This window comes from Shewanella mangrovi, from assembly GCF_000753795.1.
Taxonomy (GTDB): domain Bacteria; phylum Pseudomonadota; class Gammaproteobacteria; order Enterobacterales; family Shewanellaceae; genus Shewanella; species Shewanella mangrovi.
The window spans coordinates 173014-230684 of record NZ_JPEO01000005.1 but is presented as its reverse complement, the minus strand read 5'-3'; the positions used below and the strand labels follow the sequence as shown (position 1 = coordinate 230684).

Annotated in this window: 55 protein-coding genes (2 of these 55 only partly in view); 41 read left to right on the top strand and 14 right to left on the bottom strand. The window is 50.3% G+C overall.

The window, feature by feature from the left end; genetic code table 11:
* Window positions 1-1167, bottom strand: partial view of a heme lyase CcmF/NrfE family subunit gene (locus HR45_RS09700; RefSeq protein ID WP_037442350.1) — the 5' portion only. 822 nt of this gene lie to the left of the window's left edge; only the first 1167 of its 1989 coding nucleotides appear in the window; its start codon is at window positions 1165-1167; its stop codon lies beyond the left edge, outside the window.
* Between the two features lie 449 nt (window positions 1168-1616).
* Between HR45_RS09700 and ccmI the strand changes: the two genes are divergently transcribed.
* Window positions 1617-2900, top strand: a complete 1284-nt coding sequence (gene ccmI, locus HR45_RS09695) for a c-type cytochrome biogenesis protein CcmI (protein WP_037442348.1) — start codon at window positions 1617-1619, stop codon at window positions 2898-2900.
* Between the two features lie 78 nt (window positions 2901-2978).
* On the opposite strand, the gene HR45_RS09690 is transcribed toward ccmI, so the two are convergent.
* Window positions 2979-3353: a c-type cytochrome gene (locus tag HR45_RS09690; RefSeq protein WP_206537898.1), complete on the bottom strand. Its 375-nt coding sequence runs from the start codon at window positions 3351-3353 to the stop codon at window positions 2979-2981.
* 255 nt (window positions 3354-3608) lie between these two features.
* Between HR45_RS09690 and ccmA the strand changes: the two genes are divergently transcribed.
* The 5 genes from ccmA to ccmE are packed head-to-tail and all read left to right on the top strand — an operon-like array spanning window position 3609 to window position 6388.
* Complete coding sequence (gene ccmA / locus HR45_RS09685; protein WP_037442346.1) at window positions 3609-4256, top strand: cytochrome c biogenesis heme-transporting ATPase CcmA; 648 nt, start codon at window positions 3609-3611, stop codon at window positions 4254-4256.
* Window positions 4257-4268: 12 nt separating this feature from the next.
* Window positions 4269-4955, top strand: a complete 687-nt coding sequence (ccmB, locus tag HR45_RS09680) for a heme exporter protein CcmB (RefSeq protein ID WP_037442344.1) — start codon at window positions 4269-4271, stop codon at window positions 4953-4955.
* Window position 4956: 1 nt separating this feature from the next.
* A complete protein-coding gene (locus HR45_RS09675) occupies window positions 4957-5700 on the top strand; it encodes a heme ABC transporter permease (RefSeq protein ID WP_037442343.1) in 744 nt (247 codons plus the stop codon).
* Complete coding sequence (ccmD, locus tag HR45_RS09670) at window positions 5697-5906, top strand: heme exporter protein CcmD (RefSeq protein WP_241461088.1); 210 nt, start codon at window positions 5697-5699, stop codon at window positions 5904-5906. Before HR45_RS09675 ends, ccmD begins: the two co-directional genes overlap by 4 nt.
* Window positions 5903-6388, top strand: coding sequence for a cytochrome c maturation protein CcmE (ccmE, locus tag HR45_RS09665; protein WP_037442339.1), 486 nt, complete (start codon window positions 5903-5905; stop codon window positions 6386-6388). Before ccmD ends, ccmE begins: the two co-directional genes overlap by 4 nt.
* A gap of 68 nt (window positions 6389-6456) precedes the next feature.
* Here ccmE and yjjG read toward each other — a convergent pair whose 3' ends face one another.
* The 4 genes from yjjG to HR45_RS09645 form a co-directional block, all read right to left on the bottom strand.
* Entirely contained in the window at window positions 6457-7167 is a 711-nt protein-coding gene (gene yjjG, locus HR45_RS09660; protein ID WP_037442337.1) for a pyrimidine 5'-nucleotidase, read from the bottom strand.
* Between the two features lie 24 nt (window positions 7168-7191).
* Window positions 7192-8562: an alanine/glycine:cation symporter family protein gene (locus HR45_RS09655; protein ID WP_037442335.1), complete on the bottom strand. Its 1371-nt coding sequence runs from the start codon at window positions 8560-8562 to the stop codon at window positions 7192-7194.
* Window positions 8563-8669: 107 nt separating this feature from the next.
* Window positions 8670-9764 carry a phosphotransferase gene (locus HR45_RS09650; RefSeq protein ID WP_037442333.1) on the bottom strand — a complete coding sequence of 365 codons (1095 nt, stop codon included), beginning with the start codon at window positions 9762-9764 and terminating at the stop codon, window positions 8670-8672.
* Window positions 9765-9797: 33 nt separating this feature from the next.
* Complete coding sequence (locus HR45_RS09645) at window positions 9798-10892, bottom strand: hypothetical protein (RefSeq protein WP_063355106.1); 1095 nt, start codon at window positions 10890-10892, stop codon at window positions 9798-9800.
* Window positions 10893-11051: 159 nt separating this feature from the next.
* Between HR45_RS09645 and gmk the strand changes: the two genes are divergently transcribed.
* The 26 genes from gmk to HR45_RS09515 all read left to right on the top strand — a co-directional run bounded on the left by gmk (window position 11052) and on the right by HR45_RS09515 (window position 36758).
* Window positions 11052-11675, top strand: a complete 624-nt coding sequence (gene gmk, locus HR45_RS09640; protein ID WP_037442331.1) for a guanylate kinase — start codon at window positions 11052-11054, stop codon at window positions 11673-11675.
* Between the two features lie 58 nt (window positions 11676-11733).
* Window positions 11734-12021, top strand: a complete 288-nt coding sequence (gene rpoZ, locus HR45_RS09635) for a DNA-directed RNA polymerase subunit omega (RefSeq protein WP_037442329.1) — start codon at window positions 11734-11736, stop codon at window positions 12019-12021.
* Between the two features lie 27 nt (window positions 12022-12048).
* Window positions 12049-14163 (top strand): bifunctional GTP diphosphokinase/guanosine-3',5'-bis pyrophosphate 3'-pyrophosphohydrolase, encoded by a 2115-nt coding sequence (spoT, locus tag HR45_RS09630; protein WP_037442327.1) that lies wholly within the window; start codon window positions 12049-12051, stop codon window positions 14161-14163.
* Between the two features lie 20 nt (window positions 14164-14183).
* A complete protein-coding gene (locus HR45_RS09625) occupies window positions 14184-14567 on the top strand; it encodes a RidA family protein (RefSeq protein ID WP_037442324.1) in 384 nt (127 codons plus the stop codon).
* Between the two features lie 257 nt (window positions 14568-14824).
* Window positions 14825-16483 (top strand): AMP-binding protein, encoded by a 1659-nt coding sequence (locus tag HR45_RS09620; protein WP_037442322.1) that lies wholly within the window; start codon window positions 14825-14827, stop codon window positions 16481-16483.
* Window positions 16484-16627: 144 nt separating this feature from the next.
* Window positions 16628-17560 (top strand): calcium/sodium antiporter, encoded by a 933-nt coding sequence (locus tag HR45_RS09615; protein WP_037442320.1) that lies wholly within the window; start codon window positions 16628-16630, stop codon window positions 17558-17560.
* 109 nt (window positions 17561-17669) lie between these two features.
* Entirely contained in the window at window positions 17670-19745 is a 2076-nt protein-coding gene (gene recG, locus HR45_RS09610) for an ATP-dependent DNA helicase RecG (RefSeq protein WP_037442318.1), read from the top strand.
* A 176-nt stretch (window positions 19746-19921) separates the two neighbouring features.
* Window positions 19922-20794: a DUF3014 domain-containing protein gene (locus tag HR45_RS09605; protein WP_037442316.1), complete on the top strand. Its 873-nt coding sequence runs from the start codon at window positions 19922-19924 to the stop codon at window positions 20792-20794.
* A 267-nt stretch (window positions 20795-21061) separates the two neighbouring features.
* Window positions 21062-21802 (top strand): beta-ketoacyl synthase chain length factor, encoded by a 741-nt coding sequence (locus tag HR45_RS09600; protein ID WP_037442314.1) that lies wholly within the window; start codon window positions 21062-21064, stop codon window positions 21800-21802.
* Window positions 21795-22574, top strand: a complete 780-nt coding sequence (locus tag HR45_RS09595; RefSeq protein ID WP_052074649.1) for a lysophospholipid acyltransferase family protein — start codon at window positions 21795-21797, stop codon at window positions 22572-22574. The genes HR45_RS09600 and HR45_RS09595 overlap by 8 nt, the downstream gene beginning before the upstream one ends.
* Window positions 22561-22815 (top strand): phosphopantetheine-binding protein, encoded by a 255-nt coding sequence (locus HR45_RS09590; protein WP_037442310.1) that lies wholly within the window; start codon window positions 22561-22563, stop codon window positions 22813-22815. Before HR45_RS09595 ends, HR45_RS09590 begins: the two co-directional genes overlap by 14 nt.
* An 8-nt stretch (window positions 22816-22823) precedes the next feature.
* The gene (locus tag HR45_RS09585) at window positions 22824-23072 is read left to right on the top strand and encodes an acyl carrier protein (protein WP_037442308.1); all 249 of its coding nucleotides are present in this window, start codon (window positions 22824-22826) and stop codon (window positions 23070-23072) included.
* Entirely contained in the window at window positions 23072-23620 is a 549-nt protein-coding gene (locus tag HR45_RS09580) for a COG4648 family protein (RefSeq protein ID WP_037442306.1), read from the top strand. Before HR45_RS09585 ends, HR45_RS09580 begins: the two co-directional genes overlap by 1 nt.
* A 9-nt stretch (window positions 23621-23629) precedes the next feature.
* Window positions 23630-25003 (top strand): AMP-binding protein, encoded by a 1374-nt coding sequence (locus HR45_RS09575; protein WP_037442304.1) that lies wholly within the window; start codon window positions 23630-23632, stop codon window positions 25001-25003.
* Window positions 24996-25358: a 3-hydroxyacyl-ACP dehydratase FabZ family protein gene (locus HR45_RS09570; RefSeq protein WP_037442302.1), complete on the top strand. Its 363-nt coding sequence runs from the start codon at window positions 24996-24998 to the stop codon at window positions 25356-25358. The genes HR45_RS09575 and HR45_RS09570 overlap by 8 nt, the downstream gene beginning before the upstream one ends.
* The gene (locus tag HR45_RS09565) at window positions 25355-27058 is read left to right on the top strand and encodes a glycosyltransferase family 2 protein (RefSeq protein WP_037442299.1); all 1704 of its coding nucleotides are present in this window, start codon (window positions 25355-25357) and stop codon (window positions 27056-27058) included. Before HR45_RS09570 ends, HR45_RS09565 begins: the two co-directional genes overlap by 4 nt.
* Complete coding sequence (locus tag HR45_RS09560) at window positions 27055-28599, top strand: HAL/PAL/TAL family ammonia-lyase (protein WP_037442297.1); 1545 nt, start codon at window positions 27055-27057, stop codon at window positions 28597-28599. The genes HR45_RS09565 and HR45_RS09560 overlap by 4 nt, the downstream gene beginning before the upstream one ends.
* Window positions 28596-29021 (top strand): acyl-CoA thioesterase, encoded by a 426-nt coding sequence (locus HR45_RS09555; RefSeq protein WP_037442295.1) that lies wholly within the window; start codon window positions 28596-28598, stop codon window positions 29019-29021. The genes HR45_RS09560 and HR45_RS09555 overlap by 4 nt, the downstream gene beginning before the upstream one ends.
* The gene (locus HR45_RS09550; RefSeq protein ID WP_052074648.1) at window positions 29018-29749 is read left to right on the top strand and encodes an outer membrane lipoprotein carrier protein LolA; all 732 of its coding nucleotides are present in this window, start codon (window positions 29018-29020) and stop codon (window positions 29747-29749) included. Before HR45_RS09555 ends, HR45_RS09550 begins: the two co-directional genes overlap by 4 nt.
* Entirely contained in the window at window positions 29749-32094 is a 2346-nt protein-coding gene (locus HR45_RS09545) for an MMPL family transporter (RefSeq protein WP_037442293.1), read from the top strand. The genes HR45_RS09550 and HR45_RS09545 overlap by 1 nt, the downstream gene beginning before the upstream one ends.
* Complete coding sequence (locus HR45_RS09540; protein ID WP_037442290.1) at window positions 32091-32666, top strand: DUF3261 domain-containing protein; 576 nt, start codon at window positions 32091-32093, stop codon at window positions 32664-32666. Before HR45_RS09545 ends, HR45_RS09540 begins: the two co-directional genes overlap by 4 nt.
* 20 nt (window positions 32667-32686) lie before the next feature.
* A complete protein-coding gene (locus HR45_RS09535; RefSeq protein ID WP_037442288.1) occupies window positions 32687-33889 on the top strand; it encodes a beta-ketoacyl-[acyl-carrier-protein] synthase family protein in 1203 nt (400 codons plus the stop codon).
* Entirely contained in the window at window positions 33882-34358 is a 477-nt protein-coding gene (locus tag HR45_RS09530) for a hotdog family protein (protein ID WP_037442286.1), read from the top strand. The genes HR45_RS09535 and HR45_RS09530 overlap by 8 nt, the downstream gene beginning before the upstream one ends.
* Window positions 34359-34370: 12 nt before the next feature.
* Window positions 34371-35096 (top strand): 3-ketoacyl-ACP reductase FabG2, encoded by a 726-nt coding sequence (locus tag HR45_RS09525; protein WP_037442284.1) that lies wholly within the window; start codon window positions 34371-34373, stop codon window positions 35094-35096.
* Window positions 35093-36322: a beta-ketoacyl-ACP synthase gene (locus HR45_RS09520; protein WP_037442282.1), complete on the top strand. Its 1230-nt coding sequence runs from the start codon at window positions 35093-35095 to the stop codon at window positions 36320-36322. Before HR45_RS09525 ends, HR45_RS09520 begins: the two co-directional genes overlap by 4 nt.
* 106 nt (window positions 36323-36428) lie before the next feature.
* Window positions 36429-36758, top strand: coding sequence for a rhodanese-like domain-containing protein (locus HR45_RS09515; protein WP_037442280.1), 330 nt, complete (start codon window positions 36429-36431; stop codon window positions 36756-36758).
* A gap of 111 nt (window positions 36759-36869) precedes the next feature.
* Here the strand turns inward: HR45_RS09515 and HR45_RS09510 are convergent, their stop codons facing one another.
* The 4 genes from HR45_RS09510 to HR45_RS09495 all read right to left on the bottom strand — a co-directional run bounded on the left by HR45_RS09510 (window position 36870) and on the right by HR45_RS09495 (window position 39888).
* Window positions 36870-37463, bottom strand: a complete 594-nt coding sequence (locus HR45_RS09510) for an FMN-dependent NADH-azoreductase (protein ID WP_037442278.1) — start codon at window positions 37461-37463, stop codon at window positions 36870-36872.
* Between the two features lie 154 nt (window positions 37464-37617).
* The gene (gene dtd / locus HR45_RS09505) at window positions 37618-38058 is read right to left on the bottom strand and encodes a D-aminoacyl-tRNA deacylase (protein ID WP_037442276.1); all 441 of its coding nucleotides are present in this window, start codon (window positions 38056-38058) and stop codon (window positions 37618-37620) included.
* Complete coding sequence (locus tag HR45_RS09500; protein WP_052074647.1) at window positions 38055-39014, bottom strand: alpha/beta fold hydrolase; 960 nt, start codon at window positions 39012-39014, stop codon at window positions 38055-38057. The genes dtd and HR45_RS09500 overlap by 4 nt, the downstream gene beginning before the upstream one ends.
* Complete coding sequence (locus tag HR45_RS09495; protein ID WP_037442274.1) at window positions 39001-39888, bottom strand: virulence factor BrkB family protein; 888 nt, start codon at window positions 39886-39888, stop codon at window positions 39001-39003. The genes HR45_RS09500 and HR45_RS09495 overlap by 14 nt, the downstream gene beginning before the upstream one ends.
* A 111-nt stretch (window positions 39889-39999) precedes the next feature.
* Between HR45_RS09495 and HR45_RS09490 the strand changes: the two genes are divergently transcribed.
* Together HR45_RS09490 and HR45_RS09485 are read left to right on the top strand one after the other, a co-directional pair.
* Window positions 40000-40221 carry a hypothetical protein gene (locus tag HR45_RS09490; RefSeq protein WP_037442272.1) on the top strand — a complete coding sequence of 74 codons (222 nt, stop codon included), beginning with the start codon at window positions 40000-40002 and terminating at the stop codon, window positions 40219-40221.
* A gap of 13 nt (window positions 40222-40234) precedes the next feature.
* The gene (locus HR45_RS09485) at window positions 40235-40879 is read left to right on the top strand and encodes a DUF2959 domain-containing protein (RefSeq protein ID WP_037442270.1); all 645 of its coding nucleotides are present in this window, start codon (window positions 40235-40237) and stop codon (window positions 40877-40879) included.
* Here HR45_RS09485 and HR45_RS09480 read toward each other — a convergent pair.
* On the bottom strand, window positions 40857-42248 hold the full coding sequence (locus HR45_RS09480) for a diguanylate cyclase (protein WP_052074646.1): 1392 nt from the start codon (window positions 42246-42248) through the stop codon (window positions 40857-40859). The genes HR45_RS09485 and HR45_RS09480 overlap by 23 nt on opposite strands.
* A 137-nt stretch (window positions 42249-42385) precedes the next feature.
* Entirely contained in the window at window positions 42386-43744 is a 1359-nt protein-coding gene (locus HR45_RS09475; protein WP_037442268.1) for a diguanylate cyclase domain-containing protein, read from the bottom strand.
* 267 nt (window positions 43745-44011) lie between these two features.
* On the opposite strand from HR45_RS09475, the gene HR45_RS09470 reads away from it, so the two are divergent.
* The 3 genes from HR45_RS09470 (at window position 44012) to HR45_RS09460 (ending at window position 46688) form a co-directional block, all read left to right on the top strand.
* Window positions 44012-45226, top strand: coding sequence for a 4Fe-4S binding protein (locus HR45_RS09470; RefSeq protein WP_037442266.1), 1215 nt, complete (start codon window positions 44012-44014; stop codon window positions 45224-45226).
* Window positions 45227-45416: 190 nt separating this feature from the next.
* On the top strand, window positions 45417-46301 hold the full coding sequence (locus HR45_RS09465) for a dioxygenase family protein (protein WP_037442264.1): 885 nt from the start codon (window positions 45417-45419) through the stop codon (window positions 46299-46301).
* 108 nt (window positions 46302-46409) lie between these two features.
* A complete protein-coding gene (locus HR45_RS09460; RefSeq protein ID WP_037442262.1) occupies window positions 46410-46688 on the top strand; it encodes a DUF134 domain-containing protein in 279 nt (92 codons plus the stop codon).
* 43 nt (window positions 46689-46731) lie between these two features.
* Here HR45_RS09460 and HR45_RS09455 read toward each other — a convergent pair whose 3' ends face one another.
* Window positions 46732-48651: a methyl-accepting chemotaxis protein gene (locus tag HR45_RS09455; RefSeq protein ID WP_037442260.1), complete on the bottom strand. Its 1920-nt coding sequence runs from the start codon at window positions 48649-48651 to the stop codon at window positions 46732-46734.
* Window positions 48652-48858: 207 nt separating this feature from the next.
* Entirely contained in the window at window positions 48859-50679 is a 1821-nt protein-coding gene (gene typA / locus HR45_RS09450) for a translational GTPase TypA (protein WP_037442258.1), read from the bottom strand.
* A gap of 353 nt (window positions 50680-51032) precedes the next feature.
* Between typA and HR45_RS09445 the strand changes: the two genes are divergently transcribed.
* The 4 genes from HR45_RS09445 to HR45_RS09430 all read left to right on the top strand — a co-directional run.
* Window positions 51033-52952 carry a putative bifunctional diguanylate cyclase/phosphodiesterase gene (locus HR45_RS09445; protein ID WP_037442256.1) on the top strand — a complete coding sequence of 640 codons (1920 nt, stop codon included), beginning with the start codon at window positions 51033-51035 and terminating at the stop codon, window positions 52950-52952.
* A gap of 562 nt (window positions 52953-53514) precedes the next feature.
* Window positions 53515-54924 carry a glutamate--ammonia ligase gene (gene glnA, locus HR45_RS09440; protein WP_037442254.1) on the top strand — a complete coding sequence of 470 codons (1410 nt, stop codon included), beginning with the start codon at window positions 53515-53517 and terminating at the stop codon, window positions 54922-54924.
* A 225-nt stretch (window positions 54925-55149) separates the two neighbouring features.
* On the top strand, window positions 55150-57108 hold the full coding sequence (locus HR45_RS09435) for an FUSC family protein (RefSeq protein ID WP_037442252.1): 1959 nt from the start codon (window positions 55150-55152) through the stop codon (window positions 57106-57108).
* Between the two features lie 4 nt (window positions 57109-57112).
* Window positions 57113-57671 carry the 5' end (the start) of an iron-containing alcohol dehydrogenase gene (locus HR45_RS09430; RefSeq protein WP_037442250.1) on the top strand. Its footprint extends 608 nt past the window's final position, so 559 of the gene's 1167 nt are visible here — the first part of the coding sequence; it begins with the start codon at window positions 57113-57115; the stop codon falls past the right edge of the window.

Genomic DNA, 57671 nt, shown 5'->3' with positions numbered 1-57671 from the left:
GTATGGCGGGCCAACTGAGATTTTACCCATGCCCAACGCATCGATCAGCAGTGGGTAGAGAGTCCCCAACAATACTGTGGCTGAAGCAACGGTCAAAATGACGTTACATACCAGCAGCATGGTTTCTTTAGACCACAATTCAAAGCGTGCAGGACTGTTCATATCACTGGCGCGGAAGGCAAACAGTGTCAGCGAACCACCGATAGTGATACCGAGCAGCAACAGAATAAACAGACCACGGCTTGGGTCAGCGGCAAATGAGTGCACTGAAGTCAGCACGCCAGAACGTACAATAAAGGTACCCAGCAAACTCAGTGAGAAGGCAAAGATCGACAGTAGTACTGTCCAGTTGCGGAAAGCACCACGCTTTTCAGTTACCACCAAAGAGTGCAACAACGCAGTACCAACTAACCATGGCATAAAGGAAGCGTTTTCTACTGGATCCCAGAACCACCAGCCGCCCCAGCCCAGTTCGTAATATGCCCACCAAGAGCCCAGTGCGATACCACCTGTAAGGAAGATCCACGCAGCCAAAGTCCAAGGACGTGTCCAACGAGCCCATGCGGCATCCAAACGACCACTCATCAATGCCGCGATAGCAAATGCAAATGGCACCGAGAAACCTACATAGCCGAGGTACAACATAGGTGGGTGGAAAATCAAACCTACGTCTTGCAGCATTGGGTTCAGGTCACGACCTTCCATCGGCGCAGGAATCAGACGTTCAAACGGACTTGAAGTCAGCAACATGAACAGTGAGAAACCGATAGTGATGATGGCGAGAATAGCCAGCACCCGTGCAGTCATCACTTCTTCTAAGCCTTTGCTGAAGAATGCCACTGCAGCAGTCCACACAGAAACAGCAAATACCCAGAACAACAGAGAGCCTTCATGGCCCCCCCAGACAGCAGCTATTTTAAAGAAAATCGGCAACTCTGAATTAGAGTGCGCCGCGACATATGCGACAGAAAAGTCATCGGTCGCGAATGCGTAAGCCAGCGATAAAACCGACAGGGTAATAAAGAAAGTCATACCGTAACTTAGCGGCCACGCGTAGCGCACCAGGTACTGGTCCTTTTTGGCTACACCTACTAGCGGCACAATTGCTAACAACACAGCAAATGCTAGACCGATGATCAGTGCAAAATGTCCAAGTTCTGGGATCATGGTTATTCCTCAGGTTTAGTTTTCGTTGTCAAACACCTTGAATGACGAACGAACACACGACTAAACAGCTCATACAACACATTGAAAAATATTGATAAAAATCTTTTATAACTAGCTTAACTTAATTGAGCTTCAGCTCATTTTAGTATTTGCTATTGTTCATGTCTGCCACTTTGAGTCAAATATGGGTTTCGGCTCTCATTCTCCGCTTCCCGCGATAAAACTTGGTTATCAGGCAGAACTCTTGGCTGTGACTCGACTTTGTAGCAGAAGTTTCATCCGTTTATTAAGTAAAATAAGAACTGTGAACCAGTGCCCAAACATGACGATTGGATTTATGACCCGCGGTTATATTACTGTTCAATGAAACATCTTTACGTAATAATTCGGGGCCATTGGCAGCGACATCCAATCGTCCGCGTAATCACCAACCTAGTGAAAAGTGAATAATGACTACCTTCTGGATTTTCATCGTGATTGTGGTGCTAGTGAGTCTAGCGCTGATTTGGATCCCACATTTTCGGCAGAAAAAACTGCTCGAAGCCGGTGAGAGTGGTGTGCGTCAGCAGGCCAACCTCGAACTATTCAACGAACGCTTAGCCGCGTTAGAAAAAGAACTCAGCGACAACGTATTGGATCAAAAAGAGTTTGATTCGTTGAAGCAAGAGCTCGAAGTCAGCTTGCTGCAAGATATTAAGCAAGGCCAAGACGAATCATTCAATGAGCAAGGCAAACGTAAAAGTGCGCTTTGGCCTAGCCTGATGTCAGTGGCGGTGATTATCGTGGCTGGCGTAATGTATCAGCGTTTAGGCGCTTATCAAGAAATGGAAAACACCGCAGCGGCAACGCCAGCGAACCCTCATGCGGGTATGTCGCCTGAGCAGTTGATGCAGATGCGGGTCGAGATGATTGAGCAGCAAGTTGCCGCTGAACCTGAGAACAGCCAAGCTTGGTTCAATTTAGGCCATGCCTATATGCAGGCTGGCATGTTTGATAAATCCATCTCTGCTTTCGACAAAGTGATCAGTCTGGTCGGTGAACACGCAGAATTGCTCGGTCCTAAAGCCACCGCGCTTTATTACAAAGCAGGGCAAAAGATGATCCCAATTGTGCAGAAACTGATTGATCGCTCACTGGCGTTGGATCCGCACGACCCATCTACATTGTTGTTGGTTGGTATGGATGCGTTCTACACCGCCGATTATCAAAAAGCGATCGATAGCTGGCAGAAGATTCTTGAAAGTGATCGCAGCGACATTGATCGCAAGGCCATCATCAGTGCGATAGATTCCGCGAAGATGCGCCTGCAAGCCAATGACGGCACCATGCCAAACGATGCAACTCACGCCAACCTCAAAGCAGAAGACAAGGCCGCCAGTGCTGAGACTGCAGCAAAGACTGTGACGGTAAAACTGTCAGTGTCACCGGAGTTGGCTAGCAAAGTAAGCAATACCGATATGATTTTCGTTTTTGCTCGCCCAACCGAAGGTCCAAGTGTGCCAGTTGCCGCAACGAAAGTCAGCGCTAAAGCATTACCTGTGACGGTAGTTTTGGACGACACCACCAATATGGGCGGCAGCGTCAAACTGAGTGAAAGCAAAAATGTTGAAGTGATTGCCGTGCTGTCCAAACACGGTAACCTCAAGCCAGAAGCGGGTGACTTACGCGGCAAACTGGCAAGCATTGATGTTGGCGGTACTGGCGACTTGGTGTTAGATACTGAAGTTCAGTAACCCAGCTCGCATCAACTGATGATACGCATATAAAAAAACCGGCAATTGCCGGTTTTTTTATATCAATACTTTCGCAACTTACTTGGCTTTTTTCTTCGCCATAAATTCTATCGACGCTTTATAGTCATCATCGCTACAGCTGCTGCACATCGCTTTAGGCGGCATATTGCCTTTACCTTCTTTGACGGCCTGCAGCAGTGAAGGCATGCCTTTATCCATCAAAGATTTCCACGCGGCTTCGTCGTGTGCTCGCGGAGCACCGCCTACGCCACTGGCGTGACAGAACATACACGATTTATTGTAAATCGCTTCTCCATCTGCCGCCTGTGTGGCGACAGAAAACAAACCCGCCGCAATCACGGCAATCACTCGCATCTTCATCATCATTAGTGATATTCCTGGCTTCATTTCACATAGCTTGCCTGCACCTTCGCCAGCGCAGAACTGTTCCATTGCTGCTCCAGCCTACAACAAAATTTAGTGACAACACATCTTTTTGTGAGCCATCTCTCATGTTGTCGCGACTAAGCATCTAAAGATAAAGAAGACACTAATGTATGATTAACTTAACAATAAGTTCAGAAAAGTTATTTTTTATTGGAAGCACATCGCATTGCTGAAACTTCGTTGGCCATATTGGTAAACGCAAAAGTAGCTTTATGTTAGGATTATCGCGTTTCCTAAAGTGCGTGTTTTATCGAGGGTTAAGTGACAAAACAAGACTCCAAAGCATTGCTGTCGGCCAATAGCCTCACTTGTATTCGCGAAGAGCGGATCTTGTTTGACGAGCTGAGTTTTACCATCAACAGCGGTGATATAGTACAAATCGAAGGACCGAACGGTGCCGGTAAAACCAGCCTATTGCGTATTCTTGCCGGACTTTCCCGTCCGTACGCTGGTGAAGTGATGTATCTAGACGAATCGATAACTCGATGTCGCGATGAATACAATGAAGATCTGTTGTATCTCGGTCACTTAGCTGGTGTAAAAAGTGAACTTACCGCCGAGGAAAACCTCTATTTTAATCTACGCGTTAGCGGCTATGACCAATTTGATGCGCGCGATATTCTCAGCAACGTCAATCTGACGGGTTTTGAGGATGCGCTTGCAGGCCACCTATCTGCTGGTCAGCATCGTCGTACTGCATTGGCGCGTTTGTGGCACACCAATAGCCGCATCTGGATCCTCGACGAGCCCTTTACCGCGATTGATAAACGCGGCGTGGCTGAACTGGAACAGTTATTTTTACAACATGCCGATAATGGTGGCTGTGTCATCGTCACCACGCACCAAGATATGGGCATTATTTCGGAAGAGCGGTTACGTAAAATCCGCTTGGAATATCGGTTTGTATAGAGCAGGGAACGAATGAAAAGAGGCATCAGTTTTACACAAGCATTCTTCACCCTGCTCATGCGGGATTTGAAAATTGCGGTGCGTCATCGCGGCGATATTTTTAACCCACTGCTGTTTTTTATCATTGTGGTGACCTTGTTTCCGTTAGGTATTGGCTCAGAAGCAAAAATTCTCAGCCGTATCGCGCCTGGGGTTATCTGGGTTGCCGCCTTGTTGGCGTCTATGTTATCGCTGGAGCGCTTATTTAAGGCGGACTTTAACGATGGCAGCTTAGAGCAGATGCTGCTTAGTCCGCAGCCGCTGCAGTTACTGGTTTTAGCGAAGGTATTGGCCCACTGGTTATTAACTGGTTTACCGCTGATCATCATCGCGCCATTGCTAGCCGTGTTGCTGCATATGGAAGAGAGCGCTTATCCGGCGTTGATTGAAACCTTGCTGTTGGGCACCCCCATTCTAAGTCTGTTGGGTGCCATCGGCGTGGCGTTGACGGTGGGATTAAGAAAAGGTGGGGTATTGCTGAGTTTGCTGATCCTACCGCTGTATATTCCGGTACTGATTTTTGCTACCGGGGCAATTGAGTTTGCTGCATCGAGTCAACCTTATGATGGTCAGCTGGCAATTATTGCTGCGCTGCTGGTCGGTTCTTTGGTTTTGGCACCGTTCGCGATTGGTGCCTCTTTACGTGTGAGTACTAACTAATATGTGGAAATGGTTGCATCCTTATGCTGAGCCGCAACGGGCTTATCGGTTAGCTGGAAAATTTATTCCGTGGCTATCTATTCTCGCCATCCTAATGCTGTTAACTGGCACCACTTGGGGCATGGTATTTTCACCGACGGATTACCAGCAAGGTGATAGTTACCGCATCATCTTTGTGCATGTACCCGCTGCCTCTATGTCAATGTCTGCCTATATTGGTATGGCCATTGCGGCGTTTATTGGGCTGGTATGGCAAATCAAATTAGCTGACTGGATGGCGGCATCGATAGCGCCGATCGGCGCAGTGATTACCTTTATCGCACTGGTGACCGGTTCTACCTGGGGTAAGCCAATGTGGGGCACTTGGTGGGTGTGGGACGCGCGATTGACCTCTGAGTTGGTACTGCTATTTCTCTATCTAGGTGTGATCTCGCTCTACGCTTCGTTCGAAGATAAGGTGTTAGCTGCACGTGCTGCTGGTATTTTATCTATAGTAGGTGTAATTAATATTCCAATTATCAAATATTCGGTTGATTGGTGGAACTCCCTGCATCAGGGTTCAATCAAGATGACGGGTAAAACCGCCATGCCGCCGGATATGTTGGTGCCATTGGTGATTAACATTCTTGGTTTTGGCGTGATGATTGGCGCCTTGAGTTTGATCCGTTTCCGTTCTGAAATCTTGGCCCGTAATGGCATGCGCCCTTGGGTAAGAGAACTGGCACTGGCCGAAGGAGCTAAATGATGCAAGCACAATTCCAGTCCGTATCAGACTTTTTGAACATGGGTGGCTATGGCTTCTACGTATGGTTATCTTACGGCGTCGCCTACGTGTCACTGGCAATATTGATCGGTTTTACCCTGACTCGCAAAGGGCGGGTCTTGAAAGAAATTGCGGCTAAAGCCAAGCGCGAGCAACGTTTGGCACAACATCGGAGCGCGAAAGAATGAACGCAAGACGCAAAAAGAGATTAGTGCTAGCTAGCACATTGGTAGTGGGTGTTGCAGTGGTTGCCTCTTTGCTGCTGTATGCACTGAATTCTAACCTCAACCTGTTCTATACACCGTCAGAGATTGTTAACGGTAAAGTCGACACTGGTGTTAAACCTAAAGTGGGTGATCGCATCCGTATTGGCGGTATGGTGACGGAAGGGTCGTTAGTACGTGATCCAAAGAGTCTGCATATCAGCTTTGCAGTGCATGATGCCGCAGGCGGCCAAGTGACTGTGACTTATGATGATCTGCTGCCAGATCTATTCCGTGAAGGTCAAGGTGTTGTAGCGCAAGGCGTATTGGTTGGTCCTGGTCAACTGGAAGCCACTGAAGTACTCGCTAAGCATGATGAAAACTACATGCCACCTGAAGTCGCTGCTGCGATGGGTCAAGATCACCAGAAAATGCAGTACACTGAAGAGCAAAAAGCGGGCGGCTAAGTAAGACGAGTCTATCGCCACATGCTGAATCTTAAAGCCCCACGCGATGGGGCTTTTTGTTGGTCATGTTAACGACTGAGAACATCAGTTGGGGCAAACAGTAACTGCTCTAAATGAAACATCGTCGGCACCTGCCAAGTGGGTACGACACCTTCAGGTACTGCACGGCCCGTCACGTTTAACCAGCAGGTTTTCATCCCCGCATTATTACCGCCTTTAATATCGGTAAATGGATTATCTCCCACCATCAACACTCTTGCTGGCAATACATCTCCCATTTGTTGTAACGCATGTTCAAATATCGCCACATCCGGTTTAGCCGCCCCCACGAGCTCAGAGACCACTAGCATCTCAATGATGTCAGCAATTCCCGTTCGCGCTAACCGTACTGGCTGCAATGATGCAAAACCATTAGTGATGATGCCAAGGCGTACTTTGCCCGCTAACCGTTGTAATAAGGAGGCGACACCGGGCAACATTTCGCAAATATCGCCCATGGTGTTGAGATAATGTTGGTTGAGGATTACCGGTGGTTGATTGAGAAGTCGGCCCCAATATTCAAAGCGCTGCACCTGCACCTCAGCTGCGACCACTTCGCCGCGTTCGTACGCCTGCCACAAGGCAACATTCACCGCTTTATAACGCTCAAATTCAGCGTCGGAAAAATCAAAGCCGTAATGAGCAAAAGTCAGTTGCAACCCCCGCTGCGCATCAAACTGAAACAGGGTTTCATCGGCGTCAAAGACAATCCAATCAAACTGGCTGTAGTGTCCGTCCACGCTCCTTCCCCTTCATTTATAGGCTTATTGCTGTTTAAGCTCAGCAAAGTATTGCTTAGCAGCCGCTTTGACTTTGGGTGCCAACAACACCGCAGAAATCATGGTAGGAATCGCCATCAAAGCATAAGCGCCATCGATTAAGTTAACCACATTACTCAAACTGGTGGTTGCTGCAAACAGAATCGTCAGTAAAAAGAAGGTTTGGTACATTGGCACATAGCGGCTACCGCAGAGAAAGCGAAAACACTGACTGCCATAAAATGCCTGGGTGATAATCGTCGTGATGGCGAAAAATACTACGCACAACAACAGTAGATAAGGCCCGACGCCCGGCATAGTTTGATCAAATGCACGGCTAGAAAGGCTGATACCGTCGACGCCCCCTTGCTGCCACACGCCAGAAATCAGAATAATCAGCGCCGTAGCGGTACACACAATCAGCGTATCAATTGCCGGGCCTAACATAGCAACTAAGCCCTCTTTTACTGGTTGCGCCGTCTTGGCACTACCATGTGCCATCACCTCAGTGCCGATCCCCGCCTCGTTTGAGAATGCTGCCCGTTTAACCCCGATCAACAATGTGCCAAGAATGCCGCCAGCAACGGATTTCATCGAAAAAGCCTCTGTCACGATTTGTGCCAGATAACCGGGCACCTGCTCAAGGTGAGAACCAATAACGTAAACCGCGCAGCCAACGTAGATCAAAATCATGGTAGGCACCGCTCTAGTGGCCACTGCGGCAATTCGAGTAATCCCCCCTAGCACCACGCTACCTACCACCAGCATAATGATGGCGCCCAGCCCCAGCTGTAACCAAAAATGATCGCTTGCCGCGCCTGTTCCCAAATTATCAGGGCCGAGAATCACCCACTCTTTGACAATCGTCACTAGCTGATTGGTGTTAAACAGTGGGAAGTTCCCCATCATGCCGACCACGGCAAAGAACACAGCCAACGGTTTCCATTTTGGCCCTAATCCTTCAGTAATGATGTACATAGGGCCGCCACGGACCACGCCTTGATCATCATGACCGCGATACATAATCGCTAAGGTACAGGTAAAGAATTTGGTCGCCATTCCCACAATGGCACTAACCCACATCCAGAAAATAGCCCCGGGGCCACCCGCCACCATTGCTAATGCCACACCGCCGATATTGCCCATACCGACAGTCCCCGCCATTGCACTAGAGAGCGCGCCTAAATGACTGATTTGCCCTTCTGCATTTGGCTCATCATATTTGCCTCGCAGAATATTTATTGCGTGTTTTAGATAACGAAACGGCGCAAAGCCAGAATAAAGAAGGAAGAATAGACCACCGCCCACAAGCAAAAACAGCATATGTGGGCCCCAGGCATAAGAGGCGAACGCGGAGGTCGCTTCAGCAAACGTCATAATTGTTAACTCCGTGTAAAATCTGCTCTTAGACTACCAAGCGTACAGAGTTATTCAATCTTTTCAGCGTTTAAGCGACTTTTTAATCGCCATTACTGCATAAAAAGTTATTTAGATGATGTCGCCATGAGTATGGGTTGTAGCTGATGCTGTTGTTCAAGCAGACGCTGATAAAGCGTAAATTGATTGATAGCGCGCTGCAGATTATGGCCTGAGTGGGTAATGCGAAAATAGCGATCGCCATCTAAATGATCAGTCAAAAAACGTATCGCCAACATTAACGTCACCACTTTGACACCTAGCCATAAGCTATCGTGCTCTACCGGTGTCATCAGTGGGCCTAAGGCTTGCAACCAGCCTTGACTGATGGCGGTAAAGTAATCCGGCAACAGATTAATATTCTGCAACTCAGTTGAATCTTCCGCTACCGAGGCACAACAACTGCGCACCATATCGCCAAAGTCATACATCCAATAACCCGCCATACAGGTATCTAAATCGACCACAGCACAGGGGTTATTGCCAGCGTCAAATAACAGGTTATTAATCTTAGTGTCGTTGTGACAGATGCGCAGCGGTAACTGCGCTTCCATGTCAGCGACTTCTGTCAGCAAAATACGCTGAGACGCAACGAACGCCAGCCACGGCCGACATTCAGCAACACGACCATGACGATCGGCGTTCACTTGCTGCTCGAGCAAACGCATTCTGACGTCTAAGTTGCGAAAATCACTGATGGTTGCTTGTAGCTGTGACGCGTCAAAGTCCGCTAACGCGGCTGCAAAGGCGCCAAACGCCGCCGCAGTTTGGTGTGCTTGCGCGGTATTGTGCATTTGTTCAATGCTGTGGCTGTTATCCACCAGCGAAATCGCTCGCCAAAAGCCAAGCTCAGTATCCTCTATCGCGAGCTGACCGCTGAGCGTTGCAACAGGCACTGTGAGCTGCAAAGCATAACGTCCGGCCTGCTGTTGCTGCTGCAGATGCTGGGCAATCAAGTCGGCATTTTCGACCACTGCCCAAGGTTTTGGGAACACTTGGGTGTTGATGCGTTGCAATACCAATGCGCTTGTATCTGTGCGTAGCAACCAAGTATGGTTAATGTGACCATTCCCCAACGGCGTTAACGACGCACTTTCGCACTGCATTGTAGGCACATAATGAGGCAATATCCGCTGCCGTATTTGCTGAGCGTCAAGCGACATGATTGGGGTTACCTTAGTTGTTTCAACGAGTCGTTATTTCAATAAACGACTAAAACTGTCGTTAGCTTGCAGTGCGGCCTGACTACCTTTGAGGCCAAAATCATAGCCACAGAGTTTGAAGCTGCCGCGCATCGCCACATCGTTGACTATCGCCTGCGTATCCAGCGGACTAAACACCGCTTCTACCGCACCGTTGGCCACGATATTGACCTGCATCGGGCGATACTCAGAACCATCGTTAAACGCGATCACGGCGCAGCGTTTATCTCCGCTAGCCGATGCCAAATCCCACATATTACCTGGCGTCATGGTATCGCCGAGCCATTGCATGATCAGCTTGTCGCCTTCCAGTATCAGGCTGAAATGATCCGGCATCTTCACGATTTCACGGCTGGCTGATGTGTCTTGCACCACAGGCTGCGAAGCCACTGGCATGGCTTCAGGCTCTGCATCGCGTGCCACCCACCAACTACTCACGCCAATCAAAATAACCAGCAGAACCGCCGCGACCAATACCCACTGGCGATAATGTGCTAACCACGCCAGCAACGCACGCACGTTTTGTTGCAATTCAGCAAAACCAGTATCGTTCGACGTCACTGCAATATGCGCGTCAAGTTGCGGCTCGCTGACACCGGTTGTACTGATATTTAATGGTTCATCATGCGTGACGCTGGCAGCACCAATAGTCGGTTCTACCCGCGGCATCGCTTTCGCCACCGATAGATCTACCGGGCCGCTATATCCCTGAACATAATGGCGTTGCACTCGCGCGCCTTTGGCAGCCACATTAGGTAGAAACGCAAAGCCCAAGTGCAGCACCAACGCCAGTATTAAAGCGCAATACAATACTGGCCCAGTTGACATAGTGAGCACGGCGGACAAAATTAATAACCAAGGCAGTAGCGCTACGGCGGCCATTAGTGGCGGACGTCCAGCATCGCGCACTCGCCGCCAAGCGGATGCCAATAATATCGGTAAAACCAGCAGCGCCACAAAAGCGGCAAAGCCACCACTGCTTGTGATGCCCCATAACAGCAAAATGAGCAGATAAACCGCCAGACTGATCGCCAAATGCCGCAGTCCTTGATCATAACCTTTCAGACAGATAAGTGATCTTAGTAACACGATTTCCTCTCTGTTGCGCTTCGATACGGTAAAACTGGCGCAAGACTATCGAATTTGCGCACAATTGTCAGCGGTACTGGCGCACTATTGCGCAGCGCACTATAATATCGCCCCTATTTTTCGTCTGGCCTTTAGGCCGCTGATGCAGACTGAGTAACTATGAGTAGCCGTGGAAATCTGTTTATCGTCTCCGCCCCGAGTGGCGCGGGTAAATCTTCGCTGATTGCGGCGCTACTGGCCGACCAACCTGCCGATATGCAGGTGTCGGTGTCTCACACCACTCGTCAACCGCGTCCGGGCGAAGTCCATGGGCAACATTATCATTTTGTCTCAGTGGACGAATTTAAACAGCTCATTGCTGAACAAGCCTTTTATGAATGGGCTGAAGTATTTGGCAACTATTATGGAACCTCACGCCGCGTGATTGAACAGACGCTGGCACAAGGCATTGATGTTTTCCTCGATATCGACTGGCAAGGCGCACAGCAGATTAAGCAACAGATGCCAGAAGCGATTGGCGTATTCATTCTGCCGCCGTCTCGTGACGAGCTGCAACGTCGTCTTACCGGCCGCGGCCAAGACAGCGAAGAGGTAATCGCCTCGCGCATGGCCAAAGCGGTATCTGAGATGTCCCATTATTTTGAGTATGATTTTGTCATCGTTAACGATGATTTTGAAACAGCACTGACTGATCTGCGGGCAATTATCCGCAGCCAACGACTCACTCAAGCTAGTCAAACAATCACCCACAGTGATATGCTTAAGGGTCTATTGGCAGAGTGACAGTCATCGTGTACACTTTTGCGTCATTTTTTCACCGAACACACTGGAGTTCCAACACATGGCTCGCGTAACTGTAGAAGACGCCGTAAAACAGATCGGCAACCGTTTTGACATGATCATGGTTGCAGCACGTCGCGCACGTCAAATTGCTGTTCAAGGCAAAGACCCGCTTGTTGAAGAAGAAAATGACAAGCCAACAGTGATCGCACTGCGTGAAATTGAACAAGGTCTGGTGAATAGTCAGACTCTGGAAGCCGATGAGCGTCAAAGCGTTCGTGAACGTGAAGCTGCAGAAATCGCAGCGGTTGCGGCGATCGCTGAAGGCCACAACTCTTCCTCTCTGTAAGGTCGACGATATCGGGAGTAGTACCACTTGTATCTGTTTGAAGGTCTGAGAGAAGCCGCTACCGCCTATTTAGCGCCGGAACAGGTTGATTTACTCAAGCAGGCCTATCAGGTGGCGCGCGATGCCCACGAAGGGCAAATGCGCACGAGTGGTGAACCCTATATCACCCATCCGGTAGCTGTAGCACATATACTTGCCGACATGCGTCTCGACCACGAGACGCTGATGGCTGCCTTGCTGCACGACACCATTGAAGACACCCATGTGACTCAAGAAGACCTCGCCAATCTGTTTGGTGAGTCGGTCGCCTTGTTGGTGGAAGGTGTCTCCAAGCTCGACAAGATTAAGTTTCGCGACAAGAAAGAAGCGCAAGCGGAAAACTTCCGCAAGATGATGCTGGCGATGACGCAGGATATTCGTGTCATTCTCATCAAGCTGGCCGACCGTACCCATAACATGCGTACGCTTGGCGCTTTACGTCCGGACAAACGTCGTCGTATCGCCCGCGAAACGTTAGAAATCTACGCCCCCATTGCCAACCGCCTGGGTATTCACAATATCAAGACGGAGCTGGAAGACTTAGGTTTTCAGGCCTACTACCCGATGCGCTATCGCGTCATCAAAGAAGTGGTTCGTACCGCCAGCGGTAATCGCAAAGAGGTGATCCAAAGTATCGAAAATGGGATACGCGGCCGCCTCGAAGAAACCAAAGTGGCCTGCAAGGTCAAAGGGCGCGAGAAAAACCTCTACTCCATCTACAACAAGATGCGCACTAAAGAGGTCAAATTTGAAGACGTGATGGACATTTATGCCTTTCGCGTCATCGTCGACTCTATCGATACTTGCTACCGCGTACTCGGCATCATGCACGGCCTGTATAAGCCGCGTCCGCTGCGTTTTAAAGATTATATCGCCATTCCTAAAGCCAACGGCTATCAATCGCTGCATACGTCATTGATTGGCCCGCGTGGGGTGCCCGTCGAAGTGCAAATCCGTACTGAAGATATGGATCAGATGGCAGACAAAGGGGTGGCGGCACACTGGATGTATAAGAGCGGTGATGCATCCTCTGCAACTACCAGCACGACTACACAAGTGCGCGCCCGTAAATGGATGCAGAGCTTGCTGGAATTGCAGCAAAGCGCGTCTTCTTCTTTTGAGTTCGTTGAGAACGTCAAAACTGAGCTGTTCCCCGACGAAATCTATGTGTTTACGCCAGACGGACGCATTTTGGAATTGCCAGTAGGCGCAACGCCAGTCGACTTCGCCTATGAAGTGCATACCGATGTCGGTAATACTTGTGTGGGCGCTCGCGTAAACCGTCAGGCTTACCCGTTGAGTCAACCGCTGATGTCCGGTCAAACCGTTGAGATCATTACGGCTAAAGGCGCAAAACCCAATGCAGCTTGGCTCAACTTTGTGGTGACGGGCAAAGCGCGCTCAAAAATTCGCCAAGTGCTCAAATTCCTCAAGCAGGATGAAGCTATCGCATTGGGTAAACGACTGCTGAACCATGCGCTGGGCGACACCAAGCTGGAAACCTTTACGACTGAACAGATCAGCAAGGTCGTCAAAGATACCAAACACGAGAATTTTGATGCGCTGCTGGCCGACATTGGCCTAGGTAATGCCATGGGCTTGCTGATTGCGCAGCGCTTGAAAGGCGAGAACATTGATCCTAACCGCAGCGCTGACGATAGCAAACTGATGCCAATTCGCGGTGCCGAAGGCATGCTGGTGACCTTTGGTAACTGCTGCCGCCCAATTCCTGGCGATGCTGTGGTGGCTTATGTCAGCCCAGGTAAAGGTCTGGTGGTGCACATGGAAAACTGCGCTAACATTCGCGGTTATCAAACCGAGCCAGACAAATATATCCCGGTACAGTGGGATACGGTTGAAGGCGCTGAGTACCAAGCCAACCTGCGCATCGAGATTGTGAATCACCAAGGGGTATTGGCGAAAATTACCAATATTATCGCCGCAGAAGGCTCCAATATTTCGAATATTAGTACCGAAGAACGCGATGGCCGTGTCTATCTCATCCATTTGCGGATTTCGGTACGTGATCGTGTTCATCTGGCGAATGTGATGCGTCGTATTCGGGTATTGCCCGAAGTATTACGCACCTCCCGTAACAGGTAATAACAAGGAAATTGTGCGTTATGGCAGACAAGAAAATTATTGCAACCGACAAAGCCCCCGCCGCTATCGGCACCTATTCTCAAGCGGTACAAGTAGGTTCAACCTTGTATCTATCGGGTCAAATTCCTTTGGTGCCAGCCACCATGGAAGTTGCGGGTGAAGATTTTGAAACCCAAGTGGTGCAAGTGTTTGAAAACCTCAAAGCCGTTTGTGAAGCGGCAGGTGGGTCACTGGCTGATATCGTTAAGCTCAACATCTTTATGACCGATTTAGCTAACTTCGCTAAAGTGAACGAAGTGATGGGCCGTTACTTCAGCGAGCCATATCCTGCTCGCGCAGCTATCGGTGTGAAGCAACTGCCAAAAGACGTTCAGGTTGAAATGGACGCTATCGCTGCACTGTAAAGCAGTGGTAAACGCAAAAGAATGGGCACTGAGGTGCCCTTTTTTATGCCCGCATGCTAGAAATCTCATCTCCTCATACTGTTTTTTGCTGAACAAACCGCGATAAATATTTGCAGCCTTAATGCGCGCCTTCCATACTTGGTAAGGTACTTTTGTTGATAAAAAACAGAAAGTTCTTGGCGAATAGCATGGTGTGGGGAATGCTGTAAGCCAGTTCACCTTACTCAATAACAAACTAATAATTAAGGGGCTCGCCTATGGCAACCAGTTACCGCAGTCCGGTCGACATGTTGAGTCAATGGGCATCAACTCAGGGCAGTGAAATCTATCTGCGCCAACCGGTGCGAGGACAATACAAAGATTACACTTGGCAACAAGTTTATAGTGCCGTTCAGCAAATCGCGGGGGCACTTCGACATCTTGGTTACAATGCCGGAGATAAAATCGCGCTACTTTCCAAGAATTGCGCCGAATGGTTTATTACCGATCTAGCGCTGATGTATGGCGGATATATTAGTGTTCCTATCTACCCAACCGCTAATTCAGACACCATTCGCTACGTACTGGAGCACAGCGGTGCCAAAGCAATCTTCGTGGGTAAATTGGATCATTGGCCCGATCAAGAACCGGGAGTCGGTGGTGATATTCTGCGCTTGGCCCTGCCCTACGAAACCATGCCGGCACAATATCAGTGGTTACAACTATTAAATCTCGGCGCGCCATTAATTGATGCCGAGGCGCCCACCGAAGACCAAGTGATGACGCTGATCTACACCTCAGGTTCGACCGGCAAACCTAAAGGTGCCGTGCAAACCTTTGGCGCTTATAGCTGGACCTGTAACGCAGTGGTGCGCGACCTAAAAGCTGACAGTAATGACCGGCTGATATCCTATCTGCCATTGGCACATATTACGGAACGAGTGGCGATAGAAGGCTCATCCTTTTATGCCGGTTGTCCGGTGGCGTTTGTCGAGAGCTTGGAGACCTTCGTTACCGACGTGCAGCGAATGCGCCCAACCGTTTTCTTCTCGGTGCCTCGGCTGTGGACGCTGTTTCAGAAAAACATCATCGATAAAGTCGGCAGCTTCAAGAAGCTGCAGACCTTACTCAAAATTCCGTTACTGGGCTGGCTGGTAAAGCGCAAAATCCACCAAGGTTTAGGGCTGGATAAAGTACGACTGCTGGGCTCGGGTTCAGCACCAATACCGCCGTCGTTGGTCGAGTGGTACCACAGTATTGGCCTCGATATTTGCGAAGCTTGGGGTATGACGGAAAACTGTGCCTACTCCATCATCAATCACCCGTTTGATGCCAGCAAAATTGGTACCGTGGGCAAGCCTATTCTTGGCTGTAAGATCAAGCAGTCGCCTGAAGGTGAGTTACTGGTTAAAAGTCCTAGCCTGATGCGGGAATACTATAAAGCCCCTGAAGCAACCGCTGCTGCGTTTGATGAAGAAGGCTATTTTAAAACTGGCGACTTATGTGAAATCGATAGCGATGGTTGCGTTAGTATTACTGGCCGCGTGAAAGACAACTTCAAAACGGCTAAAGGCAAATATGTTGCGCCAGTGCCGATTGAGCGCAAACTGGCGCAAGACCCACACGTAGAGCTGATCTGTGTGATTGGTTCAGGGCTACCGCATCCGGTGGCGTTAGTACAACTTGCCGAAGGGGCTGCCTTACAAGCGCGCGAAGAGGTGCGCACCTCGCTGAAAGAAACGCTCGACAGCGTCAATCCTAATCTGGAGTCACACGAAACCGTCGATGCCATTATTGTGGTAACCGAGCCTTGGACCATCGAAAATGACATTCTGACCCCCACCCTCAAAATCAAACGCCACGTGCTTGAAAAAGCCTACAGCGACCGTGTTGAAGGCGTACGCGGAGCAGAAGTGAAGTGGGAAGATGAGCTGTAGCACGTTCAGTAAAAGATCCCGCCAAAGGTTGGGATCTTTCTGACAGAATATGTCACAATAGCCGACTTTGTACGTCCAACAACACGCTGCTATCGCCGTGTTAACCGGGCGAGTTCAAGCCTGACAAGACTTGTGGAAGCTGTTATGACCTTTATTATTCTGGCAATTTTGGGTGGTTTTACCATTTTAACCGTGGGTGCCGAAGCCTTGGTCCGTGGCGCGAGCGCCATTGCCTTGCGCTTAGGTGTCACACCGTTGGTGATTGGTTTAACGATTGTGGCTTTTGGCACCAGCGCTCCAGAATTAGCAGTCAGTGTTAAATCAGCGCTATCGGGCAACTCTGGTATCGCATTAGGTAATGTGATCGGCTCCAACATCGCCAATATCGGCCTGATTTTGGCGCTTACTGCGATTATTCGCCCCATCGGCGTACAGTCACAAACGGTAAAACGTGATATCCCGATTATGATTGGTGCCTCAGTCCTGCTGCTGTTACTGCTGATTGATGGTGGTTTGGGGTGGATTGACGGGCTGGTACTATTTGGCTTACTACTGGTGTTTCTGTGGCATAGCTATCGCATTTCCAGCGATGAAGATGCGGAAGAGATTGAAGCCGGCCCGCGTAATCCTTGGTTATCTGCGGTATTGATTCTGGTGGGCATCGCCTGTTTAGTGGGCGGTGGCATTTTGTTTGTTGATGGTGCGGTTGAACTGGCGCGCGCTTTTGGTATTAGCGAAGCTGTGATCGGTTTGACCATTATCGCCATTGGCACCAGTATGCCGGAGCTAGTCACCTCTGTGGTTGCCGCGCTAAAAGGTCAAAGCGATATTGCCATCGGCAACGTCGTTGGCTCTAACCTATTCAATATTCTTTGTATTCTTGGCGTTACTGCGCTGGTGCATCCCATTGCGGCAACAGGTTTTAGCATCTTAGATTTCTCGGTCATGCTCATTCTGGCCATTTTGGTGTTGCCGTTTGCGATGAGCAATATGCGCATCGGTCGCAAGGAAGGCTTGGTTCTGTTAGCGGGCTATGTTGGCTATATGGCTTACCTCGTGACGCACGCCGCAGCCTAATTGGCGATTTTTCACTAAGGCTTTGACGATGGTTGAAAAATGCACCATTGTCAAAGCTGCCGGGTTTGATACTATATGTATAAATCCACAGTAATCCGGTAATCAGACCTTGCAACGGCTGGATCAACTTCCCATCAACCAACTCACAGGCGTTGCCGCTAAAATGGCAGAAAAGCTCAATAAGTTGGGGATTCATTCCGTACAGGATTTACTGTTCCACCTGCCACTGCGCTATGAAGATCGCACCCGTATTTACCCAATCGCAGAGTTAAACCTTGGTAATTACGGCACAATTGAAGCGGAAATCCAATCGACCCAAATCGTTAACGGCCGCAAGCGCATGCTGGTGTGCAACGTACGCGATGATACCGGCGCACTCACCTTACGCTTTTTCAATTTTTCGGCAGCGCAGCGTAACAGCATGCAAAACGGGTTGCGTATTCGCGCTTATGGTGAAATCCGGCGTGGCAATCAGCATGCTGAAATTATCCATCCCGAGTACAAAATTCTTCAAGCAGATGAACCAGCGAAGCTGAGTGATTCGTTAACGCCAGTCTACCCCACAACGGAAGGGCTGCGCCAAGCCAGTTGGATGAAGCTGACCGAACAAGCACTGAAACTGCTGCAGGAAGGTGCATTAACCGAATTACTGCCAGCGTCGTTACGACCCAATCAACTGAGTCTAGCGCAGGCCATCCGTATCATGCACCGCCCACCAGCGAGCATAGATCAATTTGAGTTACTCCAAGGCAGCCATCCGGCCCAACAACGTCTAGTGCAGGAAGAACTGCTTGCGCACAATCTCAGCATGCTGAAACTGAGACAACGCGGTGAGCGCGATAAAGCGGTCAGTCTCAAAACTACCGGTCAGTTAATGACGCCATTTTTGGCCTCGTTGCCGTTTAGTCCCACCGGCGCACAACAGCGCGTAGTGGCAGATATTGCGCAAGACATCAGTCAGCCCCATCCAATGATGCGTTTGGTGCAAGGAGACGTCGGTTCAGGTAAAACGCTTGTCGCCGCCATGGCCGCACTGCAAGCGATTGAAAATGGCTATCAAGTGGCCATGATGGCGCCAACCGAACTGCTCGCGGAGCAACACGCGCTAAACTTTAGCAACTGGTTTGCCCCTCTGGGTCTGAAAGTCGGTTGGCTCGCCGGGAAACTCAAGGGAAAAGCGCGTGAGCAATCACTAGAGGATATTCGTGAAGGTCGGGCACAGATGGTGATCGGCACCCACGCGATTTTTCAGGAACAAGTACAGTTTCAGCGGTTAGCCCTTATCATCATCGATGAGCAACACAGATTTGGTGTACATCAACGCCTTGGTCTGCGCGAAAAAGGGATTCAACAGGGCTTTTATCCACACCAATTGATCATGACTGCCACCCCTATTCCACGTACCTTGGCAATGACGGCCTATGCCGATTTAGATACCTCGATAATTGATGAGTTACCACCGGGTCGAACGCCAGTGACCACGGTCGCTATCGCTAATTCACGGCGGCAAGATATTATCGAGCGTGTCCGCTCAGCCGCACTCGAAGATAGTCGTCAGGCCTATTGGGTCTGCACGCTGATTGATGAGTCCGAAGTACTGCAATGTCAGGCCGCAGAAGATACCTATCAAGAATTGAGTGAAGCGCTGCCACAACTGCAGATTGGATTAGTGCATGGCCGCATGAAAAGCGCCGATAAGCAAGCGGTCATGGACAGTTTTAAGCGGGGCGAGATTAATCTTTTAGTGGCCACAACGGTGATTGAAGTGGGTGTCGATGTGCCCAACGCCAGCCTGATGATTATCGAGAACCCTGAGCGTCTTGGTTTAGCCCAATTGCATCAGTTACGCGGCCGCGTCGGGCGTGGCGCCATCGCCAGTCATTGTGTCTTATTGTATCAGGCACCACTGTCGAAAACGGCTACCAAACGCCTTGGAGTGCTGCGCGAGAGCAACGATGGCTTCGTCATTGCTCAGCAGGATTTGGAGATCCGCGGTCCCGGCGAAGTGCTTGGTACACGGCAAACCGGATTAGCCGATATGAAAGTCGCTGATCTAGTAAGGGATCAAGCCTTAATTCCGCATATACAAAAGCTGGCTAATCATGTCATGCAACAGGTACCAGAAAATGTTGATGCGATTATTGAGCGCTGGCTAGGAGATCGGCAACAATATGTACAGGCTTGAGTAGCGCTTGTTCAGTCACGGTTAAATATTGTGCAACCATAATCACTGAAGCAAGCTCCCAGAATGAAAATAAATGTTGTTGTGTAGTCGAGGCTTGCTAGACAACAAAATCAATATTTGCAGAATGGAAACTTCGTGTCACACGAGGCTCAATGAGTTTAATTTAAGGATATTTCATGCAAGTCAATGAAGAAGACAGAATCGCACCACAACCGCAGCGTGCCAATTCCGCTGCCACAGGTTGGGCTATTGCAGCAGTGATTCTGATTGTTGTCGGTGCGGGATACTATTTCTGGAGCACAGATGATCAAGACGGTGAGCCACAAACGCGTACTGAAGTCGCGTTGCCTGAGCCAGCGCCAGCAGAACCATTAGTGACAGAAGCCAATGTGCCAGAGCCAGAGGCCGCTCCAGCAGCAGAACCAACACCTACAGTCGCTGAAACAGAAGTACCAAAAGCGGAGCCACTGCCAGAGCTGAATGAAAGCGACACCTATGTGCATGACAAAGTGATTGCGATGGCTGATGGTATGGCAATCGATCCGCTACTGAACAACAGCGATATGGTGCGCCAATTTGTGGTGTTCGTCGATAATATCGCCCAAGGTCAACTGGCACGAAAAACCAGTCCACTGCAGGCGCCAAGCCAGAGCTTTACGGTCACTGACATCACCAATAAAACCTATCTGAATCCTGATAGTTATCATCGTTATGATGTCTACGCCGATTTTCTTACCGGTTTGGATGATGAGCAGTTAGTCACCACTTACAAACGACTGTCGCCATTGTTAGAGCAAGCCTTCGCCGAACTGGGCTATCCCGACATGAGCTTCGATAGTCGACTGAAAGAGGCGATGAAAGAATTGCTCGCTACGCCTGTGATTGAGCAACCTATCGAGTTGTATTCCATCAGTGTGAACTACCAGTTTGTTGATCCCAAGTTGGAAGCACTGCCTAATGCGCAAAAGTTGCTGATCCGCATGGGGCCAGAGAATACCCGCAAGGTGAAAAAAGTGATGCGCCGCCTACTGGAGATCATGAACCAGTAGTCACTGTTGCCCACAGCACCATTAATGGATCTTAAGCCATTTCTGCGTTTGTTTTTCGCCTTCACTGCTTAATTGTGCATTTTGTTAACGGTTATCACTGCCGTTAACAAAATGCCTTCAAACCACCACTTTATCCGGTGTAGAATACTCGCCCGAACCGTGCAGCAACATAGTGCTGGCACTCGCGGATAACGACTATCGGCGACGACATCGAATGAGATGTTAATTTTTGTCCTCAGGGAATGGTGTTAAGCGACGAGGTTAGCAGTGCTGTTACAGTTCAATATTCTTTCTTGGAGCGCTTGGTCTCCAGCATATCAGCAAAACGCTAGCTGGCGAGACTGGCAAAAGGCAACGGCCGCCCAGTCGCTCGATAACAGTGCACCATCACTCTCACAAGTTCCCTCTATGCAGCGCCGACGCTTTAGTCGTCTCAGCAAAATGATGCTGCATGTCGCGTTTGCTGCCGATGCACCGCCACAATGCCATTCAATCTTTGCCTCACGCCACGGTGAACTGAATCGTACTATTGGCTTGTTAGAAGATATCATTGCCAAACAACCACTCTCTCCTACCGCCTTTAGTCAATCAGTACACAATACTGCCAGTGGCCTGTTTGGCATCGTCAGCGGTAACCAACAAGCATCGACTTCGATTGCGGCCGGCAGTGAAACCTTGGCGCAAGCAATGGTAGAAGCCTATGCCCAACTGGCAAGCGGCGATAAGCCAGTGTTGTTAGTGTATGGCGATGACCCAGTGCCGCCCATCTATGACGCCTACACAGATGAACTTGAGTATCCGCTGGCGTTAGCCATGCTACTGACTAACAAAGAAGCGGAAGCGAACGCTGTCGCACAGCTGAGTATCGACACACACGGCGCATCTCAGCCCCCTCATTCAGCCCTCTGCTACGGAGAATTGCTGCAAGCGCTCGCCACTCAGCAACCCATAGCGGGACAGATTGGACGACAACAGTGGCAGTTGAGCTTTGGAGCCGTGCATGAATAGCCGCTACTGTCTGCGCTGGCTTGCCGGTATTGGCTGCTATATAACGTTCGGTGTTGGCGGTTTGCTGAGCTCGCTGACCATTTTGCCGCTGCTAAAATATTGGCCCGGTAGCCCCGATGTTCGTATCAAGCGGGTGCAAAAGGCGGTACATCTGATGTTTCGCGGCATGGTGCAGTTACTCACCTTAGCTAAGGTGGTGAAAGTGGACGCTCACTGTGCTAGTCAGTTGCAGCAGGCTGAAAGTCTGGTCGTCATCGCCAACCACCCAACCTTGATTGATGTAGTGGTGCTGATCAGTTTAATGCCCAATGCAGGCTGTATCGTTAAACAGGGGCTATGGCGTAATCCTTTCCTACGCGGTGTTGTTTCCGCAGCCGGATATATTCCCAATCGCAGCGCAGAGCTGTTGCTCGAAGATTGCCAGCAGGTGCTGCGACGCGGCACCAATCTGATTGTTTTCCCTGAAGGCACACGCACCCAAAAAGGCGCGGTCATCAATGATTTTGCCCGCGGTGCAGCCAATATCGCGCTGCGTTGCGCTGCACCTCTATTACCTGTGGTGCTAAAAGTGCACAATGCTGGATTAACCAAACAAGATCCTTGGTACGCTATCCCGCGTCGCACTATCGAAATGCAGGTCAGTACTGGTGAAATATTCCATGCCAGCACCTTAGAGGATGACGTGATCCATGCGAAGCAAGCGCGCCAGCTAACGCGGGATCTCGAATTTTATTATCGACAACGACTACATGAGCACTATGAACTTACATAACGAAATCAAGCAATTGATTATCGACAGTCTCGACCTCGAGGATGTGACGGTTGAAGACATCGACACCGATGCAGCACTGTTTGGCGACGGCTTAGGACTGGACTCCATCGACGCCTTAGAACTGGGCTTGGCAATTAAAAAGCAGTTTGATGTCAAGCTGGAAGCCAACTCTGAGGCGACGCGCGAGTATTTTTATAGCGTGGCCAGTTTAGCCAATTTTATCGAATCACAACGGACGTAAGCAACGTGATGCAAAACCGTGAACAGATACTGCAGATGCTGAGTCGCATTCTGCAAGATGAATTTGAAATTGATGCCGACGATATCACCGAAACGGCCTCTTTGTACCAAGATTTAGATTTAGACAGCATCGATGCAGTCGATCTGGTGATTAAGCTGCAGCAGATCACGGGCAAGAAGATCCAGCCAGAAGCCTTTAAAAGCGTGCGGACGGTTGGCGATGTTGTCGATGCGATAGCGCAGTTGGTTCAGGAATAATGACCGCATTGCTGCAAGCTCTGACCTTGATACTACTTCTTGGCTATCCGCTTGCAGTCTATTTCGGTTTGCAATATCTGCCAGGTAATCTGCTGGCGCTGGTCATCGCAGCACTATTGTTACTACGCTTAATGTTGCAAAGGCAGCAAGTAAAAGCGCTCATTGCGCCGCTAATCCTGGGCTTAGCGTTAACCATAGGTAGCGCGATTGCCAAGCAACAACAATGGCTGCTGTTTTATCCACTGGTGATAAATGCCGCCATGCTCGTGCTATTTGCGGGGTCGCTGTGGAAAACGCCCTGTATGGTGGAGCGCTTAGCGCGGATCACAGAGCCCGACTTACCGGATAGTGCTCGTCCCTATCTGCGTAACGTCACCCGGCTTTGGTGTGGCTTATTTGTCATTAATGGCAGTGCAGCGTTATACACGGCTACCTGCAGCAGCATACAGACATGGACGCTCTACAATGGCTTCATTGCCTATCTATTGATAGGCACATTAGCCGGCGGAGAATGGTTGTACCGCCACTTTTGGCTGACAAGATCGTAAGAGACGGTTATGACACAGTTACTGAAAACTTGGTTGGATCAAGGTCCGGCGCCGCAACAGCTGATTAGCTTTAACCATCACGATATCGTGACCGGGACTCTGTTTACCAATCAAGTGCATCAGCTACACCAGCAGCTGCTGCAATCACCGGCAAAACGCTGGCTTTTAGCCTGCGAATCAAGTGACTTATTTGCAGTCGGCCTGTGTGCCGCCTTGCTCGCGGGCAAGCAACTGATTTTGCCTGCAAACACGCAACCCGGCAGCATCAGCCAACTGGCAAGCGAATTTGATGGTGTGTTAGCCGATCAACCGCTCAGTGATAGTGGTGAATATCTGCCATTGCGCAAACAAAATATCGCCGGGAGTTATGCGTGGCCAAGCTTGGCAGCGGGACAAGATTACGGCGAATTATTGCTGTTTACCTCAGGTTCCAGTGGCCAACCCAAAGCGGTGCGTAAAACCTTGCGCCAGCTTGATGCGGAAGTTTCTGTGCTGGAACAAACCTTTGCCAAACATCTGCCACATTGCAGTGTCGTGGCCACCGTGACCCACCAGCATATCTATGGCTTGCTGTTTAAGATTTTGTGGCCACTCGCAGCCAGCCGTCCATTTTTAAGTGACTTAGTCGAGTATCCCGAAACCTTGGGCTACTACATGGCGCTATTTCCTAACCTATGTCTTATCAGCAGCCCTGCGCAACTCACACGCTTACCGAAGGCACTTAATTTTGAGCGCCAGCACCAAGTCCCGAGTCTGATTTTTAGCTCAGGTGGTCCACTGCCGCTGGAGGCAGCGCAGGGGATTCGCCAAGTCTTTGCCAGCTTACCCATTGAAGTCTATGGCAGCACCGAAACGGGTGGCATCGCCTACCGCAGGCAACATAGTGCCGAAACCGCCTGGAAGGCATTCGCCCCGATGCAAATCGCTCGTGATGAAAGCGATGGCGCACTGCTGCTCAAATCGCCCTACCTTGCCGACGACCAACAATTACGCTGTGACGACAGCATCACACTGTTAGGCGAAGACTTATTCCGCCTCGAAGGCCGTTTGGACAGAGTCGTCAAAATTGAAGAGAAGCGACTATCGCTGGTGCAGATGGAGACTCTACTCAATAGTCACCCCTGGGTAGCACAAAGTTATCTGGTGCTGCTGGAAGGGCAAAGACAACAACTCGGCGCTGTAGTCGAACTCTCAGATGCGGGTAAAGTTGAGCTGAACAGCAATGGTAAACTCAGCGTCAACAATGCCCTGAAAAATCATCTGTTAAACCAGTTTGAGCGGGTCACGCTACCACGTCGTTGGCGTTATCCGGCGCAACTGCCGCAGGATCCTCAAGGAAAAATTCGTCTGCAGGAGATACTGCAGCTGTTTGATAATGACTAAATCTCAACTTCCTCACGTTCTTGAACATCAAAGCGATGCCTGCAGCGCCAGTTGGCGACTGCAGATTGCAGCCGATCATCCTGCATTTGCAGGCCATTTTCCCGATCATCCTATCCTGCCGGGCGTGGTCCAACTCGATTGGGCGGTGCGCATGGGATGTCAGCAGTTCGGTTATCCGCTGGCAATTGCCCAGATTGAAGTCTTGAAATTTCAGCAACTGATTGTGCCAAACACACAAGTTACCCTGACCATCAAACACGATGTTGCGAAGCAAAAACTGCAATTCAGTTTAACCGATGGCGAACGTCGCTTCGCCTCTGGCCGTATTGCCTTTGGCACAGAGGCCAATCCATGAAGCTGGCGCTGGTCATTCCCAATTACAACCATCAGCACTATATCGCCGCCACCCTAGAGGCATTAGCGCCGTTAGGCTTGCCTTGTTTTTTGGTGGATGACGGTTCTGATGACAGCACCCGCTATCTGCTCACCGAACTGGCACAGCGGCATGATTGGGTGACGCTCATCACCCATCCCTATAACCGTGGTAAAGGTGCCGCAGTGCTAACCGGGCTCAATGCCGCATGGCAGGCAGGTTATTCACACGCGCTGCAGGTGGATGCTGATGGCCAACATAATCTGGCGGATATTCCATTAATGATTGCCAAAGCGGAGCAGCAGCCACACGCCTTAATCAGCGGCCAGCCGCAGTATGATGAGTCGATTCCGAAAGCGCGGCTCTATGGCCGTTATATCACCCATTTTTGGGTGTGGATTGAAACCCTCAGCTTGCAAATCCAAGACTCGATGTGTGGCTTTCGTATTTATCCGTTAGCGGCGTGTCATGAACTGATGCAAAGCGGTGAGCCGATTGGCGAACGTATGGATTTCGATACTGAAATTATGGTGCGCCTGTTTTGGCGCGGTGTCCCCACATTGCACTTGCCCACCAAGGTGATCTACCCGGACAACGGCGTTAGCCACTTTCGCGGCTTTGCCGACAACTGGCTGATCAGCAAGATGCACACGCGGTTGCTTTTTGGCATGTTGCGCCGCAAATTAAGCGGCCAGAAATTTGCCAATACTGATGATGCAGCGCACCCAACACAGCACTGGTCCAGTATCAGTGAGCGCGGCAGCTTGCTCGGTATGAAGATTTTGCTGGCCTGTTACCGCTTAGGCGGGCACTGGTTGGCGCGACTGATTATGTATCCGGTTATCGTCTATTTCTTTGTCAGTGGTAAAGCCGCCCGGCATGCATCACAAGACTTTTTACAACGCGTAAAGCGGCTGAAGCCGCAACATCCTGATCTTGGCGAATCCCTCAGTTGGCGCGACAGCCTGCGTCACTTTATTAGTTTTGGTAATGCCGCTTTAGATCGTGTTGATGCTTGGTGCGATCGCATCACCCTCAGCCAGGTCGATTTCCCTGACAAAGAGCAGTTAGCCGCACAACTCGCGTCTGGCCGTGGCGCGGTATTACTGGTGTCGCATATCGGCAATATTGAGTTGTGTCGCGCTATCTCTATCCATCAGCGACAAATCAAAGTCAATGTGATGGTGATGACCGACCACAGCGCTAACTTCAATCAACTCATTAAACAGCTCAATCCCGACAGCCAACTCAATCTACTGCAGGTATCGGAGTTAAGCCCGGCCACCGCGATGTTGTTACAACAAAAGATTGATGCTGGAGAGTTGGTCGTGATTGCTGCCGATCGCACCTCACGCCACAGTATTGGCCGCGTGCAATATCAACCATTTTTAGGCGAAGCCGCTGCCTTCCCTGAAGGGCCGTTTATTCTGGCAGGGTTACTCGATTGCCCGGTTTACACCCTGTTTTGTATTCGCGAGAACGGCCGTTATAGCGTTGAGTTAACACCTTTTGCGGCACCGTTAACTGGCGCAAGAGCTGAGCGAGCAGCAAGGTTGCAGCAAGCTAGCCGCGTTTATGCTGAGCGTTTAGAACAAATGGCGCTACGTGCACCACTGCAGTGGTTTAATTTTTATGACTTTTGGCGCCAAGATAGCGCGCTGAGCCGTGAGGAAGATAAATGAGCCATGTTGCTGACCCGATTATCGTTGGCCAACAAACGTTAACCATTGCCCAAGTTGCGGCGGTCGCTGCCGGCGCTTCTGTGCAACTCAATGACCAGCCTGCATACGTGGCTAGCATTGAACGCGGCGCGCAATTTATCGATAGTTTACTGGCCGAAGAAGGCGTTGTTTATGGCGTCACAACTGGCTATGGCGACTCCTGTACCGTCGCAGTTAACCAAGCATTGGTCGCAGAACTGCCGCTGCACCTGACCCGTTTTCATGGCTGTGGCATGGGGCAACATCTCAGCTCAGCGCAAGCCCGCGCGGTCATGGTCTGTCGCCTAAATTCGCTGGCACAAGGCAAATCCGGCGTCAGCTACGCCCTATTGCAACGCCTGACGGAACTGCTTAACCGCAACATAGTACCGCTCATTCCCGAAGAAGGTTCTGTTGGCGCCAGTGGGGATTTAACCCCACTCTCTTACTTAGCGGCAGTGCTGCAAGGCGAGCGGCAAGTGCTGTTCAATAATGAGATTCAAGAGACTGCCGCGGTTTATCAGCAGCTGCATATCACCCCGCTAGTACTGCGCCCTAAAGAGGGGCTGGCATTGATGAATGGCACAGCGGTGATGACTGCCTTAGCCTGCTTGGCCTATCAACGCGCAGATTACTTAGCACGCCTGTGTGCGCGGATTACCGCGTTGGCGTCCATCACACTGCAAGGCAACAGTCATCATTTTGATGAAATTCTGTTTAATGCCAAACCGCATCCGGGGCAGATGCAAGTGGCTAAGTGGATCCGCGATGATCTGCAACATCATCAGCACCCACGTAATGCCAATCGCTTGCAAGATCGTTATTCAATCCGCTGCGCGCCTCATATCATCGGCGTGTTAGTCGATGCGCAGCCGTTTATGCGTCAGTTCATTGAAACCGAACTGAACAGTGCCAACGACAACCCGATTGTGGATGCAGCAGGCGAACATATTTTGCATGGCGGCCATTTCTATGGTGGCCATATCGCCTTTGTGATGGATTCGCTTAAGAATGCCGTCGCCAATTTAGCCGACTTGCTGGATCGCCAGATGGCGCTGCTGATGGACCCGAAATTTAACAATGGCTTGCCTGCGAATCTCTCCGGTAGCCAAGGGCCACGGCAAGTGATTAATCACGGCTTTAAAGCGGTGCAAATCGGTTGCTCAGCGTGGACTGCCGAAGCATTGAAACTGACCATGCCTGCTAGCGTGTTTTCACGCTCCACCGAATGCCATAACCAAGATAAGGTGAGTATGGGCACAATCGCTGCGCGCGATGCACTGCGAGTGCTGACCTTAACCGAACAAGTCGCCAGTGCCGCATTGCTGGCCGTCAGTCAGGGCATCAGATTACGCCTACGTCAGGCCGAGCTCAGTGAACAGGAGTTGAGTCCGTCGCTGTCGACATTGCTCAACCAACTGACCGCAGAATTGCCATTAGTTGAGGAAGATCGTCCGCTCGAACAAACGCTGCGTGATACATTGGCCAAGATCCAACAAGCCGTATGGGAGGTGCCACAATGAAATCAATACTGACCGTAACGGTCGAGATGGAGGTGCCGTTTTTTGACGTCGATTCCATGGGTATCACCTGGCACGGCAATTACCTCAAGTATTTTGAAGTTGCCCGCTGTAAGTTGCTGGAAAAACTCAATTACGGCTATCGCCAGATGCAAGCGTCAGGCTATATGTGGCCGATCGTCGATACCCAAGTCAAATATGTCAAACCCACGACCTTTGAGCAGAAAATCCGCATCGAAGCCCATCTAGTGGAATGGGAAAACCGGTTGAAGATTCAGTATCAGATTTTTGATATTGCCAGTGGCGAGCGCACCACCAAGGGCTATAGCATTCAAGCGGCGGTCGAGATGCAGAGCAAAGAGTTATGCTTTGAAACTCCGGCAGTATTTCGTGAGCGATTAGCGCCTTATCTGGAGGCACAATGAGCAGGAGACGGTGGCGCAGTTTTGCCAACACCATAGCGAAATTCGCTAAACAAGTGCCATTGATGCTAGCGGCGTTAATGTGGCTCCACACTGCTAGCGCCGCAGAGCTGCGACCAACAGCTGACGACTACAACGAATTATTCAAGCAGCCCGCCACCACTGCAGCGCTGACGGATTTGATGCATCAGCTACAAATTGCCCAAGCCAGTCGCGGCCAATTTCAGCAAACCCGTTGGCTGACGGTCTTGAAGAAGCCGCTGCAGAGTCAGGGGCAATTTCTGTTTTCACCCAAGCTTGGCTTTTACTGGCAACAACTGCAGCCGTTTGCCACCACGCTTATCTTGCAGGGGCAATCGCTGACGCAGGTCGATAGCCAGGGTAATATCAGTCAGCAAAGTACGAGTGCTGCGCCGTCACAACTGGGCAGTTTACTGCAGCAACTGATGCGAGCACTCTTGAGCGCTGATATCGATTTTTTACAGCAACATTTTACGCTCTATCTGCAACCCGCCGCGGCGGCTGAACCCTGGCGTTTAGGCTTAATCGCTAGCGATGCAGAACTGAGCAAGTTACTGCCTCGTATCGTCTTGCTGGGCAATCACGAGGTGCAACGCATAGTGATGTTAGGACGGCAGCAAGATGTTAGCGAAATCAAATTACTTAACGTGCAACAAGGTGCGCTAACCGCCGCTGAGCAAGCACGATTCAACGCGGCAGGCGCTAAATAATGCCTAACGCGCGGCTGGGGTTCTCGCTATGGTTAGCTTTGCTGATATTGATCAGTGCTACCGGCCTGTGGCAATGGCAACACGGCGCGCGTATTGAAACTGATATTCTGGCAATGTTGCCCAATATCAACCAAGACTCGTTAGTCAAACAAGCGCAGGCGCGCGTAGAACAGCAATTTGCCAACCGCATCTATTTAGCGTTACAGGCCGACCAGCAAGCGGTAGCGGTTAGCGCGGCCAAACTCGTCATCGACCAGCTTAAACAGAGTGATGCCTTTGACGATATCTACAGCGCTCCAAACTCACTGCAAACGTTAGCGAGTTTTTATTTCCCCTACCGTATGCAACTGCTCACCACTGAGCAACGGCAGCTGTTGCAACGGCAACAACTTGCACCACTCATCGAGAACGCTCAACAGCAGCTCTACAATCCATTTGGTAGCGCCAATAGTGCATTACTGGCAAATGATCCGCTGTTACTTTTTCCCGATTGGCTGCAGTCACTCGCGGGCGGACAAGATTATCAGCAACAAGATGGCATTTTATTGCGCGCCACAGGGCAAGGTTATGCTGCGGTGATCAGTGCGAAAGGCGCAGGTTCAGCCTTTAATCCTCAAGCGCAGCAGCAACAGCTCACCGCGCTGAATCTGGCCTTGTCTGGCTTACCAAAGGATATCAGCGTGCTAACAGCGGGGGCCCTATTTCACGCCGCGGCTGCCACCCAAAGTGCTAAGCAGGAGATCAGTGTGATTGGTGGTATTTCGCTGCTTGGTGTGATGCTGTTAGTTCTTTGGTGTTTTCGTTCGCTGATGCCGCTCGCGATTGCACTACTGACATTAACCAGCAGTTTTATCGTAGCCACGGCAGTAACGCTCACCGCGTTTCAACAACTGCACCTGCTGACCTTAGTGTTTGGTACCAGCCTAGTGGGCATCGCTATTGATTACAGCTTCCATTTTTATTGCGACCGATTACAACGGGCTGAGCATCAACAACAAACAAGCCGAGATGAGTCAGCGGTCAGCAGTTTACGACACATAATGCCCACCTTGAGTTTGGCATTACTGAGTAGTGTAATTGCCTATATTGCCCTCGCGTTTACGCCGTTTCCCGGTATGCGCCAAGTGGCACTGTTTTGCGCCTCCGGCTTAGTGTTCACTTGGCTGACCTTGTGGCTAGCTTATCCCTTATTGGCCAATAGCCGCTTACTGCAACGCAGTCGCGCGTTACGCTGGGCACAACGCTTTAGCGCTTACCTGCCGCAACATCGCTTATCAACAACATGGTGTTGGCTGTTGGTGATTTTGATTGCGGCGGGGAGTTGGCGACTTAGCAGTAATGACGATGTACGCCAGTTACAACAAAGCCCGGCGGATATTACCCAGCAGGAACAGCAACTGCGGCAGCTACTTAGCGGCGGCACCGATAACCAGTTTCTGCTGGTACGCGCCGATTCCAAGCAGGAATTGTTAACACGCTTAGAGCAGGTCAGTGACCCGCTGACGAAGTTAGTGCAGCAACAGCAATTGGGCAGTTTTGTCTCGCTGTCGCGCTTTGTACCGAGTGAACAAACACAGCAGCAAAATCATCAATTGCAAGGTCTACTCTATCAACACCTTGCACAGGTGTTACCGCAGTTAGGCTTAGATGGCAGTATTGCCACCGCACTCACGCAGCAGTATCAACACAGTCCTCGCTTAGAAATCGACACCTGGCTGCAAACGTCTGCCGCACAGCAAAGTGGTTTGGCGCAGTTGTGGCTGGCAAATCAGCATGAATATGCCGCCATAGTGCTGCTTGGCGGCATTCATCAGCTCAGCGCCATCGCACACATTTCGCAGCAGTTCACTGGCATAACACTGGTGGATAAGGTCGCTGATATCTCACGTACCATGGCCCATTTCCGGCTGTTAACTATGCTGCTGCTGGCGGCAACGCTGATGATCGCCGCATTGCTGTTTGTATGGCGTTATGGCAAATCCCAAGGATTACGGATCGCGCTGGTGCCGATACTGACAACACTCCTGACCCTAGGTAGCCTTGGATGGGGCGGCGCTGAGTTAACCCTGTTCCACGCGTTAGCCTTGATCTTGGTTTTTGGTATTGGTGTCGATTACAGTCTGTTTTTTGCCAATGCCGGGCAGCAAACGGCGTCGGTTATGCTCGCCGTATTGCTGTCAGCCATCTCCACATTATTGGCCTTTGGCTTGTTGGGCATTAGCCAAACGCATGCGATTGCAGCTTTTGGGCAAACGCTCACGTTAGGCATACTGTTCACGCTACTGTTAGCGCTACAGTTCGTACTCAGTAAGCCTGATGCTGACACATTGCAGGAGTCGCCATGAGCAGGATGATATTGATATTAATCGTGATGTTACTCAGCGGCTGTCAGCAATTGCGCCAGTCACAGCACAGCTGTATTACGCTCGCTGCTGACGTCAATCAGTGCCTTGCACCACTGCCATGGCAACATAGTGCGCCACCAGCAGATGAACTCACCCAATTGGTGACACTTAAACGCTACGATAAGCAACAACAGCTCACCATGTCGTTAGCATTAACGCCGCAGAACATGACCATCATCGGCTTAGCGCCCTTGGGACAGGCGTTGTTTACCCTGCAATTTGATGGTCATACATTGAGTAGTGAACAAAGCATGTTGCTGGGAGAGCAGTTTCGTGCCGACTATTTAGTGGCGATGCTGCAATTGGTGTATTGGCCACAGGCTGCGCTGCAACAGGCCATCAGCGGTGCTGAGCTCAGTGAACAACAATGTGGTAAAGCCCTGTGTCGGCAGTTGCGCCGTGATGATAAACTGATCGCCTCGGTGGAATATCAACAGTCGGACAAGTGGCATAGCCAGGCGGTGCTGACCTTACCGCAAGCCGATGTGCGACTGACCATTAACCCGCTTTAGCGTAGGCCACTAGAATAGACATGACGGATATGACCATTGCCATTACCCATGCCGGATTCTGCACGCCACTCGGCATAGAACCGCCCACTATCTTGCAGGCATTGCTTGATGGCGATGACACTCACATGGTGAGGCGCGATAACTTACTATTCGACCGCAGTGCCATTGTCGGCGAAGTGACGGTTGAATTAGGCGAATTTCCTGCCGCCTTGCGCCAATATGATTGCCGCAATAATGCACTGATGCTGCGTGCCTTAGCCAGTATCTTGAGCGCCATCGAGCAAGCCAAAAAAAGCTATGGGGCAGATCGGATTGGCGTCGTCATCGGTACCAGCACCTCAGGTATCGCCAAAGGCGAACAAGCACTCAAATACCATCGCCAGCACGGTGTTTTCCCTGATGATTACCATTATGTGCAGCAGGAGCTGGGCAGCAGCGCGCTATTTTTGCGTGATTACTTAGCACTGAGAGGCCCGGCCTATACGGTTTCTACCGCCTGCTCTTCTAGTGCCAAAGTGTTTGCCTGCGGTCAACGGCTACTCAATAGTGGTCTGTGTGACATGGTGATTGTCGGCGGTGTTGATAGTCTCAGTCAGTTAACCCTTAACGGTTTCGATGCTCTCGAATCTATCGACGATGAGCGCTGTAATCCTTTTAGTCGTCAGCGCCAAGGCATCAATATCGGTGAAGGCGCAGTGCTGTTTACGCTCGAACGTGGTGATGGCCCAGTACTGCTGGCCGGTTGCGGTGAATCCGCTGATGCGCATCATATTTCGGCACCGCACCCGCAAGGCGATGGCGCGGTTAGGGCGATGCAGGCCGCGCTCACCCAGGCGGGATTACAGCCCACGCAAATTGATTACGTCAACTTACACGGTACCGCTACGGTGCAAAACGATGCCATGGAATCACGCGCGATGATGCGCGTTTTTGCCGAGCAACCGCCGCTATGCAGCTCCACCAAACCGCTGACTGGGCATGCGCTAGGCGCAGCCGGTGCCATCGAAGCCGGTTTTTGCTGGCTGTTGCTGTCAGACATCAATGTAGACTTAGGTTTACCACTGCATCGATGGGATGGTGAGCGCGATGACACCTTACCTGAGTTACCTCTGGTCACCGCGACCTCGCGGCCGGCACAGCTTCAACATCTAATGAGTAACTCTTTTGCTTTTGGGGGCAGCAATGCCTGCCTGATCTTTAGTCGTGGCGTTTCCAATGAGTAGTCTTTATTCAGCGCGCAACGTGTGTGATTTTCTACCACATCGACCGCCGATGGTGTTAATAGAGCGCATCGAGCAATACCGCACGGATTTTCTTGAAGCGAGTGTCAGTATCAGTGAGCTGAGCCCGTTTTATGATGCGGCGCTCGCGCTGGTACCAAATTATGTTGGCATCGAATATATGGCGCAAACCGTCGCCGCCCTCGCGGGCATTGAAGCCGAACAAAGAGGCGAGCCGATCCGCACTGGGTTTCTGTTGGGAAGTCGTAAATTGACACTGTCCCAAGCAGGATTTGCCGCCGGCCAGCGCTATCACATTCGCGTGGCACGCCTCTATCAAGAGGATTCTGGGCTTGCGGTCTTTGACTGTCAGATTTGCGATGCATCACAGCAGCAGATTGCCAGCGCCAACATCAATGTATTTCAACCACAGCAGACCGATGCCTATTTGGCCGGTGAGCTGTCGCTTTAGTCGGGAGATTTTATGGGTAAGCGAGTGTTAGTGACCGGAGCTAGCCGCGGTATTGGGAAAGCTATTGCGCTCAGGTTAGCGCAGTCGGGTCACGATATTGCCCTGCATTACCGTTCTCGTCAGGATGCCGCAGAGCAAACTGCCGCCGAAATCGCAGCATCAGGTGTACAGGTGAGTCTGCTGAGTTTTGATGTAGCTGACCGCGCGGTCTGTCGCGCGGCGATTGAACAGGATATTGCCGAACACGGCGCTTATTACGGTCTGGTGCTGAATGCTGGTATTGCACGCGATACGGCCTTTCCAGCCATGACGGATGACGAATGGGACAGTGTTATCCATACCAATCTCGATGGTTTTTACAACGTGCTGCAACCGGCGTTGATGCCAATGATCCAAACCCGTCAGGGCGGCCGTATCGTCACCTTATCTTCCGTCTCTGGCATTGCAGGTAATCGTGGCCAAGTGAACTATAGCGCCGCAAAGGCCGGTATCATCGGCGCCACTAAAGCGCTGGCATTAGAAGTGGCCAAACGCAAAATCACCGTTAACTGTATCGCGCCAGGCATTATCGATACCGAGATGGTCGAAAACTTTACCGATGATTTGGTTAAACAACTGGTGCCGTTGCGGCGCATGGGTAAGCCTGAGGAAATTGCCGGACTGGCAAACTTTTTACTATCAGATGACGCTGCCTATATCACCCGCCAAGTGATTTCCGTCAATGGTGGCATGCTATGAGCCGCAGAGTCGTCATCACCGGTATGGCCGGGATATCCTCACTAGGACAAGACTGGGCCAGCGTATTTGCTCGTCTGCAAGCACAACAAAATGCCGTGCAATACATGCCAGAGTGGGATCGCTTTGATGGCCTTAACACTCGCCTCGCTGCACCAGTGACCGATTTCGAATTGCCCAGTCACTATTCGCGCAAAAAGGTACGCGCGATGGGGCGAGTAGCGCAAATGGCCACGCTCGCCAGTGAGCGGGCACTGCTGAATGCCAATCTTATGGATGACCCGAGTATTCAGGATGGTCGCATGGGCGTGGCGTATGGCTCCTCAGCAGGCAGCCCGCAACCGATAGTTGGCTTCGGTAACATGTTGCAGCACGCCGATATGAGTGGCATTGATGCGACCAGCTATATTCGCATGATGAACCACACCACCGCAGTCAATATCGGCGTATTTCTAGGGCTGAAAGGACGCATTATTCCGACCAGCAGTGCCTGTACCTCTGGTAGCCAAGGCATTGGCTACGCCTATGAGGCAATCAAGTATGGGCAACAACAACTGATGCTAGCTGGCGGTGCGGAAGAGCTCTGCGCCACTGAAGCCGTGGTGTTCGATACGCTGTTTGCCACGTCAACCCGTAATGCCACGCCATCGCTGACACCACGCCCGTTTGACCGGGACCGCGATGGTTTGGTAATTGGCGAAGGTGCCTGCACCTTAGTGCTGGAAGAACTAGAACATGCACAAGCGCGTGGCGCGACCATCTATGCTGAGATCGTGGGGTTTGCGACTAACTCAGATGGAGCCCACATCACTCAGCCTAATGCCAGCACCATGGAGCAAGCAATTCGACTGGCGCTGCAGGACGCTGACTTAGCGGCCAAGGCTATCGGCTATATCAACGCCCACGGTACGGCAACGGATCGAGGTGATGCCGCTGAATCGCAGGCGACACATGCAGTATTTGGCAGTCACACACCGATTTCATCACTCAAGAGTTATACCGGCCATACACTGGGTGCCTGTGGGGCATTAGAGGCATGGTGGAGTATCGAAATGATGCGCCATAATTGGTTTGCTCCCACCCTTAACCTCACCCATGTCGCGGAGGAATGTGCGCCATTGGATTATATTGTGGGCGAAGGTCGAACCCTAGAGACCGAGCTGGTGATGAGCAACAACTTCGCCTTTGGCGGCATCAATACCTCACTCATCTTTCGTCGCTGGCCCTGAGTTGTAGGCGCATTATTGCGCCTACCGCTACCAAAGGCTAATTTCTGAACAACGACCGAAAGTCCTATGATGCATTTCCCACCTCAGGATTCTTCATGGAGTGCTTATGTTGTTGCCATTGTTGTCACGACTGTCCAGTCCCATTAGCAGTGAGACTTGCTGGGAGTTAATCACTCAAGGTGCGCGAGTGATTGATGTGCGCTCTGAAATTGAATTTGCTGTTATGCACCTTCCCCAAGCTGAAAACGTGCCATTGGAACAGTTCGAGCGCTGGATGCCAGTGCAAAATAAATCTGAAGTGATCGTGCTGTATTGCGGTGCCGGTATTCGTGCCCGTCAAGCCTGTGAACTGTTAAAAGGCAATGGCTTTGATTGCGTGATTAATGGCGGCGCCCTGCAGGATCTGATGAGTACCATTCCCGCCAATTGCGCATAAAAAAGCCCCGAAGGGAACGGGGCAAGCACCAGAAAGCGAATAGGGGACTCAACTACCGCTTTTGACTTTAGGTGAGATGAAAAACAAACGAAATAGCAGGTGACGATCGCCTTAGATGGCGATCGCATCGATAGCCAGTTTAGCGTCGGCTATCGCTTTTTCTTTCAGTTCAGGGCTGATGTTCAAACCTTCGGCATACACCACTTCAACTTCAGTAATACCAACGAAAGCCAAGAATGTTTTCAGGTATGGCACGACGAAATCTTCTGCTGAATCTTTGTGGATGCCACCAAAGCTTGCCACGATAACCGCTTTCTTACCGGTCAGCAGACCTTCTGCACCAGCAGCAGTGTAACGGAAAGTCACACCAGCACGAGCAACTAGGTCGATCCAAGTTTTCAACTGTACTGGAATAGTGAAGTTATACATCGGTGCAGCAATGACAATAGTATCGTTATCTTTCAGCTCTTGGATCAGCTTGTCAGACAATGCCAAAGCATCTTGTTGGCGTTGGTTCAGGTTATCACCACCACGCATACCACCCGCAAGTTCACCATCTAATACAGGCAATGGCTCTGCAGCGGTATCACGCACTGCAATATTTGCACCCTGCTCTTTCCAAGAAGCTGACAAGTAGTCCAGTAACAGACCAGACTGAGAATATTCACCGAGAATACTGGATTTCACTAACAATACGTTGCTCATAATTCACTCCGATGCAATTAAGTTAAGTCGTTACAGGGATTTCGCCACTGAATGGAGCCTAGTCTAACTTCAGTTAAATCGGACTAATAGCGCAATAAACAAGCTAATGCATTCTAATTTTTAGAAAGGAGTAACGCTGTGAGCAAGAATAACCTTAATTGACCTGCAGCGAGAAGGTCACCGGGCCATCGTTAATCAAGGATACTTTCATATCCGCGGCAAAACGGCCGGTTTCGGTGGTCATGCCGGCACGGCGGCAGTATGCAACGAAGTGTTCATAAAGTTCATTGGCCAGAGCATGACCAGCGCCATTGGAAAAGCTTGGACGTAAGCCACGACTGGTATCGGCAGCCAGTGTAAATTGCGACACCACCAGTAAAGAACCTTCAATCTGCTGCACATTAAGATTCATCTTGTCGTTGTCATCGCCAAACACACGATACTTCATCACCTTGGCAGCAAGCTTTTCCGCAAGTTCATGGCTATCAGTCTGCTCTACACCAAGTAGCACCAGTAAACCACGACCAATCTCTCCCACAACCTCGCCTTCAACTTTGACACTGGCTTCACTGACTCTTTGAATTAAGGCGATCAACGGGATTCTCCTGAGGTTAACTGCGCAGCTGCCGCATCAATCATGCGTTTACAGCCGTTAAATATGGCGACATGCATCTTAACGTCATCGATGGAATGGAAACCACCCGCGACTTGGGTTAACTGATAACGTTCACTGGCAATTGGCGCTAAAAACTCACGTAATAGATGGTCGGGGCAAACCCAATCCTGACTTCCCTGCACAATTTCAGTGTGAGCAGGCCAGGTTGTTCTTCCCGCCAACATTAAGGTGTAAGCATCAAAATAACGATTGAGGGCAAAGTAGTTTTCGATACGGGCAGTGGCTTCATCACGCTTTAGCTCGGGTACTGGTAATCGCCCCCAGGGTTGAGCCAATACCTGCTCCCAGCGGTTCCACGCGCTAATACATTGCTGCATGCGCTTTCCGCCGTTAAGTGCATGGTGATAACGCTCCATCAATACATTTAATGGCGATTTAGTCGAATTAGCGGCACTGACAAAGCCGTGGTAATCGATAGGAAAACGTTTAGCCGCACCGCTACTGCCATACAGCCATTCTCGACCTTGCTCAGAGGGAATGAACAGTCCCCAGTAAAGCTGGGCCAACACCCTTTGTGGACATAACCCTGAGTAGATAAGCCCCAATGTAGCACCGAAAGAACCACCGACCAGACACCAAGCCTCCAGCTGTAACCAATGACGGATACGCTCAATATCGGTCAATAACGACAATAGATCATTGCGCTGCAAGCCGCCGCTGGGTAATGACTCTCCCGAACCGCGTTGATCGAGCAAGATGACCCGGCATTGGCGTAAATCAAACAGCTGACTCTCCTGCGATGAACAGCCAGCACCGGGGCCGCCATGCAGGAATAATACGGGAATACCATCGGGATTGCCGTACTGACTCAGGTGCAATAAGTGTCCTTCATCAGTATCGAGCCAGGTTTCAGCAAACGGCTCACTGTTGGTCATCTTCACTCTCAGTGAGTGGCTGCCGTGTTTTTTCACCCAGAAACTCTGGCATTGCCGCGGTAATTTCAGCGCCAAGCAGCACAATCATCCACGACAAATAGACCCACACAAACAGAATTGGCACTGTCGCCATCGCGCCATAAATGGCCTCGTATGACGGGAAATTAGTGACATAGAACGCAAATGCCTTTTTCCCCGCTTCAAACAGCAGCGCAGCCACCACCGCACCAAGCAGTGCATGGCGGAAAAAGACCTTCTGATTTGGGACAACGGTATAGAGCAGTAAAAACGCCGCCACCGAGAAAATAAACGGCAGCCGAGCGACAAAAAATGCCCCAATGCCATAGGTATCAGCATCGTGGAACACTTGCAGTGACACCACGTAAGAAGTGGCCGCCAGACTGGCGCCGATCAAAATTGGCCCCAGCGTCAGAATCATCCAGTACATGGAAAACGACAGCACTTTGGGTCGCTTCTCTTTAGAACGCCAAATATAGTTCAGCGCCTTATCTATCGCGCTGATCAGCAACAAGGCCACCACCATCAAGGCACCAATACCAATTGCCGTGCCCTTTGAGGCATTTCCCACAAACTGGTTGATATAGACCTGTACCGTATCGCCTGCAGCGGGCAGAAAGTTTTCATAGATGAAAGATTCAATCTGCGTGCGTACGCCTTTAAACACCGGAAATGCCGACAGCGTTGACATCATCACCGCGACCATAGGGACCAGCGACAACAAGGTCACGTAGGCTAAATGGCCAGCGCGGATGTTGATTTGGTCGCGCTGCAGCCGCAAGCGCAAGTGACGAACGAAACGCCAACTGGCAAATAAAAAGGGCCGTAATTTACTGAAATCAATATTATCGTGCACTTTGCATCATTGTCCTTTGTGCCTAATGTCGATATCTGCGTACAATAACATTCTGTTGACAAAGGTGATACTGATACATCAATTTCAGCGCACGCCAAAGAGGAGAATTTCATGTCACAACAAGGATCTGCCGGTAACGTCATTGCCGCTATCTGCAACGTATTTATTCCGGGACTGGGCCAACTGGTGCAAGGCCGCATTCTCGCCGCACTGCTATTCTTCGTGATTACTGTCGCGGGTTACGCCATGTGGTGGTTGGTCGTACCAGCTATCATTGCAGGGATAGTGCATTTATGGAGCATTATCGACGCCGCGAAATTCCGTGCCGCCTAAACGGGGAATTCACATGAAAAAAATACTAAGTGCAATATTGGTCAGTAGCTTGTTGCTGCTTACCGGCTGCCAATCCGCTTATTACGGTGCGATGGAAAAAGTTGGCATTCACAAACGCGACATCATGGTGGACCGCGTTAAGGCCGCCAAAGAATCGCAAGAAGAAGCACAAAAGCAGTTCAGCTCGGCACTAGAAGAGATGCAGGCGTTGCTGAATCACGACGGTGGCGAATTAGAAGTTGCCTACGAAAAGGCCAAAGATGAGTATGAATCAGCCTCAGATGCCGCCGACGACGTCAGCGGTCGTATCGACAAAGTCGAATCCGTTGCTGAAGCGCTGTTTGATGAATGGCAGAATGAAATTGGTGAGATCAGCAAAGCCAGCTTGCGCCAAAAGAGCCAGACCAAGCTGAAGCAAACCGAGCGTTCCTACAATCAGATGCTGAAATCGATGCGCCGGGCAGAAAGTAAAATGGCGCCCGTGTTGACAGCAATGAAAGACAATATGCTGTATCTGAAGCATAACCTTAACGCCCAAACAATCGCTTCAATTAAGGGCGAATTTTCAAGTTTGCAGGCCGATATCTCCAGCTTGATGAATGAAATGAACCGTTCGATTGCTGAATCGAATAAATTTATTTCGTCAATGGAGCCTTAGTCTCAGTGACGGGGTTAGTAGCCGCGGGCGATACTTGGCTTTTCGCCCGCTGCTTATCTTGATACATGCTGATATCCGCCAGCTGCAGTAGCGCTTTAATGGAGTCGGCATCAGTAGGAAAACGCGCCGATCCCACCGCAAAAGACACCGGCAGTTCCGTACCTTTCCACATTACTGGCTGCGCACACGTTGCCTGACGAATTTTCTCCTGCACCAGTTGCAGGTCATCTGAATCCTTCAACCGCGGAATGATGATCAAGAACTCATCCCCACCAATGCGGGTAACTAAGTCTGAGCCGCGCAATTGCTGCTTTAACCGCGATGCTACCTGCTGCAGAAATCTGTCACCTGCGGCATGACCGAAGTGATCGTTAATCTGCTTAAAATCATTTAAATCAATACTGATAATCCCAAAGCGATCGCGACTGTTTGCCAACTGGCGCAACACTGCCATCGCTTGGCGGCGATTGCCGACACGAGTCAGCATGTCTTCATAAGAGTAACGATGCACGCTGGTAAAAATTTGGTACAGCAACAAGGCGCTAAAAATCGTCAGTAAAATCAGGCTATATCCCAATACGCGCACAAGCTGCTGCCCCCACCAGCCATGCAGCGATTGCTTGGGTAAGCCAATGGCAATTTGCCACCGCCCGGCAAATAAGTTGATCACCTCAATGGCAAGTGGCTGCTGAAACGCACCAGCGTCGCCCCAAAAAGGGTCGCTGGGCATGCCATTGATATCGATTCGCCGCAGCGCTAGTTGATACTTAGTCGCGAGATCGGCAATGCCGCTATCGGCTAACATTTTCGACCAATCAAAGACGACGCTACAGCCGCCCCAGTAATGCAAATTTACCGGTGGATCAGTGAATATCGGTAAGCGCACAATCAATCCCTCACCGCCTTGGATAAGTTGTAACGGCCCAGTGAGTTGCATGCGTTGGGTGATACGCGCCCGCTCAACATCCTGCCACTGCAATGGCAAAGTGCGGAAATCGAGTCCTACGACCGATTCGTTAGTGTTGACGGGATAAACAAACTGGATGACATCGTTAGGTGCCACGGTGATATTGCGAATATAGCCGCTGTTCTGGGTGATTTTTTCTGCGAGTTTGCGCCATTGGCTGGCATCGGAATCTGGGCTGATGCTAATAAAGGCTGCGAGGCTGCCGGCTTCAATCATCTTGTTACTGAGCAGCGACTCTAGATGATAACGCACCAATTGCAGCTGCTGTACCGCCGCGGTTTCGGCTTCCGTATGCACATTTTTGTCGATTTGATGCTGCAAGAACTCCACTGCTAAGGTCGCCAAAATGGTGAAGCAGATCAGGCACAACAGCAAAATATATTTGATAGCTGAGTATTTCATCGACCCCACTTATGGCTTGAATCAATCGATCCATGCAGTGGTAACTGCTACACCCAGTTACTGAGTCGAGGCCTCCGTTACTCGCCGCCTAAGTATAGAAGTCAGCAGGAAATTTAGCGAAGGCGTCAGCGCGCTGATCACGCCTGACGACGGTGATGGCGATGCTTATCTTGGTACATGGCGCTATCAGCACGGTGCAGCAGTTCTTCCATATCCTCGCCATCTTCAGGATAGGCGGAAAAGCCGATACTTAAACTGACGGGCAGCGAAAGCCCTTTATATTCAAACGGTGTACTACACACCTGTTCACGAATTTTCTCGCCGATAATGTCCAGATCATGGCGACGCGTCACGCGCGGCAGCACCAGTAAAAATTCATCCCCGCCGACCCGTGCAATGGTATCGTAACTGCGCAGTGAACTCTCTAGCCGTCTGGCGACTTCAATCAACAGCGCATCGCCCACCGGATGACCAAAGCTATCATTGACCATCTTAAATTCATTCAAATCTATGTTAACAATAGCGAACTTGCTGTGGCGCCGAATCAAACGCTCCAGCACTTGAATGATACGGCGTCGGTTACCGAGTTTAGTCAGTACATCTTCATAAGAGTAACGCTGCGCGTTGCGATAGGCATTAAGCATCACCACTATGCTGATAAACACCAGTAATGCCACCGAGTAGCCGCTGATACGCAGCACTTGATAGTTGCTGCCACTGAAGGAGGATATAGCGGCATCATCCGCCTTTATCGCGAGCTGCCAATTGCCGCTGATAAGGTGCACATTTTCAGTCACTAGCGGTGCCTGAAAGGTGTCCAAACTGCCGTAAAATACTGTCCCATGTTCACCGGTGCCATCCACACCACGCATCGCCAGTTGGATCCCTTCAGGAAAATCCAACGCGCCAGCGTCCAGCACTAAGCTACTCCAGTCCAACACCACACTAGCAACCCCCCAATAGCGGGTATTCTCCGGTGGGTCGGTGAAAATCGGCATTCGCGCAATCACGCCCATCCCCCCCTGTACCAACTCTAATGGTCCAGCAACGAAGATACGTTTAGCTTTACGTGCCTGTTCAATGGTACGGAGCTGATGCGGATGGTCGTCATAATCCAGCCCCAATGCCTTCTCATTACCGACTTTAGGAAACACAAACGAGACGACATTATTCGGCGCGACGGCAATATTGCGAATATGCGGTGCGGAGGCAGCGATCTGTTTTGCCAGCGGCTGCCACTGCTCCGGCGTTGAATCGGGCGAAACAAAGATATAAGAAACTAAACCGTTGGCGAGAAAGATCTCTGAGGTCACCATGCCTTCTAAACGCGATCTAACGAGCGCCAGTTGCTGCGATAGATAATGGGTGCGTTCGGCAGCTACATCTCGGCTGTAACTGCGCTGCAGATACTCCACAAGATAAAATGCAGTAACCATATACGCCACAACAAACAGTCCAAACAGAACATCTGCTCCAGCGCGCCGAAGACTTTTCATGCGCTCCCCAAGGATTCACCAATGCGATTATTAGTTAGTGTTTGATTCGATGCCATAAAATAACATTTTTACAACATCGTCAATTTATTGTCAGATTATCGCCCATTCATTGTTCAATCAAAAATGCAATCTTGTGAAATGCACCACGATTACGAACAAGCGCTCGCTAATATTTGGATCTGGTGCACAAATCACTATCTGCTCTGCAAACCTTCAGCCGAATCTAAGTTCAAAATTGCCACATGACTTTAGGATATTCTGCTATTTATGACGATTACCGAATCTCTGACATTGATGTTGGCACTGTTGTACGCAGCCAGTCAGCTTTGGTGGGCAGGAAAACATTATGGCGCTGTCGTGGCGCTGGCCTCGATAGTGGGCGCACTCGCAATTGCGGCAAGTACCACCTTGTTGCTCGGCACTGTCGTCGCGGCGGGCGGCTTAGCTGTGTTCCATTGGCGCAAGCCTACTTGGGCAAAAGGGGAAGTACGCATTAATCAGCTGCGCGATGGCTTTCAACATCTGCTGTTTCTGGCACTGTTACTGGTCGCGCTGCAATACACTCTCAATACTATAATGCTCAAAGCGGGTATGACGCCTTGGTTAGCACGCCCCAACGTGGTCGATGCCTTCCTGCCGATTGCGGGCGGCATCGAGCTCAAAGGCATTAGTGCAGGGATCTGGGATCAAAACCATCCAGCAGCAGCTGTGATGTTGGCGGTGGTATTGCTTACCGGATTAATCTGTAAGCGCGCCTTTTGCGGCTGGGCCTGCCCAATCGGCTTGGTCGGCGAGAAGCTCTATAAGCTGCGTAAGCGCTTTATTAAAGAGGAACTGATGCCACCGCGCTGGCTCGATTGGCCACTGCGAATGCTGAAATATCTACTGCTGGCAGCCTTTATCTATTTGGTGTGTTTTAGCATGCCCGATGCTGCCATTCCGGGGTATTTGAATGGTAACTACCATAAAATTGCCGATGTGAAGATGGCGCTGTTTTTCATCACCCCCGGATTAATTACCCTCAGCGTGTTTGCCCTGCTGTTGCTGATTGTCACGTGGCGTCGCCAAGGCTTTTGTCGCTATCTTTGTCCATACGGCGCCATTTTGGGACTGCTGAGTTTTATTAGTCCGTTGAAGATCCGTCGTAACAGTGAACACTGTCTGATTGAAAGCCGCGGGATGAAGTGCGATAAGTGCACCCGTGCCTGCCCTGCGAATATCATCGTGCATACCAAAACCACGGTACGTAGTGACGAATGCCAAGCCTGTATGCGTTGCGTCGCCGCTTGCCCTAAAAAGCAGGCACTGGGTTTTGGCGTAAGTAAAAGCCATAGCCTAAGCGCTCGCACGGTAATGTTACTGACATTAAGCCTGTTGTTTGTACTGCCACTGGCGGCCTATCTCAGCGGCTTTTGGGACAGCCAAACACCAGAACTTATTCGTATGCAGTTGATTCAAATGGCGAACCATATCGGCCATTAATACAACTTTGCGATGAAGGCGCGGTAGTTTTCGGTCACGCTGATGCAAGTAAGCGTAAAGATCTACCGCCCCTATCACCTCCACGCGTAAGGCTGCGCAAACCAAGGAAAAGAACTGCAAAAGCCCTATTTCCAAGCAGGTTCCAATGCTGAAATAGTGATCAATATCACTATCACATTGGAGCCGCCAAATGCCTCAAGCTGACTCACTCAACCCTCTGCGCCGCATGCTAGTCAAATTACTTGGCAGCGCTGCTGTAGCCGGACCAAGCTTATTGTTAGCGGCCTGTGGCAGCGAAACGAATAACAGTAGCAATGCAACGACTAGCAATGACGCGAACAGCAGTGACACGAGTGACAGCGGCAGTGACGTTAACAGTGAAAATACTTCGGGCTGGGCAACCGGTGGCACGGCAGCGATGGTGGTGGATTTTCCGGAGACCAGCCTGTTTGCCACAACAGCCGCCTGCAGTGTAGCGTTAACCCAAGCACTCACCGAAGGCCCCTGCTATTTTCAAACTGAAGTGCTGGATGATATCTCTGCCGAGAAAGGTGGCTTACCGATGCAGCTTTGCTTGCAGGTGATCGATAGCGATTGTAATCCGGTATCAGGACTTGAAGTCGAAGTCTGGCATTGCGATAGCGACGGCATCTACTCCGGCGATACCAGCGACAGTGCTGATGCCAACCGTTTCTCTGTGGGCTTTTGCACCGACAATGACAGCGCAGCGTTGGCATCAAAGTGGTTCCGTGGCACTCAAGTGACCGACAGTGATGGCCGAGTGAACTTTAAGACGTGTTTCCCAGGTTGGTATTCCAGTCGCACAATTCACGTGCACTTTCGCATTCGCAACAACAACTTAGACGAGCTAATATCGCAGTTCTGCTTCAACGATAGTCTGACTGCTGATATCTGCAATAATCACCCGGAATACGCCTCGCGCGGCACGCAAGACACGACGCTCGCTAGCGGCCGTGATACGGTTTATGGCAGTCATTATGAAGACTTTCTGTTTAACACCGTGCAGAACAGTGACGGTTCATTGCTCGCATGGAAAACCATTCAAATGAGTTAAGCGCTTTATCAACGCTAACTAATTCAACAACTACTGCAGCTTGCTCGACTTACTGGGCTGTGATATTTGTTGCTACAGTTTGCATATGCTAATTATTAGGGAGCGTTGATGGGACGGCCGAAAATTCCCCGTATCATCTGTGGTCAGCCAGCGGATAGTTGCTTTAAACCAAATGGTATTCCGATGACACAACTGGAACAGGTGTCACTCAATCCTGACGAGTTCGAAGCGCTGCGCCTCGTCGATTTACAGGGAATGCAACAGCAGCAAGCGGCTGTTGAGATGCAGGTATCGCGTCAAACCTTAGCCAACTTAGTCAAATCGGGGCGTAAGAAGATGGTCGATTGTCTCGCTAACGGTAAGGCGCTGATGACCCATCGCGGTTAACGCTGACCGTGGCTGGTAGTGCCCCACCAGCCACGCCATGTCTTTACACCTTAAAACGATTTACCTGTGCTCCCAGCTGATGTGCCAATTGCACCGCTTCAGCGGCTTCACGTTCAGTGATCGCCAGTTGCTGCGCCAGCCCGGTGGAAACTTCTCGAATAGATTCAGAGTTGCGATTGATCTCAGCGGTTACTGAAGTTTGCTCTTCTGCAGCAGCCGCAATCTGGCGCGCCATATCCGAGATAGTGGTAATCGCCTGATTAATTTGCAGCAAGCGTTCACTCGCCGCCTCCGCATCCGCCACACTTTCATGCGCTCGCTCAAGACTCTGACCCGTCGCATTCACCGCCTTCATGGTCGTTGCCTGCAGCGCCTCAATCATAGTTTGAATCTCTTGGGTCGACCCGTGAGTGCGCTGCGACAGCACTCGCACCTCATCGGCAACCACCGCAAAGCCGCGGCCATGTTCACCAGCACGCGCGGCTTCAATCGCGGCATTCAATGCCAACAAATTGGTTTGTTCGGCAACGCCGGTAATGGTCGCCAGAATGGTATTGATTTGCTGCGCGTGCACGTTTAGCTCTTCAATAATACAACCGGTATTAGTCACCTCCGCGGCCAGTGCTTCAATCGACGTTCGACTTTGACTAACCGCCTGTTCACCCGCGGCAGCTAACTGCACCGAGTCGTGAGCGGTGTTAGCGGTGAGCTCGGCATTGCCGGCAATCTCTTGGGTCGCGGATGCCATCTGCGTTACCGCTGTCGCCACCATAGTGATTTCATCGAGCTGCTTGTCCACTTGCTGGCGGTTTTGCTGGGCCGCGGTATTCGCTTGTTGGGCGCCATTGCCCAGCAATGCCGCGGCCTGATTTACGTCGCTGATGATTTGCTGCAGCTTGGCCACAAAGCGGTTGAAAGCTTGCGCCAATTGGCCAATTTCATCATGTTGATTACGAGTTTGAATCCGTACGGTGAGGTCACCATCGCCATCGGCGATATCTGCCAGCGCATTATTCAAGCGCGCCAAATCGGCGAACTGCACGCGGAAGATCAGCGTCAGTACCACAGACAGAATAAGCAACAGCCCAATGCCAATCGCCACCATCCAATAACTGAGTTCAACATAGCTTGCCATGATGGTGCTGCGATCTATCACAAACACCATCGACCAATCGCTATTGGGGACTGCCTCGGCGAACACCAACTTTTGCGCACCATCTAGGCTGATATCGGTGAGATTCGCACTACTTGTTGCTTGCTTAAGCCACTGCGGCGTGAGCTGCGGCATCAAAGCCGTTAAAAACTGATTGTTATATTGCGCATCGGGATGGCTGATGATGTGCGTGTCGTTTTCCACCATGATGGTGTAGCCATTACCCGGCACTTCCAGCGCTCTGACCAACTTAGCGATCTGCGATACATTGACGTTAGACCCCGCCATACCGCGCAGACTACCATCTGGATTTTTCACCGGATGCGCTAAGGTGACCACAAAATCACCTGTGGTATCGCTAACGTAGGGTGATGACATCGACAATCCATTTACCGCCGCGCCATCAATGTACCAACTGCGTTTACGCGGATCGTAGCCCTTGGCCTTGGAGCGTGCATCCCAAGCAGGATCCTGCCGCACCATTCGCCCCTGAGCATCACCATACATACTCAGAATAAAACCTTGAGAACGATAGGTGTGTTGTACTAGCAAACGATAAGCTTCAATCGGTAAATCAGCGGGATACTGTTCAATGGTCTGCGCCATACTGGTGACCGCAGCGCGTTTTTGATGCAGGTCGTTACCAATCAGACTGGCAAAAGTATTGGCCAGCACGCCAATGTTATCGCGCGTCTGCACTTCAGCTTTTGATTGCAACATATTGATTGAAAAGATAATCAAAATTGCACAGGTCAATGCAACGGCGAAGAGACTCGCCAGTAACAGTCGAGCTTTCAGGGTCGTATTCATCGAATCGAGGTCATGAAGAGAAAGTTGCTGGGGATTTTAGCGACTTAGCATCACAACACTGACAAAAAATGAGCTATGGATACTATTAAAACTTTTGAAACTTAATGATTTTTTAGAGTAAAAATCACCAATCTACCAGCGCTGATGACTGTCTTTGACGCATAAAAAACCCCGGCAAGCCGGGGTTTTCGTAATAGACCAGACCAATTAAGCGCGGTTAGCGCGTTTACGGTCGTTTTCGGTCAAATGTTTCTTACGCAGACGAATGCTCTTCGGCGTTACTTCTACCAATTCATCGTCATCGATGAATTCCAACGCTTGTTCCAGTGTTAACTGGATATGTGGCGTCAGGGTTTGTGCTTCGTCAGTACCTGAGGCACGTACGTTGGTCAGCTGCTTACCTTTCAGACAGTTTACTGTCAGGTCGTTAGAGCGGCTGTGAATACCCACGATTTGACCTTCGTAAACTTCAGCAGCGTGACCGACGAACAGACGACCACGGTCCTGCAGGTTAAACAGTGAGTAAGTCAGTGCTTTACCTGTTGCGTTAGAGATCAGAACACCGTTAGCGCGTTGACCGATATCGCCTTCTTTCACTGGACCGTAATGGTCAAATGTGTGGTACAGCAGACCAGTACCTGAAGTCGCGGTTAAGAAGTCAGTTTGGAAACCAATCAGGCCACGGCTAGGAATGATGAAGTCGATACGTACGCGACCTTTACCGTCTGGTTGCATATCGCGCATGTCGGCTTTACGCATACCCAGTTTTTCGATCACGCTACCTTGGTGCTCTTCTTCAACATCCACGGTCAGCTGTTCAAACGGCTCACTTTTAACACCGTCGATCTCTTTTACGATAACTTCTGGACGTGATACTGCCAGCTCGTAACCTTCACGACGCATGTTTTCGATCAGAATCGACAAGTGCAATTCACCACGACCTGACACTTTGAAACGGTCCGGGCTGTCAGTTTCTTCAACGCGCAATGCTACGTTGTGAACCAATTCAGTTTCCAGACGTTCCAGAATGTTACGTGAAGTCACGAACTTACCTTCTTTACCAGCGAACGGAGACGTGTTCACCTGGAAGGTCATGGTCATGGTTGGTTCATCAACGGTCAGTGGTGGCAATGCTTCAGCAGCACCTACCGCACAAACGGTATCAGAAATTTTCAGCTCACCGAGACCAGTGATAGCGACGATGTCACCCGCGCTAGCATCAGCAGCTTCGATGCGATCCAGACCGAGGTAACCCAGAACTTGGCCGACTTTACCGTTACGGGTTTTACCGTCAGCACCGACCACCGTCACCTGTTGGTTAGTTTTTACGGTACCGCGCTTGATACGACCAACACCGATAACACCGACGTAAGAGCTGTAGTCCAGCTGCGAAATTTGCATCTGGAACGCGCCATCTGCGTCTGCATCTGGCGGAGAAACTTTTTCAACGATGGTTTCAAACAGCGGTGTCATATCGCCACCTTGCTGTTCTGGATCCAAAGTCGCAAAACCGTTCAGTGCTGAGGTATAAACAATTGGGAAGTCCAACTGTTCATCAGTAGCACCTAAGTTATCGAACAGATCAAATACTTGGTCGATAACCCAGTCAGGACGCGCGCCTGGACGGTCGATTTTGTTGATCACCACAATCGGTTTCAGACCTTGTGCGAATGCCTTTTTGGTGACGAAGCGAGTTTGTGGCATTGGGCCATCAACCGCGTCAACCAGCAACAATACACAGTCAACCATGGACATAACACGTTCAACTTCGCCACCGAAGTCAGCGTGTCCGGGGGTGTCCACGATATTGATACGGTAATCATTCCAGCGAATCGCAGTGTTTTTCGCCAGAATGGTAATTCCACGCTCTTTTTCCAAGTCATTGGAATCCATAACGCGCTCAGCCATTTCACCTCTGGTTTCCAGAGTGCCAGATTGAGACAGCAATTTGTCAACCAAGGTAGTCTTACCGTGGTCAACGTGCGCGATAATCGCGATATTTCTTAAGTTCTTAATTTCACTTGACATTTTATCTTGACGCCTATTGTTGCACCGAGCCATAAAAGGGGCTAAGTGCGATTACTTCGAGCGAGGAACCCGTTTGATTGTAGAGTTTCTTGAAGAAAGCGCGCGATTATACACTGCGGAATGCTGCATTCATATTACTTTGTCTATTGCTTAGCCAATTAGTTGCTGTTAGGACAAGCTTACAGCGCGACATATTGACCTAAATAATGCCGTCAAAAAGCCCCGTTATGTGAGCTAACGCGCTAAAAAAATCGTGGAAAAACAGCGTTCTGAAACTCGACTTGAATTTATGGCGCGCAACTACTAGTTTGTGCAGGATACCCATCTTGTTGTACTGCACGGATGACTCATGGATGAATAGTGCTCGTCTGAAAGCGTTATATCGGCTAGATACCTCGTCGTTACTCTACAAAAGCCTCTATTCTGGACTGTTTATGAATCTGGCGGCGGCGACCTGCTTGGTATTTGGCTTTGCCAGAGAAGAGGTACAGAGTGCTAAGCTGGCATGGTTTGCAACCATGCTACTGGTAGTGGCCTTTAGAGCGATGGACCTCGTCCGTTGGAAACAACAACGGCAAGCAAGACCTACGCAAACCAATAGCCTGTTCTGCGTTGGCGTATTGCTCAACGCCAGTTTATGGTGCTTTTACACACTGTATTTCTACCATGGGGCGGATATTTTTGAAGTATCGGCGATGACCATCATTGTATTTGTGATGGCGGCCGGTGCCTCCAATGCACTGTGCGCGGACCGTAAATCCGCACTTATTTATCCCGTTATTCTTATCGTGCCCTACTCGCTGCTATTAATTAGCGATGGCAATAAAATTCCCTTTATCATGGGGCTAGTCGGGCTCGCATTCTGTATCACCACAATGCTCAATAGCTACCGCGCCCACCAATTCACTGTCGATGCCATTCACTTCAAAAATGAAAACAAGCTGTTGCTTGAAGAGATGGAGCAGCAGGTGCAGGTACGTACACAAAAGATCTATGAGTTGTCTAACCTAGACCCGCTCACCAGCCTGCTCAACAGAAGCGCATTTTTAGCCCAATTAAATGGCGCCTTAACAAGTAAAGCCAATCGGCAGACAACCAAGATCGCACTGCTGTTTATGGATTTAGACCATTTTAAAGACATCAATGACAATATCGGCCATCGCGCCGGTGACCAAGTGCTCATTGAAGTGGCAGAGCGCATCAGTAGTTTCTGCGGCGACGCGATTAGCCTATGTCGCTGGGGCGGAGATGAATTCTTGGTGGCGGTGCCTTTTAATCAACTGCCGCATTTAGCTGAATATGCTGAACAACTGATCCGTTTGATTGGTAAGCCTTACCATATTAATGATGGTGAACTAAACGTCAGTACCTCTATCGGTATTGCGCTGCACCCACAACACGGCGAAGCTGCCGAGCAGTTAATTCAGCATGCAGATATCGCCATGTATGACCGTAAGAACAGCGACCCCGGCGGCGTTGCTTTTTACAATGATGCGTTAGCGGAGAAACTCAGCCGCGAGGTATGGCTGCGCAATAAGCTTGCGCGTGCGGTTGAACACAATGAACTGTTTTTGGTGTATCAACCGCTGATTTCGACGAAAACGGAAAAGCCTGTGTCGATGGAGGCTCTGCTGCGCTGGCGTATTGATGGTGAACTGATTTCACCCGCTGAATTTATACCGATTGCCGAACAAAACGGCATGATCAAGTCGATTGGCGCTTGGGTATTACAGCAAGCCTTTGCCGCCTCAAAGAAACTCAATGCACTGCACCCCGGCATGATCATGGGCATTAACGTCTCCTTGATCCAATTTCAAGATGACCATTTTACCGACATGGTCGCCTCACTGCTGCGCAACAGTCGCGCACAACCGGAATATATCAATTTAGAGATCACTGAATCGGCATTTAGCCTAGAGAAAAACCTGCTACTCAATAAAATTAAGCAGCTACAGGACATGGGGTTCATGGTTTCCATCGACGACTTCGGTACCGGTTATTCGTCGCTAGCCTCGATACTGGAACTGACCACGAACGCCATTAAAATTGATAAATCCTTCGTGGATAACCTCGATACTAAAGGCGCCATTATCATTGAAGCCGTGCTACGTATTGCCGCCCGTTTAGGCCAACATGTGGTCGCAGAAGGTGTCGAACATCGCTGGCAGGCAGATACACTGAAACAGATGGGCGTGCATATGATTCAGGGCTATTTCTACGCTAAACCGATGGAGTGGTCCGCCCTCATTCACTATTTAGACGACACCCAATAACCCACAAACTTGTTTCTCTCGCTTGTGGAGCAACAATCACCATTGTGGGGCATTACTACATCATACAAATCGAATTGTTCGCGTACTTATGTTGGCACAGAACCTTGTTGCGCCTGCTGATACAGCTCTATTCGACAAAGATAATATTGAACAGAAAAAACTTTGATCTAGATCTCATAAAATTTAAAAGGCCGTTTTATTTCAGAATCTACAATGATTTTGAAGTTACGTTGCCGATCCTGTTGATTTAGTAACCGTGCCCATCTAATCTAGCTGACGAGGGGATGACAGGAACACCGGCATTCTGATGGAACTTCATAAAGCCGGAATAACACCACAAAACCAAATTTTTGCACCATTTCGGAGCGATAAAGCACCAAATAAGTGCAAATAAGATTTGTAAACCTGCCCCAAATTTGAACATGCCCTTGTATATCAGCGTGTTAAAAAGCTGGCACGATTCTGGCTCGTTATTGGCCTTGAAATTGAAGATAGCGCCAGTCGTTGAACTTACACCAAGTAAACTAAGGGCCGAATCTATACCCTATCCGGAGGCTTTAGAATGTCAGTTGAATCGGTACTGAACCAACTAAAAGAGTTGGAAGTAAAATTTGTTGATCTGCGTTTTTGTGACACCAAAGGTAAAGAACAGCACGTTTCTGTTCCTGCCCATCAAGTAGATGCCGACTTCTTTGAAGATGGTAAAATGTTTGACGGCTCTTCAATCGCTGGCTGGAAAGGCATTAACGAATCAGACATGGTACTGATGCCAGACGTAGATACTTTCGTACTGGATCCATTCTTCGAAGAAACCACAGCGATCATCCGTTGTGACATCCTCGAACCAGCAACCATGCAAGGTTACGACCGTGACCCACGTTCTATCGCTAAAAAAGCGGAAGAATATCTGAAGTCTACCGGTATTGCTGACACTGTATTGATTGGCCCAGAACCAGAATTCTTCCTGTTTGACGATGTACGCTTCGGCTCAGACATGTCAGGCAACTTCTACAAAGTTGGCGCTAAAGAAGCCGCTTGGAGCTCAGCTAACGAATACGAAGATGGCAACACTGGCCACCGTCCTACTGTTAAAGGCGGTTACTTCCCAGTACCACCAGTTGACTCTTCACAAGACTGGCGCAGTGCGACCTGTCTGGTATTGGAAGAGATGGGTCAAGTGGTTGAAGCTCACCACCACGAAGTGGCAACTGCTGGTCAAAACGAGATCGCTACACGTTTCAACACTCTGACTTCAAAAGCAGATGAAATCCTGACCCTGAAATATGTTGTGCACAACATGGCACACGCTTATGGCAAAACTGCTACCTTCATGCCAAAACCTATCATGGGTGACAACGGTTCAGGTATGCACGTGCACCAATCTCTGGCGAAAGACGGTGTGAACCTGTTCGCTGGTGACAAATACGGTGGTCTGTCTGAAACTTGTTTGTACTACATCGGTGGTATCATCAAGCACGCTCGCGCGCTGAACGCATTCACCAACCCAAGCACCAACTCTTACAAACGTCTGGTACCTCACTTCGAAGCGCCAGTAATGCTGGCTTACTCAGCACGTAACCGTAGTGCTTCTATCCGTATTCCAGTAGTACCATCACCAAAAGCACGTCGTATTGAGACTCGCTTCCCAGATCCAATGGCGAACCCATACTTGGCGTTCTCTGCACTGATGATGGCTGGTTTGGATGGTATCCAAAACAAGATCCACCCAGGCGATGCTATGGATAAAGACTTGTACGATCTGCCAGCTGAAGAAGCTGCAGCAATCCCACAAGTGGCTGAGTCTCTGGACGTAGCACTGGCAGCACTGGATGCTGACCGTGAGTTCTTGACTAAAGGCGGCGTATTCACTGATGACTTCATCGATTCATACATCGCACTGAAAACTGCAGAAGCTGAGAAAATCAACCGCACAGTTCACCCACTTGAGTTTGAACTATATTACAGCCTGTAATCGATTGCCCTGCAATCGTCGGTGAGTCAAGCCACCGGTGACTATAAAAAGAAAAGAGCCCCAGACTTAGGTCTGGGGCTCTACTTTTGTCGAGATGAAAACGGCAGCTCAGCCAGCGAAAAACTGTGAGCCAGTTCAAATCTTCTCTGCGGTGACAATGTGCCGTAACCTGCAAGGCCGTAACATTGTGATTCTTACTTTTCGCTTCCTCAGCATACCTATTACATGTTCGCTCAAAGATTACATCGCTTAGTCCAGTGGCTGCCAGATCGCGCCGATCTGCCAGAAGGACTGCGTATTGGCCTACCTATGATGGTCGGGCTGCTATTTTTTGCATTTTTAGGAAATACCACCGCTGGGGTTAATGCGATGGTGTCAGCTTGGTTAGTCGGCGTGCAAGGGCGTAACCTTGCTTATCCGAAACGCTTTGAATTACTAAGCAAATCAGCCACGGTGTGCTGTGTTACCGCGGCGCTGTCACTGCTCAGTCTGTATCACCATCTGCTTGGGGTGGCGCTTTTGTGCGCCATCGGCTTGCTCTATGGCTTGTGCTCCAACCAACGCCGTTACATTCAGCTACTCACTTATAACGCGGGTTTCTCACTTATCTGCGCCTTGCATCTGCTGGATAACGGCAGCAGTTGGCAGATGGTACTAATTTCCACCGCTTTTGGTAGCTGGCTGGCGATGATTTCTGCAGTGATTGCTGGGCCGTGGCTGAGTGTACGTCAAGGGCAACAGCTGCTTAGCAAGGTACAACTCGCCTTTGGCCATTGGTGCGATATGTTGCACCATTCTGTGGCAAGCAATGTGGGTCAACGACTCGCAAGGCGAGAACAGCTCGACGACAGCATTGCTGTGTTGTCTCACTGGCTGCTGGAAATGCCGGATACTGAAGAAGTCGAACAGATCGCCAAGCAGTTGCGTACAGTGTTACAACTAATTGAAGCAATGGAAGAAATTGGTCGAGTGCAGCAGATGTCTAGCGGCGAGGCGCAATTTCAACTGCAGCAATATTTGCTGCAGTTTGCCGAAAATTGGCACGCCTACGTTAAGCAGGGGGACGCTTTGCCAGAAGTGCCGATGATTGAGGAATACCAGCGTATTCTGCAAACCGTGGAGCAGCAGATGCAGCGCGCGCAAGATCTCTCGGCGCCGCTCGATGATGAATGGCGTCAATTATTGTCACTGATTTGGCCGTCTGATCATGAAAGTATTGTCAGCCAATGGCGTTTAGCACTGAAGAAAGGCTCGCGCGAATGGCATCATGGATTACGTATTTTGTTTACCTTGGCAATCTGCCAACTCGTGGTTGAGTTACTGCAACTACCGCAAGGTTTTTGGGTCACGCTAACCGCCTTTATCGTGCTAATGGTAGCGCCGTTGGGACAACTGCAGGCGCGCATTTGGGGGCGTCTATATGGCACGCTTATCGGCTCATTAGTATCGCTGGGCTTGGTCTGGTATCTCGGCACAGGAGTCTGGCTGCTGCCAGCTACCTGCGTAGTCGTATTTCTTGCCTTTGCTACCTATTACAAAGCGCGCTACGAAATCCACGTATTTTGGGTCACGGTATTGATGGTCTTTGCTATCACCTTGCTGTTGCCTTCAGATCCCTTGATCGCACTGTACCGTACTATCGACACACTCACTGGTGCCTTGATTGCTTTTCTCGCTATGCACCTGTTTATCCCGAGCTGGACGCGCCGCTGGATCGACAGCTACGTGCTCAGTTTTATCGATCTGGAACAACAATGGCTGCAGCAATTGGCTCAGGGGCAGCGCAACCGAGCCCTGCGTTGGCAGGCGCACCGCGCGCTGCGGCAATTGGGACAAGAAGTCAGTTATATGCGCCTCGAACCCAATATGTCGCAACGGGAACTCGCCGACTGGCAGAGTTTCCTCTGGCTTGGGCTGACGCTTCACTGTACGCTGGTGGTGGTCGCCCGCCAGCAGCAACGCGGCGAACTCAGCAGCCTCGCGCAACAACTCAGTGCTTGGATGCCCTTGTTCAAACAGCGTATGCATCCTCGCTGGTCAATGCTGGCACAACCGCTACCTTGTGCTGATCAACTGCATCACTGGCTGATGCAAGACATTGCCGAACTTTATCAGTGGCTTAATTGGCAACGTCCTTTTTCTCTTATGCAGGAGCCGGACATACGCCATCACCCGACGGAATAGCAGTATGTACAACTTCCAATTTTACAATCCAACCCGACTGGTATTTGGCAAAGGCAGTATTAACGAACTGCCTAAGCTGATCCCAGCCGATACCAAAGTGCTTATTCTCTATGGCGGCCAAAGTGCCGAACGAAATGGCACGTTAGCCGAAGTACGCGCAGCGCTCAGTGACTATGCACTGTTTGAATTTAATGGTATTCAGGCGAATCCTGACTATGACCAGTTGATGCCAGCAGTTGCGTTGATTAAACAACAGAATATCGGCTTTTTGCTTGCAGTCGGCGGCGGCTCCGTCATCGACGGCACCAAGTTTGTGGCCGCCGCGGCCTGCTACCAGGGCGAACCATGGGAAATCTTAGAAACCTACGGCAAGCATATCAATGCCGCGTTGCCAGTTGGTGTGGTACAAACCTTCCCTGCCACCAGCTCAGAGAATAACAACGGCAGCGTCATTAGCCGTTACAGCATTCAAGCCAAGCGTTCATTCCGCAATCCGCAAGTGTTCCCGCAGTTTGCGATTTTGGATCCGGAAAAGTCCTACAGTCTGCCTGCGACACAACTGG

Excerpts from the sequence above, each read along its gene's own strand:
- ccmI (WP_037442348.1), top strand. The coding sequence starts at position 1,617 with ATGACTACCTTCTGGATTTTCATCGTGATTGTGGTGCTAGTGAGTCTA.
- HR45_RS09690 (WP_206537898.1), bottom strand. The coding sequence starts at position 3,353 with ATGGAACAGTTCTGCGCTGGCGAAGGTGCAGGCAAGCTATGTGAAATG.
- ccmB (WP_037442344.1), top strand. The coding sequence starts at position 4,269 with ATGAAAAGAGGCATCAGTTTTACACAAGCATTCTTCACCCTGCTCATG.
- HR45_RS09675 (WP_037442343.1), top strand. The coding sequence starts at position 4,957 with ATGTGGAAATGGTTGCATCCTTATGCTGAGCCGCAACGGGCTTATCGG.
- ccmD (WP_241461088.1), top strand. The coding sequence starts at position 5,697 with ATGATGCAAGCACAATTCCAGTCCGTATCAGACTTTTTGAACATGGGT.
- ccmE (WP_037442339.1), top strand. The coding sequence starts at position 5,903 with ATGAACGCAAGACGCAAAAAGAGATTAGTGCTAGCTAGCACATTGGTA.
- HR45_RS09655 (WP_037442335.1), bottom strand. The coding sequence starts at position 8,562 with ATGACGTTTGCTGAAGCGACCTCCGCGTTCGCCTCTTATGCCTGGGGC.
- HR45_RS09650 (WP_037442333.1), bottom strand. The coding sequence starts at position 9,764 with ATGTCGCTTGACGCTCAGCAAATACGGCAGCGGATATTGCCTCATTAT.
- gmk (WP_037442331.1), top strand. The coding sequence starts at position 11,052 with ATGAGTAGCCGTGGAAATCTGTTTATCGTCTCCGCCCCGAGTGGCGCG.
- rpoZ (WP_037442329.1), top strand. The coding sequence starts at position 11,734 with ATGGCTCGCGTAACTGTAGAAGACGCCGTAAAACAGATCGGCAACCGT.
- HR45_RS09625 (WP_037442324.1), top strand. The coding sequence starts at position 14,184 with ATGGCAGACAAGAAAATTATTGCAACCGACAAAGCCCCCGCCGCTATC.
- HR45_RS09620 (WP_037442322.1), top strand. The coding sequence starts at position 14,825 with ATGGCAACCAGTTACCGCAGTCCGGTCGACATGTTGAGTCAATGGGCA.
- HR45_RS09615 (WP_037442320.1), top strand. The coding sequence starts at position 16,628 with ATGACCTTTATTATTCTGGCAATTTTGGGTGGTTTTACCATTTTAACC.
- HR45_RS09605 (WP_037442316.1), top strand. The coding sequence starts at position 19,922 with ATGCAAGTCAATGAAGAAGACAGAATCGCACCACAACCGCAGCGTGCC.
- HR45_RS09595 (WP_052074649.1), top strand. The coding sequence starts at position 21,795 with ATGAATAGCCGCTACTGTCTGCGCTGGCTTGCCGGTATTGGCTGCTAT.
- HR45_RS09590 (WP_037442310.1), top strand. The coding sequence starts at position 22,561 with ATGAACTTACATAACGAAATCAAGCAATTGATTATCGACAGTCTCGAC.
- HR45_RS09585 (WP_037442308.1), top strand. The coding sequence starts at position 22,824 with ATGCAAAACCGTGAACAGATACTGCAGATGCTGAGTCGCATTCTGCAA.
- HR45_RS09580 (WP_037442306.1), top strand. The coding sequence starts at position 23,072 with ATGACCGCATTGCTGCAAGCTCTGACCTTGATACTACTTCTTGGCTAT.
- HR45_RS09575 (WP_037442304.1), top strand. The coding sequence starts at position 23,630 with ATGACACAGTTACTGAAAACTTGGTTGGATCAAGGTCCGGCGCCGCAA.
- HR45_RS09570 (WP_037442302.1), top strand. The coding sequence starts at position 24,996 with ATGACTAAATCTCAACTTCCTCACGTTCTTGAACATCAAAGCGATGCC.
- HR45_RS09565 (WP_037442299.1), top strand. The coding sequence starts at position 25,355 with ATGAAGCTGGCGCTGGTCATTCCCAATTACAACCATCAGCACTATATC.
- HR45_RS09560 (WP_037442297.1), top strand. The coding sequence starts at position 27,055 with ATGAGCCATGTTGCTGACCCGATTATCGTTGGCCAACAAACGTTAACC.
- HR45_RS09555 (WP_037442295.1), top strand. The coding sequence starts at position 28,596 with ATGAAATCAATACTGACCGTAACGGTCGAGATGGAGGTGCCGTTTTTT.
- HR45_RS09550 (WP_052074648.1), top strand. The coding sequence starts at position 29,018 with ATGAGCAGGAGACGGTGGCGCAGTTTTGCCAACACCATAGCGAAATTC.
- HR45_RS09545 (WP_037442293.1), top strand. The coding sequence starts at position 29,749 with ATGCCTAACGCGCGGCTGGGGTTCTCGCTATGGTTAGCTTTGCTGATA.
- HR45_RS09540 (WP_037442290.1), top strand. The coding sequence starts at position 32,091 with ATGAGCAGGATGATATTGATATTAATCGTGATGTTACTCAGCGGCTGT.
- HR45_RS09535 (WP_037442288.1), top strand. The coding sequence starts at position 32,687 with ATGACGGATATGACCATTGCCATTACCCATGCCGGATTCTGCACGCCA.
- HR45_RS09530 (WP_037442286.1), top strand. The coding sequence starts at position 33,882 with ATGAGTAGTCTTTATTCAGCGCGCAACGTGTGTGATTTTCTACCACAT.
- HR45_RS09525 (WP_037442284.1), top strand. The coding sequence starts at position 34,371 with ATGGGTAAGCGAGTGTTAGTGACCGGAGCTAGCCGCGGTATTGGGAAA.
- HR45_RS09520 (WP_037442282.1), top strand. The coding sequence starts at position 35,093 with ATGAGCCGCAGAGTCGTCATCACCGGTATGGCCGGGATATCCTCACTA.
- HR45_RS09515 (WP_037442280.1), top strand. The coding sequence starts at position 36,429 with ATGTTGTTGCCATTGTTGTCACGACTGTCCAGTCCCATTAGCAGTGAG.
- HR45_RS09510 (WP_037442278.1), bottom strand. The coding sequence starts at position 37,463 with ATGAGCAACGTATTGTTAGTGAAATCCAGTATTCTCGGTGAATATTCT.
- HR45_RS09500 (WP_052074647.1), bottom strand. The coding sequence starts at position 39,014 with ATGACCAACAGTGAGCCGTTTGCTGAAACCTGGCTCGATACTGATGAA.
- HR45_RS09490 (WP_037442272.1), top strand. The coding sequence starts at position 40,000 with ATGTCACAACAAGGATCTGCCGGTAACGTCATTGCCGCTATCTGCAAC.
- HR45_RS09485 (WP_037442270.1), top strand. The coding sequence starts at position 40,235 with ATGAAAAAAATACTAAGTGCAATATTGGTCAGTAGCTTGTTGCTGCTT.
- HR45_RS09480 (WP_052074646.1), bottom strand. The coding sequence starts at position 42,248 with ATGAAATACTCAGCTATCAAATATATTTTGCTGTTGTGCCTGATCTGC.
- HR45_RS09475 (WP_037442268.1), bottom strand. The coding sequence starts at position 43,744 with ATGAAAAGTCTTCGGCGCGCTGGAGCAGATGTTCTGTTTGGACTGTTT.
- HR45_RS09470 (WP_037442266.1), top strand. The coding sequence starts at position 44,012 with ATGACGATTACCGAATCTCTGACATTGATGTTGGCACTGTTGTACGCA.
- HR45_RS09465 (WP_037442264.1), top strand. The coding sequence starts at position 45,417 with ATGCCTCAAGCTGACTCACTCAACCCTCTGCGCCGCATGCTAGTCAAA.
- HR45_RS09460 (WP_037442262.1), top strand. The coding sequence starts at position 46,410 with ATGGGACGGCCGAAAATTCCCCGTATCATCTGTGGTCAGCCAGCGGAT.
- HR45_RS09455 (WP_037442260.1), bottom strand. The coding sequence starts at position 48,651 with ATGAATACGACCCTGAAAGCTCGACTGTTACTGGCGAGTCTCTTCGCC.
- typA (WP_037442258.1), bottom strand. The coding sequence starts at position 50,679 with ATGTCAAGTGAAATTAAGAACTTAAGAAATATCGCGATTATCGCGCAC.
- HR45_RS09445 (WP_037442256.1), top strand. The coding sequence starts at position 51,033 with ATGAATAGTGCTCGTCTGAAAGCGTTATATCGGCTAGATACCTCGTCG.
- glnA (WP_037442254.1), top strand. The coding sequence starts at position 53,515 with ATGTCAGTTGAATCGGTACTGAACCAACTAAAAGAGTTGGAAGTAAAA.
- HR45_RS09435 (WP_037442252.1), top strand. The coding sequence starts at position 55,150 with ATGTTCGCTCAAAGATTACATCGCTTAGTCCAGTGGCTGCCAGATCGC.